73 protein-coding genes and 2 other annotated features (1 of these 75 only partly in view) are annotated in these 56,598 nt (G+C 41.9%); of the genes, 2 read left to right on the top strand and 71 right to left on the bottom strand.

What is annotated here, in order from left to right; all coding sequences use genetic code 11:
* On the top strand, positions 1-97 hold the final stretch of the coding sequence (gene gerD, locus A33I_RS20040) for a spore germination lipoprotein GerD (protein WP_022630065.1). Its footprint begins 569 nt before the window's first position; 97 of the gene's 666 nt are visible here — the last part of the coding sequence; its start codon lies beyond the left edge, outside the window; its stop codon occupies positions 95-97.
* A gap of 28 nt (positions 98-125) precedes the next feature.
* Here gerD and A33I_RS20035 read toward each other — a convergent pair whose 3' ends face one another.
* The 71 genes from A33I_RS20035 to A33I_RS19685 form a co-directional block, all read right to left on the bottom strand.
* Positions 126-1,181 carry an Mrp/NBP35 family ATP-binding protein gene (locus tag A33I_RS20035; RefSeq protein WP_022630064.1) on the bottom strand — a complete coding sequence of 352 codons (1,056 nt, stop codon included), beginning with the start codon at positions 1,179-1,181 and terminating at the stop codon, positions 126-128.
* An 85-nt stretch (positions 1,182-1,266) separates the two neighbouring features.
* On the bottom strand, positions 1,267-1,980 hold the full coding sequence (gene cwlD / locus A33I_RS20030) for an N-acetylmuramoyl-L-alanine amidase CwlD (protein ID WP_022630063.1): 714 nt from the start codon (positions 1,978-1,980) through the stop codon (positions 1,267-1,269).
* 62 nt (positions 1,981-2,042) lie between these two features.
* On the bottom strand, positions 2,043-2,480 hold the full coding sequence (locus A33I_RS20025) for a YbaK family protein (RefSeq protein WP_022630062.1): 438 nt from the start codon (positions 2,478-2,480) through the stop codon (positions 2,043-2,045).
* A 145-nt stretch (positions 2,481-2,625) separates the two neighbouring features.
* Positions 2,626-3,018 (bottom strand): 30S ribosomal protein S9, encoded by a 393-nt coding sequence (gene rpsI, locus A33I_RS20020; RefSeq protein WP_012957169.1) that lies wholly within the window; start codon positions 3,016-3,018, stop codon positions 2,626-2,628.
* Between the two features lie 20 nt (positions 3,019-3,038).
* Complete coding sequence (gene rplM, locus A33I_RS20015) at positions 3,039-3,476, bottom strand: 50S ribosomal protein L13 (protein ID WP_022630061.1); 438 nt, start codon at positions 3,474-3,476, stop codon at positions 3,039-3,041.
* A gap of 200 nt (positions 3,477-3,676) precedes the next feature.
* Positions 3,677-4,420, bottom strand: coding sequence for a tRNA pseudouridine(38-40) synthase TruA (gene truA, locus A33I_RS20010; RefSeq protein ID WP_022630060.1), 744 nt, complete (start codon positions 4,418-4,420; stop codon positions 3,677-3,679).
* 10 nt (positions 4,421-4,430) lie between these two features.
* The gene (locus A33I_RS20005; protein WP_022630059.1) at positions 4,431-5,231 is read right to left on the bottom strand and encodes an energy-coupling factor transporter transmembrane component T family protein; all 801 of its coding nucleotides are present in this window, start codon (positions 5,229-5,231) and stop codon (positions 4,431-4,433) included.
* Between the two features lie 2 nt (positions 5,232-5,233).
* Positions 5,234-6,106: an energy-coupling factor ABC transporter ATP-binding protein gene (locus A33I_RS20000; protein WP_022630058.1), complete on the bottom strand. Its 873-nt coding sequence runs from the start codon at positions 6,104-6,106 to the stop codon at positions 5,234-5,236.
* Complete coding sequence (locus A33I_RS19995; RefSeq protein ID WP_022630057.1) at positions 6,082-6,918, bottom strand: energy-coupling factor transporter ATPase; 837 nt, start codon at positions 6,916-6,918, stop codon at positions 6,082-6,084. Before A33I_RS19995 ends, A33I_RS20000 begins: the two co-directional genes overlap by 25 nt.
* Positions 6,919-7,105: 187 nt before the next feature.
* The gene (rplQ, locus tag A33I_RS19990; RefSeq protein WP_012957163.1) at positions 7,106-7,468 is read right to left on the bottom strand and encodes a 50S ribosomal protein L17; all 363 of its coding nucleotides are present in this window, start codon (positions 7,466-7,468) and stop codon (positions 7,106-7,108) included.
* A 92-nt stretch (positions 7,469-7,560) separates the two neighbouring features.
* Positions 7,561-8,505, bottom strand: coding sequence for a DNA-directed RNA polymerase subunit alpha (locus A33I_RS19985; protein WP_012957162.1), 945 nt, complete (start codon positions 8,503-8,505; stop codon positions 7,561-7,563).
* Positions 8,506-8,672: 167 nt separating this feature from the next.
* Entirely contained in the window at positions 8,673-9,065 is a 393-nt protein-coding gene (rpsK, locus tag A33I_RS19980; protein ID WP_012957161.1) for a 30S ribosomal protein S11, read from the bottom strand.
* Between the two features lie 20 nt (positions 9,066-9,085).
* Positions 9,086-9,451 carry a 30S ribosomal protein S13 gene (gene rpsM / locus A33I_RS19975; RefSeq protein ID WP_012957160.1) on the bottom strand — a complete coding sequence of 122 codons (366 nt, stop codon included), beginning with the start codon at positions 9,449-9,451 and terminating at the stop codon, positions 9,086-9,088.
* 22 nt (positions 9,452-9,473) lie between these two features.
* Positions 9,474-9,587, bottom strand: coding sequence for a 50S ribosomal protein L36 (gene rpmJ / locus A33I_RS19970; RefSeq protein ID WP_003322638.1), 114 nt, complete (start codon positions 9,585-9,587; stop codon positions 9,474-9,476).
* A 100-nt stretch (positions 9,588-9,687) separates the two neighbouring features.
* Positions 9,688-9,906: a translation initiation factor IF-1 gene (gene infA / locus A33I_RS19965; protein ID WP_010896341.1), complete on the bottom strand. Its 219-nt coding sequence runs from the start codon at positions 9,904-9,906 to the stop codon at positions 9,688-9,690.
* A 4-nt stretch (positions 9,907-9,910) separates the two neighbouring features.
* Positions 9,911-10,234, bottom strand: coding sequence for a KOW domain-containing RNA-binding protein (locus tag A33I_RS19960; protein ID WP_022630056.1), 324 nt, complete (start codon positions 10,232-10,234; stop codon positions 9,911-9,913).
* 18 nt (positions 10,235-10,252) lie between these two features.
* Complete coding sequence (gene map / locus A33I_RS19955) at positions 10,253-10,999, bottom strand: type I methionyl aminopeptidase (RefSeq protein ID WP_012957158.1); 747 nt, start codon at positions 10,997-10,999, stop codon at positions 10,253-10,255.
* Positions 10,996-11,649, bottom strand: a complete 654-nt coding sequence (locus A33I_RS19950) for an adenylate kinase (RefSeq protein WP_012957157.1) — start codon at positions 11,647-11,649, stop codon at positions 10,996-10,998. Before A33I_RS19950 ends, map begins: the two co-directional genes overlap by 4 nt.
* A 75-nt stretch (positions 11,650-11,724) precedes the next feature.
* Positions 11,725-13,017, bottom strand: coding sequence for a preprotein translocase subunit SecY (gene secY / locus A33I_RS19945; RefSeq protein ID WP_022630055.1), 1,293 nt, complete (start codon positions 13,015-13,017; stop codon positions 11,725-11,727).
* A complete protein-coding gene (rplO, locus tag A33I_RS19940) occupies positions 13,017-13,457 on the bottom strand; it encodes a 50S ribosomal protein L15 (protein WP_012957155.1) in 441 nt (146 codons plus the stop codon). The genes secY and rplO overlap by 1 nt, the downstream gene beginning before the upstream one ends.
* Positions 13,458-13,488: 31 nt before the next feature.
* Positions 13,489-13,677 (bottom strand): 50S ribosomal protein L30, encoded by a 189-nt coding sequence (gene rpmD, locus A33I_RS19935; protein WP_012957154.1) that lies wholly within the window; start codon positions 13,675-13,677, stop codon positions 13,489-13,491.
* A 13-nt stretch (positions 13,678-13,690) separates the two neighbouring features.
* Positions 13,691-14,191 carry a 30S ribosomal protein S5 gene (rpsE, locus tag A33I_RS19930; protein WP_012957153.1) on the bottom strand — a complete coding sequence of 167 codons (501 nt, stop codon included), beginning with the start codon at positions 14,189-14,191 and terminating at the stop codon, positions 13,691-13,693.
* Positions 14,192-14,212: 21 nt separating this feature from the next.
* Positions 14,213-14,575 carry a 50S ribosomal protein L18 gene (gene rplR, locus A33I_RS19925; protein ID WP_012957152.1) on the bottom strand — a complete coding sequence of 121 codons (363 nt, stop codon included), beginning with the start codon at positions 14,573-14,575 and terminating at the stop codon, positions 14,213-14,215.
* 26 nt (positions 14,576-14,601) lie between these two features.
* A complete protein-coding gene (rplF, locus tag A33I_RS19920; RefSeq protein WP_012957151.1) occupies positions 14,602-15,138 on the bottom strand; it encodes a 50S ribosomal protein L6 in 537 nt (178 codons plus the stop codon).
* A gap of 33 nt (positions 15,139-15,171) precedes the next feature.
* Entirely contained in the window at positions 15,172-15,570 is a 399-nt protein-coding gene (gene rpsH, locus A33I_RS19915; protein WP_012957150.1) for a 30S ribosomal protein S8, read from the bottom strand.
* A 29-nt stretch (positions 15,571-15,599) separates the two neighbouring features.
* Entirely contained in the window at positions 15,600-15,785 is a 186-nt protein-coding gene (locus A33I_RS19910; protein WP_012957149.1) for a type Z 30S ribosomal protein S14, read from the bottom strand.
* Positions 15,786-15,816: 31 nt separating this feature from the next.
* Positions 15,817-16,356, bottom strand: a complete 540-nt coding sequence (gene rplE / locus A33I_RS19905; protein WP_012957148.1) for a 50S ribosomal protein L5 — start codon at positions 16,354-16,356, stop codon at positions 15,817-15,819.
* A 26-nt stretch (positions 16,357-16,382) separates the two neighbouring features.
* Complete coding sequence (gene rplX, locus A33I_RS19900) at positions 16,383-16,694, bottom strand: 50S ribosomal protein L24 (protein WP_031311928.1); 312 nt, start codon at positions 16,692-16,694, stop codon at positions 16,383-16,385.
* Positions 16,695-16,741: 47 nt separating this feature from the next.
* Positions 16,742-17,110 (bottom strand): 50S ribosomal protein L14, encoded by a 369-nt coding sequence (rplN, locus tag A33I_RS19895; protein WP_012957146.1) that lies wholly within the window; start codon positions 17,108-17,110, stop codon positions 16,742-16,744.
* Between the two features lie 33 nt (positions 17,111-17,143).
* A complete protein-coding gene (gene rpsQ, locus A33I_RS19890; protein ID WP_012957145.1) occupies positions 17,144-17,404 on the bottom strand; it encodes a 30S ribosomal protein S17 in 261 nt (86 codons plus the stop codon).
* A gap of 16 nt (positions 17,405-17,420) precedes the next feature.
* Positions 17,421-17,624: a 50S ribosomal protein L29 gene (gene rpmC / locus A33I_RS19885; protein WP_003322618.1), complete on the bottom strand. Its 204-nt coding sequence runs from the start codon at positions 17,622-17,624 to the stop codon at positions 17,421-17,423.
* A complete protein-coding gene (rplP, locus tag A33I_RS19880; RefSeq protein WP_012957144.1) occupies positions 17,614-18,048 on the bottom strand; it encodes a 50S ribosomal protein L16 in 435 nt (144 codons plus the stop codon). The genes rpmC and rplP overlap by 11 nt, the downstream gene beginning before the upstream one ends.
* A 2-nt stretch (positions 18,049-18,050) precedes the next feature.
* Positions 18,051-18,710 (bottom strand): 30S ribosomal protein S3, encoded by a 660-nt coding sequence (gene rpsC, locus A33I_RS19875; RefSeq protein WP_012957143.1) that lies wholly within the window; start codon positions 18,708-18,710, stop codon positions 18,051-18,053.
* Positions 18,711-18,713: 3 nt separating this feature from the next.
* A complete protein-coding gene (gene rplV / locus A33I_RS19870; protein WP_012957142.1) occupies positions 18,714-19,055 on the bottom strand; it encodes a 50S ribosomal protein L22 in 342 nt (113 codons plus the stop codon).
* A gap of 26 nt (positions 19,056-19,081) precedes the next feature.
* Positions 19,082-19,360: a 30S ribosomal protein S19 gene (gene rpsS / locus A33I_RS19865; RefSeq protein WP_012957141.1), complete on the bottom strand. Its 279-nt coding sequence runs from the start codon at positions 19,358-19,360 to the stop codon at positions 19,082-19,084.
* Positions 19,361-19,420: 60 nt separating this feature from the next.
* A complete protein-coding gene (rplB, locus tag A33I_RS19860; RefSeq protein ID WP_022630054.1) occupies positions 19,421-20,251 on the bottom strand; it encodes a 50S ribosomal protein L2 in 831 nt (276 codons plus the stop codon).
* A gap of 27 nt (positions 20,252-20,278) precedes the next feature.
* Positions 20,279-20,569: a 50S ribosomal protein L23 gene (gene rplW / locus A33I_RS19855; protein WP_012957139.1), complete on the bottom strand. Its 291-nt coding sequence runs from the start codon at positions 20,567-20,569 to the stop codon at positions 20,279-20,281.
* A complete protein-coding gene (gene rplD / locus A33I_RS19850; RefSeq protein ID WP_022630053.1) occupies positions 20,569-21,192 on the bottom strand; it encodes a 50S ribosomal protein L4 in 624 nt (207 codons plus the stop codon). The genes rplW and rplD overlap by 1 nt, the downstream gene beginning before the upstream one ends.
* Positions 21,193-21,217: 25 nt before the next feature.
* Complete coding sequence (gene rplC / locus A33I_RS19845; protein WP_012957137.1) at positions 21,218-21,844, bottom strand: 50S ribosomal protein L3; 627 nt, start codon at positions 21,842-21,844, stop codon at positions 21,218-21,220.
* Positions 21,845-21,937: 93 nt separating this feature from the next.
* Positions 21,938-22,246, bottom strand: a complete 309-nt coding sequence (gene rpsJ, locus A33I_RS19840) for a 30S ribosomal protein S10 (RefSeq protein WP_012957136.1) — start codon at positions 22,244-22,246, stop codon at positions 21,938-21,940.
* A gap of 300 nt (positions 22,247-22,546) precedes the next feature.
* Entirely contained in the window at positions 22,547-23,737 is a 1,191-nt protein-coding gene (gene tuf, locus A33I_RS19835) for an elongation factor Tu (protein WP_022630052.1), read from the bottom strand.
* Between the two features lie 126 nt (positions 23,738-23,863).
* Positions 23,864-25,942, bottom strand: coding sequence for an elongation factor G (gene fusA, locus A33I_RS19830; RefSeq protein ID WP_022630051.1), 2,079 nt, complete (start codon positions 25,940-25,942; stop codon positions 23,864-23,866).
* Between the two features lie 51 nt (positions 25,943-25,993).
* Positions 25,994-26,464 carry a 30S ribosomal protein S7 gene (gene rpsG / locus A33I_RS19825; RefSeq protein WP_012957133.1) on the bottom strand — a complete coding sequence of 157 codons (471 nt, stop codon included), beginning with the start codon at positions 26,462-26,464 and terminating at the stop codon, positions 25,994-25,996.
* A gap of 38 nt (positions 26,465-26,502) precedes the next feature.
* On the bottom strand, positions 26,503-26,922 hold the full coding sequence (gene rpsL / locus A33I_RS19820; protein ID WP_012957132.1) for a 30S ribosomal protein S12: 420 nt from the start codon (positions 26,920-26,922) through the stop codon (positions 26,503-26,505).
* Positions 26,923-27,032: 110 nt separating this feature from the next.
* Positions 27,033-27,281 (bottom strand): 50S ribosomal protein L7ae-like protein, encoded by a 249-nt coding sequence (locus A33I_RS19815; protein WP_022630050.1) that lies wholly within the window; start codon positions 27,279-27,281, stop codon positions 27,033-27,035.
* Between the two features lie 88 nt (positions 27,282-27,369).
* Positions 27,370-30,990 (bottom strand): DNA-directed RNA polymerase subunit beta', encoded by a 3,621-nt coding sequence (gene rpoC / locus A33I_RS19810; RefSeq protein ID WP_022630049.1) that lies wholly within the window; start codon positions 30,988-30,990, stop codon positions 27,370-27,372.
* A gap of 151 nt (positions 30,991-31,141) precedes the next feature.
* Positions 31,142-34,684 carry a DNA-directed RNA polymerase subunit beta gene (gene rpoB / locus A33I_RS19805; RefSeq protein ID WP_022630048.1) on the bottom strand — a complete coding sequence of 1,181 codons (3,543 nt, stop codon included), beginning with the start codon at positions 34,682-34,684 and terminating at the stop codon, positions 31,142-31,144.
* A 353-nt stretch (positions 34,685-35,037) separates the two neighbouring features.
* Positions 35,038-35,643 (bottom strand): class I SAM-dependent methyltransferase, encoded by a 606-nt coding sequence (locus tag A33I_RS19800; protein WP_022630047.1) that lies wholly within the window; start codon positions 35,641-35,643, stop codon positions 35,038-35,040.
* Between the two features lie 123 nt (positions 35,644-35,766).
* Complete coding sequence (gene rplL, locus A33I_RS19795) at positions 35,767-36,129, bottom strand: 50S ribosomal protein L7/L12 (RefSeq protein WP_022630046.1); 363 nt, start codon at positions 36,127-36,129, stop codon at positions 35,767-35,769.
* Positions 36,130-36,194: 65 nt separating this feature from the next.
* A complete protein-coding gene (rplJ, locus tag A33I_RS19790) occupies positions 36,195-36,692 on the bottom strand; it encodes a 50S ribosomal protein L10 (RefSeq protein ID WP_022630045.1) in 498 nt (165 codons plus the stop codon).
* Between the two features lie 38 nt (positions 36,693-36,730).
* Positions 36,731-36,864: a sequence feature (ribosomal protein L10 leader region), on the bottom strand.
* Positions 36,865-36,922: 58 nt separating this feature from the next.
* On the bottom strand, positions 36,923-37,663 hold the full coding sequence (gene rplA, locus A33I_RS19785; RefSeq protein WP_075683995.1) for a 50S ribosomal protein L1: 741 nt from the start codon (positions 37,661-37,663) through the stop codon (positions 36,923-36,925).
* 79 nt (positions 37,664-37,742) lie between these two features.
* Entirely contained in the window at positions 37,743-38,168 is a 426-nt protein-coding gene (gene rplK, locus A33I_RS19780) for a 50S ribosomal protein L11 (RefSeq protein ID WP_012957124.1), read from the bottom strand.
* Positions 38,169-38,327: 159 nt separating this feature from the next.
* Complete coding sequence (nusG, locus tag A33I_RS19775) at positions 38,328-38,861, bottom strand: transcription termination/antitermination protein NusG (protein WP_012957123.1); 534 nt, start codon at positions 38,859-38,861, stop codon at positions 38,328-38,330.
* Positions 38,862-38,937: 76 nt separating this feature from the next.
* Positions 38,938-39,132, bottom strand: coding sequence for a preprotein translocase subunit SecE (gene secE / locus A33I_RS19770; RefSeq protein ID WP_022630044.1), 195 nt, complete (start codon positions 39,130-39,132; stop codon positions 38,938-38,940).
* Between the two features lie 272 nt (positions 39,133-39,404).
* A complete protein-coding gene (rpmG, locus tag A33I_RS20470) occupies positions 39,405-39,554 on the bottom strand; it encodes a 50S ribosomal protein L33 (protein WP_012957121.1) in 150 nt (49 codons plus the stop codon).
* 163 nt (positions 39,555-39,717) lie between these two features.
* Entirely contained in the window at positions 39,718-40,365 is a 648-nt protein-coding gene (gene sigH, locus A33I_RS19760; protein ID WP_022630042.1) for an RNA polymerase sporulation sigma factor SigH, read from the bottom strand.
* Positions 40,366-40,447: 82 nt separating this feature from the next.
* Positions 40,448-40,960: an NYN domain-containing protein gene (locus A33I_RS19755; RefSeq protein WP_022630041.1), complete on the bottom strand. Its 513-nt coding sequence runs from the start codon at positions 40,958-40,960 to the stop codon at positions 40,448-40,450.
* Position 40,961: 1 nt separating this feature from the next.
* The gene (gene rlmB / locus A33I_RS19750) at positions 40,962-41,711 is read right to left on the bottom strand and encodes a 23S rRNA (guanosine(2251)-2'-O)-methyltransferase RlmB (protein WP_022630040.1); all 750 of its coding nucleotides are present in this window, start codon (positions 41,709-41,711) and stop codon (positions 40,962-40,964) included.
* A 33-nt stretch (positions 41,712-41,744) separates the two neighbouring features.
* Positions 41,745-42,152 carry a Mini-ribonuclease 3 gene (locus A33I_RS19745; protein ID WP_012957117.1) on the bottom strand — a complete coding sequence of 136 codons (408 nt, stop codon included), beginning with the start codon at positions 42,150-42,152 and terminating at the stop codon, positions 41,745-41,747.
* A 1-nt stretch (position 42,153) separates the two neighbouring features.
* Positions 42,154-43,551 carry a cysteine--tRNA ligase gene (cysS, locus tag A33I_RS19740; protein WP_022630039.1) on the bottom strand — a complete coding sequence of 466 codons (1,398 nt, stop codon included), beginning with the start codon at positions 43,549-43,551 and terminating at the stop codon, positions 42,154-42,156.
* 54 nt (positions 43,552-43,605) lie between these two features.
* Positions 43,606-44,256: a serine O-acetyltransferase gene (gene cysE, locus A33I_RS19735; RefSeq protein WP_022630038.1), complete on the bottom strand. Its 651-nt coding sequence runs from the start codon at positions 44,254-44,256 to the stop codon at positions 43,606-43,608.
* Between the two features lie 67 nt (positions 44,257-44,323).
* Positions 44,324-44,553 (bottom strand) — a binding site (T-box leader).
* A gap of 5 nt (positions 44,554-44,558) precedes the next feature.
* Positions 44,559-46,013 (bottom strand): glutamate--tRNA ligase, encoded by a 1,455-nt coding sequence (gene gltX, locus A33I_RS19730; protein WP_022630037.1) that lies wholly within the window; start codon positions 46,011-46,013, stop codon positions 44,559-44,561.
* A 93-nt stretch (positions 46,014-46,106) separates the two neighbouring features.
* Positions 46,107-46,586, bottom strand: coding sequence for a 2-C-methyl-D-erythritol 2,4-cyclodiphosphate synthase (gene ispF / locus A33I_RS19725; protein WP_022630036.1), 480 nt, complete (start codon positions 46,584-46,586; stop codon positions 46,107-46,109).
* A gap of 1 nt (position 46,587) precedes the next feature.
* Positions 46,588-47,292, bottom strand: coding sequence for a 2-C-methyl-D-erythritol 4-phosphate cytidylyltransferase (gene ispD / locus A33I_RS19720; RefSeq protein ID WP_022630035.1), 705 nt, complete (start codon positions 47,290-47,292; stop codon positions 46,588-46,590).
* Between the two features lie 226 nt (positions 47,293-47,518).
* A complete protein-coding gene (locus tag A33I_RS19715) occupies positions 47,519-48,607 on the bottom strand; it encodes a PIN/TRAM domain-containing protein (RefSeq protein WP_022630034.1) in 1,089 nt (362 codons plus the stop codon).
* 146 nt (positions 48,608-48,753) lie between these two features.
* Complete coding sequence (gene disA / locus A33I_RS19710) at positions 48,754-49,827, bottom strand: DNA integrity scanning diadenylate cyclase DisA (protein WP_012957110.1); 1,074 nt, start codon at positions 49,825-49,827, stop codon at positions 48,754-48,756.
* Between the two features lie 5 nt (positions 49,828-49,832).
* The gene (gene radA / locus A33I_RS19705) at positions 49,833-51,209 is read right to left on the bottom strand and encodes a DNA repair protein RadA (protein WP_012957109.1); all 1,377 of its coding nucleotides are present in this window, start codon (positions 51,207-51,209) and stop codon (positions 49,833-49,835) included.
* Positions 51,210-51,358: 149 nt separating this feature from the next.
* Complete coding sequence (gene clpC, locus A33I_RS19700; RefSeq protein ID WP_012957108.1) at positions 51,359-53,800, bottom strand: ATP-dependent protease ATP-binding subunit ClpC; 2,442 nt, start codon at positions 53,798-53,800, stop codon at positions 51,359-51,361.
* Positions 53,801-53,817: 17 nt separating this feature from the next.
* Positions 53,818-54,894 carry a protein-arginine kinase McsB gene (locus A33I_RS19695; protein ID WP_022630032.1) on the bottom strand — a complete coding sequence of 359 codons (1,077 nt, stop codon included), beginning with the start codon at positions 54,892-54,894 and terminating at the stop codon, positions 53,818-53,820.
* Between the two features lie 4 nt (positions 54,895-54,898).
* Positions 54,899-55,432, bottom strand: a complete 534-nt coding sequence (locus A33I_RS19690; RefSeq protein ID WP_022630031.1) for a protein-arginine kinase activator protein McsA — start codon at positions 55,430-55,432, stop codon at positions 54,899-54,901.
* 102 nt (positions 55,433-55,534) lie between these two features.
* Positions 55,535-56,005 (bottom strand): CtsR family transcriptional regulator, encoded by a 471-nt coding sequence (locus A33I_RS19685; protein ID WP_022630030.1) that lies wholly within the window; start codon positions 56,003-56,005, stop codon positions 55,535-55,537.
* A gap of 351 nt (positions 56,006-56,356) precedes the next feature.
* Here A33I_RS19685 and A33I_RS20995 point away from each other — a divergent pair, with 351 nt between their 5' ends.
* A complete protein-coding gene (locus A33I_RS20995; RefSeq protein WP_022630029.1) occupies positions 56,357-56,533 on the top strand; it encodes a hypothetical protein in 177 nt (58 codons plus the stop codon).
* Positions 56,534-56,598 lie beyond the last annotated feature (65 nt).

Raw genomic sequence — 56,598 nt, 5'->3', positions numbered from 1 at the left:
AGCAGAAGAAGAGAAGAAACAGCAAGAGGAACAGCAACAAGAAGAAGGCGGCGGTGGAGGTGGAAGTGGAAGCGGCGGCCAATCTTCAGGTGGATAAAAAAAAGAAGCCAAAGCGGCTTCTTTTTTTACTTTTCGATTTTTGCAATAATTTTCTCGGCAATTTCTTTATAAATCAGACCATTCGGATGATCCTCAGCATAAATAGAAGGCGCAAAGTCATTTTCATCGATGTCAGGTTGTCCAAGAGGAATTTGGCCAAGAATATCGGTTTTCAATTCTTCTGCTAAACGTTCTCCGCCTCCGCGGCCAAACACATATTCTTTCTCTCCTGTTGTCTTGCTTTCAAAGTATGCCATGTTCTCAACGACACCAAGAATTTCATGATGTGTTTTAATAGCCATTGTACCTGCACGTGCAGCTACAAATGCTGCTGTAGCATGAGGCGTTGTCACCAAAATTTCTTTTGAATGAGGAAGCATTGTATGTAAATCAAGGGCAACATCACCTGTACCCGGCGGCAAATCAAGGATTAAGTAATCAAGCTCGCCCCACTCAATGTCACTAAAGAACTGATTAAGCATTTTACCTAGCATTGGTCCACGCCAGATCACGGGTGCATTATCTTCAACGAAGAAGCCCATAGAAATGACTTTTACACCAAAGCGTTCTACAGGATAAATACGGTCTGCAATGACTTTGGGACGCTCTTCAATTCCCATCATATCCGGCACACTAAAGCCATAGATATCTGCATCAATAATCCCGACACGCTTTCCAAGACGAGCTAGTGTTGTCGCCACATTAACAGATACAGTTGACTTTCCAACGCCGCCCTTGCCGCTTGTTACCGCAATAAACGTGGTTGGGCTGTCAGGAGCAAGAATAGAAGGGCCTTCAAATGCCGCTTCTTTTAACCCGCCAGCCGACTTCAACTCTTGTTCTGTCAACTCTTCAAAGCGCAGGCCTACAGACTCTGCCCCTTCTCCTTTTAATACATTAACTACTTCCTGCTGCACTTCCATTTGTTCTGCTGTGCCTGTTTTGGCAAGAGCAATCTTGACGCTGACATTTCCGCCTTTAATCTTTACTTCACGTACACCACCAGTTTCGACGATGCTTTTATTTAAATCACGATCTTTGACTCGTTTTAAGGCTTCGACAATTGTCGTTTCTGTTACCAATATGAACACCATCCTTTAACCAGTTATATGCCTAGTATAGCATATTCTGCATAAGGACCGTGAATCCGTTTCCACCTCGTTAGAATTATGAGACAGGTTCTTCTTCATTCGTATAATATCTCATGATCCCTTGGTAAATTGAAGCTGCGACCTTATCTTGATACGCCTCGGTCTGCAGCATTGACGCTTCTGTTGGATGAGATAAGAACCCTGCCTCTACCAACACCCCTGGGATTTCTGCTTTCTTTAATAAGAAGATATTATCAATAGGCTTAGCTATTCTTTCTGTATTCTCTAAATTCGTCCGAATTTGATCTTGCACAAATTTGGCCAGTCCTTCATTTTCAGGAATTGCTCGATGATAGAACGTTTGTGCCCCGCTCCATTTAGGTGAAGGTATCGCATTAAGGTGGATGGTCACAAACATATCGGCATCTGACTCATTGACGATCTCAACCCGTCTTTTCAAATCCTCAATTTTACGATGCCTGATTTTCTTTGTTCCCTCACCTGCTAAATCACGGTCTTCCTCTCTTGTCATTAATACAAGTGCACCTGCTTCTTGAAGATAGTCTCTTAGGTGTTCGCTTATTGCTAATGTAACTTCTTTTTCAAGCAGACCTTGTTTTGACACGGCACCTCCGTCAATCCCGCCATGGCCTGGGTCAACGACTATAATCTTGCCTGATAAAGGCAGATGCCATGTCGCCGAATCTTTACTGATAAATTGATATTGTATTAAAAAAAGCAGTCCCACTATACTGAGCGCAAACGCTACGCCTCTCATCCACCTGATCATCAGCCTTCCCCCTTTATATCCCTACCCATATATATTGGGACAAGGAGGAAAATATGAATGGTTTAATGAAGTCTAAGTCTGTGGCGTTTTTCTGCTTCTTTAAATCCTTTTTCCCACCAGCGGTCTATAAAGACATCAGATGAGATTTTAATCGAATCTAATAAATAATCTGAATCCCCGTTCCACCCTTGTAATAGGTTAAACAAGGAAAAGGAAATATCGGTTAATTCATCTTCACATCTTGCTTTGACTTCTGAAACGGACTCTCCTAAGTAGCCAAACCTCCCGTATTCTGCTCCCACTAAGTAAGCATCAATAGCCATGTCCATACAAGGGTCGAGTAAAAAAGGATGAGATAAGAAATAAAATGGAACAACCGGCTTAAAATGCTCATGCACATCTTCTTTTAACTGCTTTAACGAGAGCTGCCTTAATACCCCTCGTTCAAATTTCCACTGCTTTTCGCGCCTTTTTTCTGAAAAGGTCGATACAACTGCCATTCTCCTCACTCCCATATATCATGTTGCCATTAGTATGAGGAATGTAAATGTCACTATGCAGTGGAAAAATTGTCAGGAGATGAAGGATTTAAGCAAACAAAAAACCCCCATCCAAAATGGATGAGAGTTTTTGAAAACGATATTATTAACGTTTTGAGAACTGAGGTGCACGACGAGCTGCTTTAAGACCGTATTTCTTACGCTCTTTCATACGAGCATCACGAGTCAAGAAGCCAGCACGCTTAAGAGATGTGCGGTTTTCAGGATCTACTTCAAGTAGTGCACGTGCTACACCATGACGGATAGCGCCTGCTTGTCCTGTGTATCCACCACCGTCAACGTTAACGTGAACGTCATATTGACCTTCAACGCCAGTTTCAACTAGTGGTTGCTTAGCGATAAGCTTAAGAGTATCAAGACCGAAATATTCATCTAATTCACGACCGTTGATGATCATACGACCATCACCTGGTACTAAACGTACGCGCGCAACAGAGTGCTTACGGCGACCTGTACCGTAGTATTGTACTTGTGCCAAGATAATAACCTCCCTATCGATTAACCGCGAAGTTCGTAAACTTCTGGTTTTTGAGCTTGTTGTTTGTGTTCACTTCCAGCATAAACATGAAGTTTCATACCTTGCTTACGTCCAAGCGTGTTCTTAGGAAGCATTCCTTTGATAGCAAGCTCAAGCATACGCTCAGGCTTGTTAGCACGCATATCAGCAGCTTTAGTCATCTTTAAACCACCTGGGTGATTTGTGTGACGGTAGTAAATCTTGTCGTTTAATTTGTTACCTGTTAGTTCAATTTTCTCTGCGTTGATGATGATCACGTGGTCACCAGTGTCAACGTGCGGAGTGTAAGTTGGTTTGTGCTTACCACGAAGGATAGAAGCAACTTCAGAAGCTAGACGACCAAGAGTTTGGCCTTCAGCGTCTACTACAAACCACTTACGCTCAACTTCGTTTGGCTTTGCCATATATGTTGTACGCATGAATTTCCCTCCTAAATACGTTCACTTTCAAATTTAAAATCAAGTGTGTTAAATCCAAAGTCTCTTGTAACATTCTACTACCCGGGGCTAGTGGGTGTTAGAATTACCATCTAACATCATATAATAATCAAAACCCAATGTCAACATTTTGTTACACTAGGGTTCGTTGTTTTAGAAAGTTTTTTTCTGGAAAACTTATTTCAGTCATTATATTGTACGGACCATAGATAAAGTCCCTGTGGAGGAGCTGTTTTTCCAGCATCATCCCGCTTGCACGTACGAAGTGCTGTATCCACACTCTGTGCTGTTCTCTTGCCGTAGCCAACCTCAAGCAGCGTGCCGACAATAATCCGCACCATATTGTACAGAAAGCCATTCCCGCGCAAAATAAAATGCAGTTCATCTTCGTGTACGTTAATGTCGACTGCGTAAAGAGTGCGCACTTTATCTATGACACTTGTATTTGCTGCACAAAACGCGCTGAAGTCATGAGTGCCAATTAAATAAGCCGCTGCCTGTCTCATTTTATCAATATCAAGCGCGTACGAGACATGTGCTGAATGATGCCGTCTGAATACATCAGGATCTTCTGCGTTCAGCACACGATAGCGATACTCCTTGCCTGTTGTATGATATCTCGCATGAAAATCCTTCTCTGCATAGCGAGCAGAAAGCACTCGAATATCATCAGGCAGACATGCATTTAAAGCTTTAGGCCATTGGGCTGCAGGAATACGAAACGGGCTGTCAAAATGAATGACTTGGCCTTTGGCATGAACACCTGCATCGGTACGGCCAGAGGCGGTGACACTTACCTCTTGTCCTTTATGCACACGTTTTAAGGCTTGCTCGATCTCTAATTGAACGGTTCGTTTATTCGGCTGGACTTGATAGCCTGAAAAGTTCGTTCCATCATACGAGATGATACATGCTATACGGTTCAATTCACTTCACCTACCCGTTTCGTAACAATATAATTCCAACGCCAATCACCACTGCCGCCACAACGACAAAAGAGTCCTTGCCATTCCACATCAACACTCTTAGCTTCGTACGGCCTTCACCGCCCCTGTAGCCGCGCGCTTCCATTGCAAGAGCTAAATCCTCTGCTCTCTTAAACGCACTGATAAACAACGGTACGAGGAGCGGAAGCAGTGCTTTTACCCGCTTTGAAATCGGACCAGAACTAAAATCCACCCCGCGGGCCATCTGCGCTTTTAAGATCTTTTCCGTCTCTTGCATAAAGGTTGGGATAAACCGGAGAGCAATCGACATCATTAAAGCAAGCTCATGTGCCGGCAGCCCTACTTTTTTAAGCGGGGTAAACAATGACTCTAGCCCGTCTGTTAAATCAATCGGACTCGTTGTTAATGTGATTAATGATGTCAGCATGACAAGCGTTAACAGTCTCGTAGCAATAAATAACCCGTTCAGCACGCCGCCCTCATGAATGGCGATCGGACCGAGCGTCATCAGGACAGGGCCCTCTTTTGTTAAGAGGATATGGAGAATGAGAGTGAACAACACTAACCATAAAATCGGCCTGAGCCCTCGATATAAGAATAAAAGCGGAACCTTCGAGATAGCCATTAACATGACAGTTAAGCCTACTAGCAATAAGCTTGAAAACCAATTATCAGCAAAGAAAATGATGATTAATAAAATAAAGACACTAATCAGCTTTGAACGAGGATCAAGTTTATGCAAAAAGGAATTACCCTGCACATACTGGCCGATAATCACATTTTGAAACATGATCAGCCCTCTCCTTTCTCGTGAAGAAGGTCTGCTAGAAATGCAGCCACTTCTTCTTTTTCAAAAAGCAGAGGAACCTCAGTAAGGTTAAACTTCTTTTTCACTTGGGCCAGCAGTCGAACAGTGTCAGGCAAATCAAGCCCTATCTCACTTAGACGCTCAGACTCCTTAAACACTTCATCACGGCTGCCAGACATCTCAATCTTCCCGTTATTCATTACTACTAAATGATCAGCATATTTCGCTGCATCCTCCATGCTGTGAGTAACAAGAATCGTTGTCGTGCCATATTCCTTATGATAATTATTAAAGAGCTCAAGCATCTGGTCTCTTCCTTCTGGGTCAAGGCCAGCTGTCGGCTCATCTAATACAAGCACAGAGGGTCGTATGGCAAGGACTCCAGCTATCGCTACCCGCCGCATCTGTCCGCCGCTTAATTGAAATGGAGACGACTCAAGTACATCTTCATTTAGCCCTACAAGAGGCAGAAGCTCACGCACCCGGCGCATAGCCGCTTCTTCAGTTACTCCGTAATTCATCGGCCCAAAACAAATATCCTTAGCCACTGTTTCTTCAAACAACTGATGCTCAGGGTATTGAAAAACAAGACCAACCTGCTGCCTTAAATCTCGTAACGGCTGCTTATTCTTTTTATCAGCATTCAGTTTAAATTTACCGATTACAATCTCCCCTGCACTTGGCTTTAGGAGTCCATTAATATGCTGAATAAGTGTGGACTTTCCTGAACCTGTATGACCAATTATGGCAGTAAATGAACCGGAAGGAATAAAGAGGTCTACAGGATGTAAGGCCGTTTTTTCAAATGGTGTCCCAATCATATACCGATGTTCTACGCCTTTGAATGATATGTCCATAACGCCTGAACCAACTCTCCTTCCGTCAGAGGTAACAGCTCGAAGCAGATCCCCTTTTGTTCTAGCTCATGAGCAAGACGCACAGAAAAAGGCACCTTTAAACCAGCAGCTTCTAACTGTTCACTCGATTGAAATACTTCTTTTGGTGGACCGTCTGCTTTTATTTGACCATTTTCAAAGATAAGTACACGTTCAGCTATGACTGCTTCTTCCATGTCATGAGTAATCGTCATAATAGCCATACCGCGGTCATGAAGCATCTTCATCGTTTTCATGACATCTTTACGGCCTGAGGGATCAAGCATCGACGTTGCTTCATCAAATATAATTAAATCAGGCTCTAGGGCAATAATGCCAGCAATCGCTACACGCTGCTTCTGTCCTCCAGATAGGCGGTGAGGCTCTGCATCTAAGAGATGACTGATACCGATTAATTGAGAGTACTTTTCGATTCGAGAGATCATCTCATCACGAGGAATCCCCTGATTTTCTAACCCAAAAGCAATATCATCGCGAACAGTCGTCGCAACGAATTGATGATCTGGATTTTGAAAAATCATACCGACACGCTTTCTCACTTGCCATAACTCCTCTTCAGAAGATGTATGGAAGCCATCTACTATCACCCTGCCTTGCTGCGGTGTCAACAAGCCATTGATTAACCTGCCAAACGTGGACTTACCTGATCCATTCCGTCCTAGAATGGACACCCATTCTTTTCGGTTAAAAGAGATCGTCAAGTCGTGAAGCGCTAGATCCATCGATTCTTCGTATTGAAACGATACTTCCTTAAGCTCAATAAAAGCAGACAAATAAAACCCTCCTCAAAAGGTCTTTTACTCGAATGAAACCGAATGAAATCATAATATATAGGAGTGGTCTCATTCGCTATGACCAATATAAGAGCAACAAAAAAGGGCCCCCAGAGTCAGAGCGTTACTTGCTCAGATCCTGTACAGCCCTTTGTCGCCTCATATAATGACTCTTTAAAGACTCTAATTATACAAGTTCAATAATCGCCATTGGTGCACCGTCTCCACGACGAGGACCAACTTTAAGAATACGAGTGTAACCGCCTTGACGATCCTCGTAACGAGTTGCGATTTCAGAGAATAGCTTTTGGATTGCATCTTCGTTAGTCTCTTCGTTAGCTACTTCACGACGAATGAAAGCTGCAGCTTGACGACGAGCATGAAGATCTCCACGCTTCCCTAAAGTGATCATTTTCTCAACGATAGAACGTAGCTCTTTCGCTTTCGCTTCAGTCGTTTCGATGCGCTCATTAATGATAAGGTCAGTTGCTAAGTCACGGAAAAGAGCCTTACGACCAGCACTATCACGACCTAATTTTGCGTATGCCATGTTCGTTTCCCTCCTTTGTTACCTTCTCTAGCTGTTAAGCCAGAGATATAAAAGAACTTTCAAACCTTAAAAGAGTTAAGAGCAGGCTGGGATTAGTCTTCTTTACGAAGGCCTAAACCTAGTTCGCCAAGTTTCTCTTGAACTTCTTCTAGTGACTTACGTCCAAGGTTACGTACTTTCATCATGTCTTCTTCTGACTTCTGCGTTAACTCTTGTACCGTATTGATACCAGCACGCTTCAGGCAATTGTAAGAACGAACAGAAAGATCAAGTTCTTCAATCGTCATTTCAAGAACTTTTTCCTTTTGATCTTCTTCTTTTTCGACCATGATTTCAGCATTTTGTGCTTGATCCGTTAAGCCTACAAAAATATTAAGATGCTCAGTTAAGATTTTTGCGCCAAGTGACACAGCCTCTTCTGGGCGAATGCTTCCGTCAGTCCACACATCAAGGGTTAGTTTGTCATAGTTGGTGACTTGACCGACACGAGTGTTTTCAACTTGATAGTTGACACGAGATACCGGTGTGTAAATAGAGTCAATAGGAAGAACACCAATCGGTTGATCGTCATTCTTATTCCCTTCAGCAAGTGCGTAACCGCGACCACGCTTTGCTGTAAGGCGCATATGGAAGTGTGCTCCTTTTGCTAAAGTTGCAATATGCAGATCTGGATTTAGCACTTCGATATCACTATCATGTGTTAAATCGCCTGCAGTTACTACACCTTCACCTTGAACATCTACCTCTAGTGTCTTCTCTTCATCAGAATAAATCTTAAGTGCAAGTTTCTTAAGGTTCAAGATAATAGTCGTTACGTCTTCTACAACACCTTCAATTGTTGAGAATTCATGCAGAACACTATCAATTTGAACTGAAGTAACAGCAGCACCAGGAAGAGAAGATAAAAGAATACGACGTAAGGAGTTACCAAGAGTCGTTCCATACCCACGCTCTAGTGGCTCAACGACAAATTTACCGTACTTTGCGTCTTCACTAACTTCAACCGTTTCAATATTTGGCTTTTCGATTTCAATCATTAAAACAAACCCTCCTTCAAAACGTCGAACTCCGGTAGACTGCCAGGAAAGCCTAACCGGAAATCCCCATTAGGCAGTTCCCAACCGTTTCACCTTTTTGTCAATCGGATGTATTCGTCTCATCCATTATTGACACTTTCAGGAAATCTATACAATGATTGATTTCGTTACACTCTACGACGTTTTGGCGGACGGCAACCGTTATGAGGAACTGGAGTAACATCTTTGATCATGTTAACTTCAAGTCCAACAGCTTGTAGTGAACGAATCGCAGCTTCACGACCAGCACCAGGGCCTTTTACAGAAACTTCGATTGTTTTCATGCCATGCTCCATTGCTGTTTTAGCTGCTGTTTCAGCTGCCATTTGCGCTGCGAATGGAGTAGACTTACGAGAACCTTTAAATCCTAATGCACCTGCACTTGCCCAAGAAATAGCATTGCCGTGCGTGTCAGTGATCGTCACAATAGTGTTGTTGAATGTTGAACGGATGTGCGCAACACCAGCCTCAACATTTTTACGTTGACGACGCTTTGGACGAGTATTCGTTTTCTTAGCCATTTTTTATGCGACCTCCTTTACTATTTCTTCTTGTTTGCTACTGTACGACGAGGACCTTTACGCGTACGAGCATTGTTTTTAGAGTTTTGACCACGAACTGGTAAACCACGACGGTGGCGGATACCACGGTATGAACCGATTTCGATTAGTCGTTTGATGTTAAGTGATACTTCACGACGAAGGTCACCCTCAACTGTGTGAGCTTCAACTGCTTCACGAATACGACCTAATTCTTCTTCTGTTAAATCACGAACGCGAGTATCCTCAGATACGCCAGCTTCCGCTAAAATTTCAGATGACTTTGTTTTTCCAACTCCATAGATATAAGTGAGTGATACAACCACTCGCTTATCACGAGGAATATCTACACCTGCGACACGTGCCATGTGCTGTGCACCTCCTTAAATATTAACCTTGTTTTTGTTTGTGTTTAGGGTTTTCACAAATAACCATAACCGTCCCTTTACGACGGATAACTTTACACTTTTCACAAATTGGCTTGACTGATGGTCTTACCTTCATTATCGTTTACCTCCTTATGGTACGGAGTGCATTTAATTGTAATCGTTCAATTCACATCTAGCAAGTCTATCGGATAGATCTCGCTAGCAAATCGCAACGTTTATTTGTATCGATATGTGATTCGTCCACGAGTCAAGTCATACGGTGATAGTTCAACCGTTACTTTATCTCCAGGAAGGATTCGGATAAAGTGCATACGAATCTTACCAGAAACATGAGCAAGGATCTTGTGACCATTCTCTAACTCTACACGAAACATTGCGTTTGGCAGCGGCTCGATGACCGTACCTTCCACTTCAATTACATCCTCTTTGGCCATGAATTTACTCTCCTTCCTTCAGCAAATCAAGTTGTTGTTCTAGGAAACCGCTAAGTGCATAGCGGAGCTTTCCGTTAGTAACACGTCCCGTTTCTTCAACGCTCATACGTATTTCAGGAGCAATGTAGTTCAACAATTCTAGATGGTTGATGTTTTTCTTCTTAGCTCGATCAATTTTACGCTTATCTCCATCAGCAATCAAGACATAACGATCATTTTGGACCTCAATGACCACAGCATAGCTGCCTTCGTCTCTACCTTTTTTGACTTGCACTATCTGTCCGATAGCAATTTGACCGATACCGGGACTCGGACCAGAGTCGTTCATTACATCCATCACCTACATCTAAAGTTTTGTTAAAATTTCATACCCTGTTTCTGTAATTGCAATCGTATGCTCAAAGTGTGCACAGTTTTTGCCGTCAACTGTAACCACAGTCCAGTTATCAGCAAGTGTACGCACATAACGAGAACCTGCATTAATCATTGGTTCAATTGCTAGTACCATTCCAGGCTTTAGACGAGGTCCTTTACCAGGTGGTCCATAGTGTGGGATTTGCGGGTCTTCATGTAAGTCTTGCCCTACTCCATGGCCTACATACTCCCGAACAATTGAATAACCGAGCGGCTCAGCATAAGTTTGGATTGCATGAGAAATGTCTGATAATCTCTCACCAGGCTTAGCCTGTTCCAATCCTTTATATAATGCGTTTTCTGTGACGTCCAACAATTGTTGATCCTCATCAGAAATTGTACCTACAGCATACGTCCAAGCGGAGTCACCGTGGTACCCATTCAACTTAGCACCAATGTCAACACTAATTACATCGCCGTCCTTAAGCACTCTAGAACCGGGTATACCATGTACCAATTCCTCGTTTACTGAAGCACAGATGCTGCCTGTAAATCCATTGTACCCTTTGAATGAGGGTGTTGCACCGTGTGAACGAATCAACTTTTCTGCAATCTCATCCAATTCTTTAGTAGTAATACCAGGTTGGATATGCTGCTTTAACTCTTGGTGAGTCAGAGCAACAATTCTCCCAGCTTCACGCATGATTTCTAATTCACGTTCTGTCTTACAAATAATCATGCATTGAGTCCTTTCAGAAGTTCATCTAAGTCTTCGAATACCTTATTGATATCTTGATCTCCATCGATCGTACGAAGATAGCCTTTTTCTGTATAGAAGTCAATTAGTGGCTGTGCTTGCTGTTGATTTACTTCAAGACGTTTTTTTACTGTTTCTGGCTTGTCGTCATCACGTTGGATTAACTCACCGCCATCAACGTCACATTTCCCTTCAACCTTTGGCGGGTTGTAGATCATGTGGTATGTCTTACCTGAAGTTGGCGACACACGTCTACCAGTTAAACGATCCATTAAAAGCTGCTCAGGTACATCAATGTTTAATACGTAATCAAGTTTACGTTCCATTGAAGCAAGCATATCTTCTAATGCTTCTGCTTGTGCTACTGTGCGAGGGAAGCCATCTAATAAGAAGCCTTTCTCACAGTCAGCTTTAGAGAGACGCTCTCTCACAATGCCAATTGTCACTTCATCCGGCACTAATTCACCAGCATCCATAAACGATTTAGCTTTTAAACCTAACTCTGTTTCTCCTTTAATGGCAGCTCGAAACATATCACCTGTAGAGATATGAGGGACCTCATATTTCTCGACAATACGCTCAGCTTGAGTACCTTTACCTGCTCCTGGTAAACCCATTAAAATAAGATTCATCACTAATCCCCTCCATCGCTCCGATTTAACAACAGAAGGCGAACGGGAAGAAATGATCCTCCCCTGCTCCCCTTGTTACTTAATAAAGCCTTTATAAGAACGTTTAATAAGCTGTCCTTCTATCTGTTTCATCGTGTCTAATGCTACACCAACTACGATTAATAATCCAGTACCACCGATTTGAATCGCCGCTGGCAGACCCATTAATCGTGTGAAGAAAACCGGGATAATTGCTACAGTTGCTAGGAACAATGCTCCGACAAACGTTAAACGGTATAAAATGCGAGTTAAGTACACTTGAGTTGTTTTACCGGGACGAATTCCTGGAATATAGCCACCTTGCTTTTTGAGGTTCTCGGCCATTTTTTCAGGATTGACCTGGATAAATGTATAGAAGTACGTAAATCCAATGATAAGCAATGCATACACTACCATACCCACCGGCTGAGTATAATCAAATACTCTTGTTACCCATGCAGCAATTGCATTATCCGTTCCGAAGAACCCGGCAACTGTTGGAGGGAAGATGAATAGTGAAAGTGCGAAGATAACCGGAATTACCCCTGCGCCGTTCACTTTTAATGGTAAGTGTGTAGATTGACCACCTACAGGACTACGACCAACTAAGCGTTTTGCGTATTGAACAGGAATCTTGCGTAATGCTTGTTGAACAAAGATAACACCAACAATAATAGCTAGTATTGCTAAAGCAAGTAGTAATAATGAAACAATACTCAAGAATAGCTGTTCGCCAGCACCTTGAATCTGTGTAGCATACAATTGGTTAAGTCCGTTAGGAATACCAGCTGCGATACCTGCAAAGATAATGATCGAAATACCATTACCAACACCCTTAGCGGTAATTTGTTCACCAAGCCACATAAGAAATGCTGTTCCCGCTGTAAGAACAAGTGCAATAAACAAATAAGTTGGAACACTTGGATTTGGAATTAATCCTGGGAAAAAGGAGTTAAATCCAATAGACATTCCAATTGCTTGAACAAAACCTAAAACGATCGTTCCATATCGGGTGAACTGTGCCAGCTTACGTCGGCCAGCTTCCCCCTCTTTAGCCCACTCGGCAAACTTAGGTACAACATCCATTTGCAACAACTGAACCACAATCGATGCAGTGATGTATGGCATAATACCCATTGCGAAAATCGAGAAGTTGCCAAGTGCTCCACCACCAAAAGTATTTAAAAACCCGAAGGCATTCAATTGGTCATGGAAGTTCAGAACATCACTGTTTGCCCCTGGTACAGGGATAAAGCTACCGATCCGAAAGACAACGAGCATGAGTAGGGTGAAAACAACCTTACGTCGTATGTCACCCACTCGAATAATGTTGGAGATCGTCCCGAACATTAAATCACCTCAGTTTTTCCGCCAGCAGCTTCGATTGCCTCAACTGCAGATGCAGAAAACTTATGTGCTTTAACTGTTAAGTTCTTTTCAAGCTTTCCGTTTCCAAGGATCTTAATTCCGTTTCTTACGTTCTTTACTGTACCTGATTCGATAAGTAGTTCTGGTGTTACCTCAGTACCTGCATCAAAACGATTGAGCGTCTCAAGGTTAATCACTGTAAACTCCTTACGAGTCGGGTTAGTAAAGCCGCGTTTTGGTAGACGACGGTATAATGGGTTTTGACCACCCTCGAAACCAGGACGTACGCCACCGCCAGAACGAGCGTTTTGACCTTTGTGACCTTTACCTGATGTCTTACCGTTACCAGAACCGATACCACGTCCTACACGATTACGTACTTTACGTGATCCTTCTGCGGGCTTCAACTCATGAAGTTTCATGTCGACACCTCCTCATGTATAAATTAAGCTATTAAGCTTCGATTTCTTTTACTGTTAAAAGGTGAGATACCTTATTTACCATACCGCGAATCGCAGCGTTATCTTCTTGAACAACAGTTTGGTGCATTTTGCGTAATCCAAGTGTGTTCACTGTAACGCGTTGGTCTTCCGGACGACCGATAAGACTACGAGTGAGGGTAATTTCTAATTTCTTAGCCATTGACGTTCCCTCCTTATCCTAACAGTTCTTCCACTGATTTACCGCGAAGTTTTGCAACTTCCTCAGCACGCTTCAGTTCTTTAAGTCCTTGCATAGTTGCACGAACCATGTTGATTGGGTTGTTAGAACCTAGTGATTTAGAAAGGATGTCACCTACACCAGCAAGTTCTAATACCGCACGTACAGGACCTCCAGCGATTACTCCAGTACCTTCAGAAGCAGGCTTTAATAATACGCGCCCTGCACCAAAGTGACCGATGATCTCGTGTGGAATTGATGTACCAACAACTGGTACTTCAATGAGGTTTTTCTTTGCATCTTCTACCGCTTTACGGATTGCCTCAGGAACTTCCTGAGCTTTACCCATACCGAAGCCGACATGGCCGTTCTTATCGCCTACTACAACCAATGCAGCAAAGCGGAAACGACGTCCACCTTTAACTACTTTCGCTACACGATTGACAGCTACTACTTTCTCTTCAAGTTCCAACGTATTAGGGTCAATACGACGCATTCGTTTTCCCTCCTTTGTTCTTTAGAATTGCAGGCCAGCTTCACGAGCTGCATCTGCTAATGTTTGTACACGACCGTGGTATACATAACCACCGCGATCAAACACTACTACTTTATGACCGTTTTCTACCGCACGTTTAGCAACAAGCTCACCTACAGCTTTAGCTGCTTCTTTATTTCCACCGTTCTCAAGTGCAAGCTCTTTATCTAAGCTAGATGCAGAAGCAAGAGTTACACCATTTACGTCATCGATAAGCTGTGCGTAAATGTGTTTTGATGAACGGAAAACATTAAGACGTGGACGTTCAGGTGTTCCTGTGATCGCACGACGTACGTGAGCGTGTCTTTTCTTACGCGCCAAATTTTTGCTAGGCTTCGTAATCATTGAACGTCATTCCTTTCCGTAATTAATTATTTACCAGTCTTACCTTCTTTACGACGCACATATTCGCCTTCGTAACGAATACCTTTACCTTTGTAAGGCTCAGGAAGACGTACTGAACGAATATTAGATGCAACTGCTCCTACACGCTCTTTATCGATACCTTTAACGATAACTTTCGTGTTAGCAGGTACTTCGATTTCGATACCCGCTTCAGGAGTGATTTCAACTGGGTGAGAGTAACCAACGTTAAGTACAAGCTTTTGTCCTGACTTTGTTGCACGATAACCTACCCCGATAAGCTCAAGCGCACGCTCGTAGCCTTTCGTTACGCCCTCAACCATGTTATTGATTAAGCTGCGAGTAGTTCCGTGAAGAGCTTTGTGCTCCTTGTGCTCAGACGGACGCTCTACTGTAACTTGGTTTTCTTCTACATTGACTTTCATGTCCGGGTGAAGATTACGACTAAGTTCACCTTTAGGACCTTTAACCGTAAGTAGTGTTCCATCAAGCGTGATTGTTACACCAGCTGGAACCTCTACTGGTTTATTACCAATACGAGACATTCTTGTACACCTCCATTCATTTCAAGGAATGTATTACCAAACGTATGCTAATACTTCTCCGCCTACTTGTTGTTGACGTGCTTCCTTGTCTGTCATTACACCGTTTGATGTAGAAACTAACGCGATTCCTAGGCCGCCTAATACACGAGGAAGCTCTCCAGCTTTCGCATATACACGTAGTCCAGGCTTACTGATACGTTTAAGACCAGTAATTACACGCTCATTTGTAGCACCATATTTTAAGAAGATGCGGATTACACCTTGCTTATTGTCTTCGATATATTCATAGTCACGAATAAAGCCTTCACGCTTAAGGATATCAGCGATTTCTTTCTTTACCTTTGAAGCAGGTAATTCAAGCTTCTCGTGACGAACTGTGTTCGCATTACGAATACGAGTCAGCATATCTGCAATTGGATCTGTCATGACCATAGTTATTTACCTCCTTCCCGTTCTTGGGCTTACCAACTAGCTTTCTTCACACCAGGAATTTGCCCTTTGTGAGCAAGCTCTCTGAAGCAAATCCGGCAAAGTTTAAACTTACGCAATACTGAATGAGGACGACCGCAACGTTCACAGCGAGTGTACTCTTGTACTTTGTACTTTTGTGTACGTTTTTGCTTTGCAATCATTGATTTCTTTGCCAAAGTTTTCCCTCCTCTTTCGAAACGACTTTAATTATTTTTGAAATGGCATTCCCATTTGTGTTAATAATTCACGAGCTTCTTCGTCTGTATTCGCAGTTGTTACGATAACAACGTCCATACCGCGAACTTTATCAACTTTATCATAATCAATTTCAGGGAAGATTAATTGCTCTTTCACACCTAGTGTGTAGTTACCGCGACCGTCGAATGCTTTTTTAGAAACACCGCGGAAGTCACGTACACGTGGAAGTGAAACAGAAACTAACTTATCAAGAAATTGGTACATGCGCTCACCACGAAGAGTTACTTTCGCACCGATAGGCATACCTTCACGAAGTTTAAAACCAGCGATTGATTTTTTAGCTTTTGTGATTAATGGCTTTTGACCAGTGATCTCAGCTAATTCTTCTACAGCTTTATCTAAAGCTTTTGCGTTAGATACAGCATCACCAACACCCATGTTTACAACGATTTTCTCAAGTTTTGGCACCGCCATAACAGATGAGTAGTTGAACTTCTCTACTAGAGAAGGAACGATTTCAGTTGAATACTTCTCTTTTAAACGATTCATACGATTGACCTCCTTTCACACACTGACTACTTATCTAATGCTTCGCCAGACTTCTTAGCAATACGTACTTTTTTGCCGTTCTCAATTTTGTGTCCTACACGAGTAGGTTCACCAGACTTAGGATCTACAGGCATAACGTTTGAAGAATGAATTGGCGCTTCTTGATTCAAGATTCCACCTTGTGGATTATCTTGAGATGGCTTTGCGTGTTTCTTCACAATGTTTACGCCCTCTACAAGAACACGATTCTTCTTAGGAAAAGCTTCTAAGATTACACCTTGTTTCCCTTTGTCTTTACCAGAGATGACCTTAACTGTGTCACCTTTTTTGACATGCATCTTCGCCATGTTCGCACCTCCTTGACAGGGCCTTCCGTTAATATCTATTAAAGAACTTCTGGAGCAAGAGACACAATCTTCATGAATTGGTTGTCACGAAGTTCACGTGCTACTGGTCCGAAAATACGAGTTCCGCGTGGGCTCTTATCGTCACGTACGATAACTGCTGCGTTCTCATCAAACTTGATGTATGAACCATCGTTACGACGTACGCCGCTCTTAGAACGAACGATTACTGCTCTCACAACTTCACCTTTCTTGACAACGCCACCTGGTGTTGCTTGTTTCACAGAACAAACGATAACATCACCAACATTAGCTGTCTTACGGCCAGAACCACCTAATACTTTAATACATAGTACTTCACGAGCACCAGAGTTATCAGCAACTTTTAAACGGGATTCTTGTTGAATCATGCGATCTTACCTCCCTTCAATCGAGAACTTCTATTAAATGATTACCGCTTCTTCTACGATTTCAACTAAGCGGAAACGTTTATCTTTTGAAAGCGGACGAGTTTCCATGATACGAACAACGTCGCCAATTTTAGCAGCGTTTTCTTCATCATGCGCTTTTAACTTCTTAGAGTATTTTACGCGCTTTCCATAAAGGCGGTCTTTTTTGTATGTTTCAACAAGAACAGAAATTGTTTTATCCATTTTGTCAGAAACAACGCGCCCTGTATATACCTTACGTTGGTTGCGTTCCATTTAGCAAACCTCCTTTTTAGCCGTTGTTAATTCCAAGCTCACGTTCACGCAATACTGTCTTCGCACGAGCAATTGCTTTACGAACTTCACGAATGCGGGCTGGATTATCCAATTGACCAGTCGCTAGTTGAAAGCGAAGGTTGAACAACTCTTCTTTAAGTGATTTCGTCTTTTGCTCAATTTCAGCAGTGGTTAAGTTACGAATATCATTAGCTTTCATTTGCGTCACCACCCACTTCTTCGCGTTTTACGAATTTACATTTTACCGGTAATTTATGAGAAGCTAGACGTAAAGCTTCACGAGCAACTTCCTCAGAAACACCAGAGATTTCAAACATAATCTTTCCAGGCTTAACTACAGCAACCCAGCCCTCAGGAGCACCTTTACCAGAACCCATTCGAACTTCAAGCGGCTTAGCAGTGTAAGGCTTAGATGGGAAGATCTTGATCCAAACTTTACCACCACGTTTCATATAACGTGTCATAGCAATACGCGCTGCTTCGATTTGACGGTTAGTGATCCAAGAAGCTTCAAGCGCTTGAAGACCATACTCACCGAAGTGTACTTCTGTACCGCCTTTTGCACGACCGCGCATTTTTCCGCGATGTTCACGACGATATTTCACACGTTTTGGCATTAACATGATTAGTTGCCTCCTTCCTCTTTGTTCGTTCCTTTCGTTGGAAGGACTTCACCACGATAAATCCAGATCTTGATGCCTAGCTTACCGTAAGTTGTATCAGCTTCAGCTGTACCATAGTCGATATCAGCACGAAGTGTGTGAAGTGGAACTGTTCCTTCGCTATAGTGTTCTGCACGTGCAATATCAGCGCCACCAAGACGACCAGATACTTGAGTTTTAATACCTTTTGCACCTGAACGCATTGTACGTTGGATCGCTTGTTTCATAGCACGACGGAACGAAATACGATTTTCTAATTGACGAGCAATGTTTTCAGCTACTAATTTAGCATCTAAATCAGCTTGCTTAACTTCAAAAATGTTGATGTGAACGCGTTTGCCAGTTAATTCGTTAAGTGCTTTACGTAAAGCTTCAACTTCAGAACCGCCTTTTCCGATCACCATTCCTGGTTTAGCAGTAGAAACTGTAACATTTACGCGATTTGCAGCACGTTCGATTTCTACTTTAGACACAGAAGCGTCTTTTAAGCGTTTTTCAATATACTCACGAATTTTGATATCTTCGTGTAGTAGATCAGCATAATCTTTCTCAGCGTACCATTTTGACTCCCAGTCTTTGATAACGCCAACTCGAAGTCCAGTAGGATTAATCTTTTGACCCACGCTTTATCCCTCCTTCTTTTCAGTTACAACCAGTGTAATGTGGCTAGTGCGCTTGTTAATACGGCTCGCACGTCCCATCGCACGTGGACGGAAACGTTTTAAAGTAACACCTTCGTCTACATACGCTTCACTAATTACAAGGTTGTTTGGCTCCATTTCATAGTTATGCTCAGCATTCGCAATTGCAGAGTTTAGAAGCTTTTCTACAACAGGTGAACCAGCTTTTGGTGTGTGACGAAGAATAGCGATCGCCTCACCTACTTGCTTTCCACGAATCAAGTCAACAACTAAACGCACTTTACGAGGAGCAATACGCACTTGTTTTGCTACAGCTTTAGCTTGCATGGATAGGACCTCCTCTCTAACTAACCTTAACGTCTTGTTTTCTTATCATCAGCAGCATGACCTTTATACGTACGCGTAGGTGCAAACTCACCAAGTTTGTGTCCTACCATGTCTTCAGAAATGTAAACTGGAACATGCTTACGGCCATCATATACTGCGATAGTGTGCCCGATGAACTCAGGGAAAATTGTTGAACGACGAGACCAAGTTTTGATCACTTTCTTGTCATTAGCTTCGTTATGAGCTTCGACCTTTTTCATTAAATGATCATCAACGAAAGGTCCTTTTTTCAAACTACGACCCATGAGAAAACCTCCCTTCGTGATTCGCCCACGGTTCTACGCGAGAACCGCAGCCAAACCCCGTTATTTTTTACGACGACGTACGATGTACTTGTCAGATCCTTTGTTCTTCTTACGAGTTTTGAATCCAAGTGTTGGTTTACCCCAAGGAGACATTGGAGACTTACGTCCGATTGGTGCTTTACCTTCACCACCACCGTGTGGGTGATCGTTAGGGTTCATAACAGATCCACGAACAGTTGGACGTTTGCCTAACCAACGTGAACGACCTGCTTTACCAATGTTGATAAGTTCATGTTCAACGTTACCAACTTGACCAATTGTCGCACGACAAGTAGCAAGGATGTAACGAGTCTCACCTGAGTTTAAACGTACTAATACATAATCTCCTTCTTTACCAAGAAGTTGAGCTTCTGTACCAGCAGAACGAACTAATTGTCCACCTTTACCAGGCTTAAGTTCGATGTTGTGAATTACAGTACCAACTGGGATGTTTTTAAGAGGTAATGCGTTACCTACTTTGATATCCGCTTCTGCACCTGATTCAATCATCATGTCAACTTTAAGACCTTTTGGCGCTAAGATGTAACGCTTTTCACCATCAACATAGTTGATTAGTGCGATGTTAGCAGAACGGTTTGGATCGTATTCGATCGTAGCAACGCGCCCTGGAATTCCATCTTTAGTACGTTTGAAGTCAATCACACGGTATTGACGTTTGTGTCCGCCACCTTGGTGACGTACAGTTAATTTACCTTGGTTGTTACGGCCGCCTTTTTTGTGTAAAGGAGCAAGTAACGACTTTTCCGGTTTGTCAGTTGTGATTTCCGCGAAATCTGATACGGACATACCACGACGACCGGCACTGGTCGGTTTATACTTTTTAATCGCCATGTTCAGTTCCCTCCTTCGCTTTTAAACTTATACACCTTCGAAGAATTCGAGTTCTTTGCTCTCAGGTGTTAATGTAACAATGGCTTTTTTACGACGAGCTGTGTAACCCGTGTAACGTCCAAATCTCTTAGACTTACCTTTGTAGTTCATTGTGTTAACTTTAGCAACCTTAACTTCGAAGATCTCTTCAAGAGCATCTTTGATTTGAGTTTTATTAGCACGAACGTCTACTTCGAACGTGTATTTTTTCTCACCCATAAGGTCAGTTGAACGTTCAGTAATTACGGGGCGCTTAATGATATCACGAGCGTTTGACATTACGCAAGCACCTCCTCTACTTTTGCAACTGCGTCTTTAGTGATGACAAGCTTATCATGCTTCAGCACATCAAGAACGTTTACTCCTTCTGCAGTAACAAATGTTACACCAGGAAGGTTACGTGTAGATAATGCAACTGTTTCATTATAATCAGCTGTCACAACAAGAGCTTTGCTGTCAACAGAAAGGCCATTTAATACGTTAGCCATATCTTTTGTTTTTGGAGCATCTAGTTGTAGGTTGTCTAAAACAACGATTTCTGCTGCTTTCAATTTGCTTGATAGAGCAGATTTGATTGCAAGACGACGAACTTTTTTAGGTAGCTTGTAGCTATAGCTACGTGGTGTTGGTCCAAAAACAACTCCACCGCCTACCCATTGTGGTGAACGGATCGAACCTTGACGAGCACGACCTGTTCCTTTTTGACGCCATGGTTTACGACCGCCGCCGCGTACTTCTGAACGTCCTTTTGTTTTGTGTGTACCTTGACGTAGAGATGCTTGCTGCATTACTACTGCATCATGAAGTACACTTGCGTTTGGCTCAATGCCAAAAATCGAATCAGATAATTCGATATCTCCTACTTGTGAACCAGCTTGGTTAAATACTGCTACTTTCGGCATGATGTGTCCTCCTTTCTTTCAATCTTTATTTTGCTTTAACCGCACTTTGTACAGATACGTAGCTCTTTTTAGCTCCAGGTACGTTACCTTTAACTAATAGAAGATTACGGTCTGTATCAACTTTTACGATTTCAAGGTTTTGTACTGTTACTGTTTCTCCACCCATACGTCCAGGTAATAGTTTACCTTTGAATACACGGTTTGGAGCTACAGGACCCATTGAACCTGGGCGACGGTGGTAACGTGAACCATGAGACATCGGTCCGCGAGATTGGTTATGACGCTTGATAGCACCTTGGAAACCTTTCCCCTTAGATGTTCCTGTTACGTCTACTACGTCTCCAGCTGTAAATGTGTCAACTTTAACTTCGTTACCCACTTCAAGAGAAGCGTCGAAGTTACGGATTTCCTTCATGAAGCGCTTAGGAGCTGTGTTAGCTTTTGCAGCATGTCCTTCTTGAGGCTTGTTAGTATTTGATTTCTTTTGGTCAGCAAATCCGATTTGGATTGCTTCGTATCCATCAGACTCAACAGTTTTCTTTTGAAGAACCACGTTTGGCTCAGCTTCGATAACTGTTACTGGGATGACTTCACCATTTTCAGCAAACACTTGTGTCATACCGATTTTTCTACCTAAGATTCCTTTGGTCATCCGTTACACCTCCTAATATAACTCGAATTTTTTGTTTGCCATTTTTATATACTTACATATAAAAGTCTATATTCACTAATTGATCATACAGATTTATAGTTTGATTTCGATGTCTACGCCAGACGGTAAATCCAAACGCATAAGAGCATCCACAGTTTGTGGAGTTGGATTCACGATATCAATCAAACGTTTGTGCGTACGCATCTCGAATTGCTCACGAGAATCTTTGTACTTGTGAACCGCACGAAGAACTGTGTAAACCGACTTCTCAGTTGGAAGTGGAATCGGACCAGATACATTAGCACCTGAACGCTTTGCAGTGTCTACAATCTTCTCTGCTGATTGATCAAGAACACGATGATCATACGCCTTTAAACGAATACGAATCTTTTGCTTTGCCATTATAGCCCCTCCTTTATCGTCCATTTTATAAACAGACATACTCCGTGAAAATTTCCTACACCCTGCCATGGCAAAGGGGCCGGGTGTATCAGCAACCTTCCACATCATCGCTGCCAATGACCAACATTCAACATTATACATAGGTACAAGACCTAAATCAAGTAAAAGTTTTTATGTTGGGCACACTCCTACTATTATAACGATACCTATGAGTAATTGCAAGGTTTTATCGAAATTAAATGCATAAAAAAAGAAAGCACCTTGGAAAACCAAGATGCTTTCTATCAAAAAGTAATAAAATTACTTAGTGATTGTAGCTACAACACCAGCACCTACAGTACGTCCACCCTCACGGATAGAGAACTTAGTACCTTCTTCGATTGCGATTGGTGAAATTAGTTCAACAGTCATTTCGATGTTGTCACCAGGCATTACCATCTCAACGCCTTCTGGAAGGTTGATGATTCCAGTTACATCAGTTGTACGGAAGTAGAACTGAGGACGGTAGTTTGAGAAGAATGGAGTATGACGTCCACCCTCTTCTTTTGAAAGAACATAAACTTCAGCTTTGAAGTTTGTGTGTGGAGTAATAGTACCTGGCTTAGCAAGTACTTGTCCACGTTGAACTTGGTCACGTGAAACCCCACGAAGTAGTGCACCAATGTTGTCACCAGCTTCAGCATAGTCAAGAAGCTTGCGGAACATTTCTACTCCTGTGCAAGTAGTAGAAGATGGCTCATCTGCTAAACCGATGATGTCAATTACGTCACCAACATTAAGTTGTCCACGCTCTACACGACCAGTAGCAACCGTACCACGACCAGTGATTGAGAATACATCCTCAACTGGCATCATGAATGGCTTTTCTTTATCGCGCTCTGGAGTAGGGATGTAATCATCTACAGCAGCCATAAGTTCGATAATTTTTTCTTCGTATGCTTCGTCACCTTCAAGTGCTTTAAGAGCAGAACCTTGGATAACAGGTACATCGTCACCAGGGAAGTCATACTCAGAAAGAAGGTCACGTACTTCCATTTCTACTAATTCAAGTAGCTCTTCGTCATCTACCATGTCACATTTGTTTAAGAATACAACAAGGTAAGGTACACCTACTTGACGAGAAAGAAGGATGTGCTCACGAGTTTGTGGCATTGGGCCATCAGCAGCAGATACTACTAAGATACCGCCGTCCATTTGTGCAGCACCAGTGATCATGTTTTTAACATAGTCAGCATGTCCTGGGCAGTCAACGTGTGCATAGTGACGGTTATCAGTTTCGTACTCAACGTGTGCAGTTGAGATTGTGATACCGCGCTCACGCTCTTCTGGAGCACCATCGATAGCGTCATACGCCATTGCAGCACCTTTACCAGAACGCTTAGCAAGTACAGTTGTGATTGCAGCTGTTAAAGTTGTTTTACCATGGTCAACGTGTCCAATAGTACCGATATTGGCATGCGTTTTCGAGCGGTCGAATTTTTCTTTACCCATGATTAATTTCCTCCCTTAAATGAACAATAGTAAGTTTTTTATGAATAAGAAAGGTGCCATACCCATACGAATATCACCTTTCTTAGCTTACAACAAAACGTTGTATGAAACAATTACAAAACGTTATTACTGACCGTTTTGCTTTTTAATGATCTCTTCCGCTACGCTCTTAGGAACTTCTTCGTAGTGGTCAAAGAACATTGAATACGTTCCGCGTCCTTGCGTACGTGAACGTAATGATGTTGCATACCCGAACATTTCAGCTAATGGAACGAACGCTTTAACTGTTTGTGCGTTACCGCGTGCTTCCATACCCTCAACGCGTCCACGACGTGCTGTAACGTCACCCATTACATCACCCATGTACTCTTCAGGAATAACAACTTCAACTTTCATTAATGGCTCAAGTAATACTGGCTTACACTTAGTTTTAGCGTTTTTAAGTGCCATAGATGCAGCAATTTTAAACGCCATCTCACTTGAATCGACATCATGGTAAGAACCATCATAAAGCTTCGCTTTAATATCGATTACAGGGTATCCAGCAACCATACCGTTGCCAAGAGCTTCTTCAATACCTTGTTCTACAGATCCAATGTATTCACGAGGAACTGATCCACCGACGATTGCATTTTCGAATTCGAAACCTGCACCCTCTTCGTTTGGAGAGAATTCTACCCAAACGTGACCAAATTGTCCACGACCACCAGATTGACGAACGAACTTACCTTCAACTTGAGCCGTTTGACGGATCGTTTCACGGTAAGATACTTGTGGAGCACCAACGTTAGCCTCTACTTTAAACTCACGCTTCATACGGTCAACAATGATATCAAGGTGAAGTTCACCCATACCAGAGATAATTGTTTGACCAGTTTCTTCGTTTGTTTCAGTACGGAAAGTTGGATCTTCCTCAGCGAGCTTAGCTAATGCCATACCCATCTTATCTTGGTCAGCTTTAGACTTTGGCTCTACTGATAATGAGATAACCGGCTCTGGGAATTCCATTGACTCAAGAATAACAAGATTCTTTTCATCACATAGAGTGTCACCAGTTGTTGTATCTTTTAGACCAACAGCAGCAGCGATGTCACCAGAGTAAACCGTAGAGATTTCCTCACGTGAGTTTGCATGCATTTGAAGGATACGACCAACACGCTCGCGCTTATCCTTAGTTGAGTTCTTAACATAAGAACCTGAATCTAGTGTACCAGAGTAAACACGGAAGAATGTTAACTTACCTACAAATGGGTCAGTCATAACTTTAAACGCAAGTGCTGAAAACGGGTTGTCATCACCAGGTTCACGAGTTACTTCTTCTTCAGAGTCAGGTACTGTACCTTTAATTGCAGGTACATCAAGTGGTGAAGGAAGGTAATCAAGTACTGCATCAAGCATTAATTGAACACCTTTGTTTTTGAATGCAGAACCACAGATAACTGGGTAGAATTCAACGTTACAAGTACCTTTACGGATTGCAGCCTTGATTTCATCATTCGTTAACTCTTCACCCTCTAAGTATTTCATCATGAGTTCTTCGTCTAGCTCAGCAGCTGCTTCAACTAGTTTCTCACGATATTCTTGAGCTTGTTCTTTATACTCTTCAGGAATTTCTTTCGCTTCAGTACGAGTACCTAGGTCATCTTCATAGAAGTATGCAACCATTTCGATAAGATCAATGATACCATTGAAATCATCCTCAGCACCAATTGGTAATTGGATAGGGTGTGCATTAGCTTGAAGACGATCATGAATCGTTCCAACAGAGTACAAGAAGTCTGCACCAGTCTTGTCCATTTTGTTAACGAAAACGACACGTGGTACACCATAAGTTGTTGCTTGACGCCATACTGTTTCTGTTTGTGGTTCAACACCCGATTGAGCATCTAGTACCGCTACAGCACCATCTAATACACGTAGTGAACGTTCAACTTCAACTGTGAAGTCTACGTGTCCTGGTGTATCAATGATGTTAATACGATGGTCTTTCCAAGCAGCCGTTGTAGCAGCAGAAGTGATCGTGATACCACGTTCTTGCTCCTGTGCCATCCAGTCCATTTGTGAAGCACCTTCGTGCGTTTCACCAATTTTATGAATACGACCTGTGTAAAAAAGTACGCGCTCTGTAGTAGTTGTTTTACCGGCATCGATGTGAGCCATGATGCCGATATTACGCGTATCTTTTAAGGAGAACTCTCTTGCCATGGGGTATTTCTCCTTCCTATTTCATACGATTTATTTAATAAGAATAAAATCTTACCAACGATAGTGAGCAAACGCTTTGTTCGCTTCAGCCATCTTATGAGTATCTTCACGCTTCTTAACAGAAGCACCAGCGTTGTTAGCAGCATCTAAGATTTCATAAGCTAAACGCTCTTCCATCGTTTTTTCTCCACGAAGACGTGAATAGTTTACTAACCAACGAAGACCTAAAGTTGTACGACGCTCAGGCTTAACTTCGATCGGCACTTGGTAGTTAGCACCACCAACACGACGAGCTTTAACTTCAAGAACAGGCATAATGTTCTTAAGCGCTTGATCAAATACTTCCATAGGGTCTTTTCCGCTACGTTCCTTCACTAATTCAAAAGCATTATATAGGATAGTTTGAGCAACCCCACGCTTTCCATCAACCATAATACGGTTGATTAGACGTGTAACTAGTTTTGAATTATAAATAGGATCTGGTAATACATCGCGACGAGTAACTGGACCTTTACGAGGCATTGTTTCCCCTCCTTTCAACATTTAAACAATTATTTTTATTACTTTTTATCTTTTGGACGCTTTGTACCGTACTTAGAACGTCCTTGCATACGATTTTGTACACCTGCTGTATCAAGCGCACCACGTACAATGTGGTAACGTACCCCTGGTAAATCTTTTACACGGCCGCCACGGATAAGAACAACACTGTGCTCTTGTAGGTTGTGACCGATACCTGGGATGTATGCCGTTACCTCAATTTGGTTCGTTAAACGAACACGTGCATACTTACGAAGAGCCGAGTTCGGTTTCTTCGGAGTCATTGTACCAACACGAGTACAAACACCACGCTTTTGAGGAGAAGAAAGGTTTGTTTGATTCTTCTTGAAGCTGTTGTACCCTTTGTTAAGTGCTGGTGAATCAGAATTCTTAACTTTAGCAACGCGTCCTTTACGGATTAATTGGTTAATAGTAGGCATTATTTTTCCTCCTCTCTTTTAAAAAGATAAGACCACTGATCCTGGTGGTTCATATTTAGGCAAAAGTAAAGTTTTTGCCATGCGGATCGCCCCGAATGGCAAAAACACGATTACTTCCTTAAAGCAACAGTGGCTGCACCGACTTCAATGCCACAAGCTTTACCAAGCTTTTTCATTGAGTCAACATAATAAACCGGGATTTGCTTTGACTTCGCTAATGCTTCAACTTTGTATACTACACGAGTATCAGCATCTTCTGCTACAACCAGTTCACAAACCTCACCGATCTCTAGCGCCTTTAATGTTTGCTTAGTACCTATAATAAGGTTACTAGCCTGCTTTACTTTTTCATAAGACATTGTTCATCCTCCAAAGCAACAGGTTCTGAGGCACACTTTGATATCTTATCACCCTGATATATGTGTGTCAACCACTTATTAATAGTTTTTATTCGTGAGTTCCTACTTCTTCTAGTACAGGAGCTTCCGCTTCTTCTTGATTATCATCATGAGTAGATAAGATATTCAAGTGGCGGTAGCGGTCCATACCAGTTCCCGCTGGAACCAACTTACCGATAATAACATTTTCTTTAAGACCTAGCAACTCATCACGTTTTCCTTTAATTGCTGCATCAGTTAAGACACGAGTCGTTTCTTGGAACGAAGCAGCTGATAAGAAGGAATCCGTTTCAAGAGAAGCTTTTGTGATACCAAGAAGTACTGGACGACCTGTAGCAGGGCGTTTGCCTTCAAGTAACACTTTTGCGTTCTCATCGTTGAAGTGTTGGATTTCAATAAGGGAACCTGGAAGTACATTTGTTTCCCCTGCATCCACCACACGAATTTTACGAAGCATTTGACGAACCATAACCTCAACGTGCTTATCGCCAATTTCTACCCCTTGCATACGGTATACTTTTTGAACTTCGCGTAAGAGATACTCTTGAACACCGTCCATACCACGAACTTTTAGAAGTTCTTTCGGATCGATCGAACCTTCTGTTAAGCTTTCGCCGGCTTTTACATGATCACCGACAGCCACTTTTATTCTTGCACCGTAAGGGATCGCATAGTTAATGCTCTCCATTTCGCTGCGAACGGTAACTTCACGTTTGTCGCCTTCTTTAAAGTCAACAACTTCTCCTTCAATTTCAGAGATAACTGCTTGACCTTTAGGATTACGAGCTTCGAAAATCTCTTGGATACGCGGAAGACCTTGAGTGATATCGTCTCCTGCTACCCCGCCTGTATGGAACGTACGCATTGTAAGCTGAGTTCCCGGCTCACCGATTGATTGAGCAGCGATAATTCCAACTGCTTCCCCAACTTCGACGTCGCTTCCAGTGGCAAGGTTGCGGCCGTAACATTGCTTACACACACCGTGGCGTGTATTACATGTGAAGACAGAACGGATTGTCATTTCTTCAATTCCAGCATCTAGAATTATTTTAGCGACATCCTCTGTAATAAGTTCATTCTTTTTAACAAGAACTTCATTTGTTTTAGGATGACGAACAGTCTTGAATGCTACACGGCCGAGTAAACGGTCATACAATCCTTCAATAATTTCGTTTCCTTCTTTTATCGCACCGACTAATAGTCCACGATCTGTACCACAGTCTTTTTCACGTACGATTACATCTTGCGCAACATCTACTAGACGACGAGTCAGGTAACCTGAATCGGCAGTCTTTAAGGCTGTATCGGCAAGACCTTTACGCGCACCGTGAGTAGAGATGAAGTACTCGAGTACCGTTAAACCTTCACGGAAACTTGATTTGATCGGAAGCTCAATGATTCGACCAGACGGGTTAGCCATCAGACCACGCATACCTGCAAGCTGCGTAAAGTTTGATGCGTTACCACGGGCACCTGAGTCACTCATCATAAAGATTGGGTTGCGTTTATCAAGAGTTCCCATTAACTTATTCTGGATAACATCCTTCGCTTCACTCCAGACTGAGATAACACGGTCATAACGCTCTTCCTCTGTGATAAGACCACGGCGGAATTGCTTTAATACCTTCTCAACTTTAATTTCAGCTTCAGCAAGGATTTCTTTTTTCTCTGCAAGTACAACGATATCGGCTACCCCAACAGTAATACCGGCTTTCGTTGAGTACTTAAATCCTAAGTCTTTCATTCGGTCAAGCATCTTAGAAGTCTCAGTGATCTTAAACTTCTTAAATACTTCAGCAATGATATTTCCTAGGAAGCCTTTCTTAAATGGCGCTACAACTTCGCGCTCTTCAAACAACTTCGCTACATCTGTTGTGCTTGGAACGATGTATTTAGCTGGTGTTTCCACCTCTAAATTCACTGCAGTCGGCTCATTGATGTATGGGAATGACGGAGGAAGAATTTCATTGAAGATTAACTTCCCTACAGTCGTTAATAACAACTTATCTTCTTGGTCTTCTGTAAATGTTGTTTTTCCAAGCGAAGCAACCGGAATTGCTACACGTGTATGAAGATGCACATATCCATTTTGATACGCAATCAATGCTTCATTTGTATCTTTAAAGATAGAACCTGTACCTTTTGCTTCCTCACGCTCCATAGTCAGGTAGTAGTTACCTAATACCATATCCTGAGACGGAGTAACAACCGGCTTACCATCTTTCGGGTTCAAAATATTTTGAGCTGCAAGCATTAGAAGACGCGCTTCTGCTTGTGCTTCTGCTGATAATGGTACGTGTACAGCCATTTGGTCACCATCAAAGTCAGCGTTATAAGCTGTACATACGAGCGGGTGAAGCTTAATTGCACGACCTTCAACTAAAGTTGGCTCAAATGCTTGGATACCAAGACGGTGAAGAGTAGGGGCACGGTTTAATAAAACTGGGTGCTCACGAATTACTTCTTCTAGTACATCCCACACCTCAGGTTGAACGCGCTCTACCTTACGCTTAGCACTCTTAATGTTATGAGCAAGACCTTTACTTACAAGCTCCTTCATAACAAATGGCTTAAATAGCTCTAGTGCCATCTCTTTTGGAAGTCCGCACTGATACATCTTTAAGTTCGGACCTACTACGATAACCGAACGACCAGAGTAGTCAACACGTTTTCCTAGTAAGTTTTGACGGAAACGTCCTTGTTTCCCTTTAAGCATATGAGATAAAGATTTTAATGGACGGTTACCTGGTCCTGTTACCGGACGTCCGCGGCGGCCATTATCAATCAATGCATCTACTGCTTCTTGAAGCATACGCTTTTCATTTTGAACAATAATATTTGGAGCTCCTAAATCTAGAAGGCGCTTCAAACGATTGTTACGGTTAATTACACGACGATAAAGGTCATTTAAGTCAGAAGTAGCAAAACGACCACCATCAAGCTGAACCATTGGACGTAATTCTGGCGGAATAACCGGAAGTACATCTAAAATCATCCAAGAAGGTTCGTTTCCTGAATTACGGAATGCTTCTAATACTTCTAAACGTTTAATCGCACGCGTACGACGTTGACCTTGAGCAGTTAACAGCTCTTCTTTCAGCCCATCAACTTCTTTTTCAAGATCGATATCAGCTAAAAGCTTACGGATCGCTTCTGCTCCCATAGCAGCAGTGAATGAGCGGCCGTATTTATCACGGTACGTGCGGAATTCTTTCTCAGATAGGAGCTGCTTTTTCTCAAGCGGCGTCTCACCTGGGTCAGTTACTACGTATGAAGCAAAGTAAATGACTTCTTCAAGAGAACGAGGAGACATATCCAGCACTAGGCCCATACGGCTCGGAATTCCTTTGAAGTACCAAATGTGAGAAACAGGTGCAGCAAGCTCAATATGACCCATACGTTCACGACGAACTTTTGCACGTGTAACCTCTACACCACAACGATCACAGACAACACCTTTATAACGGACACGCTTATATTTACCACAGTGACATTCCCAGTCCTTTTGAGGTCCGAAAATACGCTCACAGAATAAGCCGTCTTTCTCAGGTTTAAGTGTACGATAGTTAATCGTTTCTGGTTTCTTTACTTCCCCACGTGACCAAGAACGAATCTTGTTCGGTGAAGCAAGACCAATTTTCATATATTCGAAGTTATTTACATCTATCAAGGGGCCAACCTCCCTTTTGATTTCCATGTCTTATAGAACACGCAAATGAAAGTATCTATATTCTCTTTTTAATATGTTAAAGAGGGTAAGACAGCAACATGGGAACTAGTACATCTAGCCCCCGCATCGCTTTTTTCTATACTTTTATTCGTTATACGTTTGATTCACTTGATTCAAGATTCAAGTTAAGCTTCTCTGAAGTCTGTTCATCTTCATCATCAAGCTCTCTCATCTCAATCTCTTCCTCGTTACTTGAGAGCATCTTCACGTCCATACCGAGTGATTGAAGCTCTTTGATAAGAACTTTAAATGATTCAGGTACACCTGGCTCAGGAACATTTTCACCTTTAACAATTGCTTCATACGTCTTAACACGTCCGACAACGTCATCAGACTTAACAGTTAAGATTTCTTGTAAAGTGTAAGCAGCTCCATAGGCCTCAAGTGCCCAAACCTCCATCTCACCGAAACGCTGTCCACCAAATTGTGCTTTACCACCAAGCGGCTGTTGTGTAACGAGTGAGTATGGTCCAGTTGAACGAGCGTGAAGCTTATCATCTACCATGTGGGCAAGCTTGATCATGTACATGATCCCTACTGACACACGGTTATCAAACGGCTCCCCTGTACGTCCATCATAAAGGACTGTCTTACCATCACGTGCCATACCAGCTTCCTCTAGTGTACCCCAAACATCTTCCTCATTCGCTCCGTCAAATACAGGAGAAGCAACATGGATGCCAAGTTTACGAGCTGCCATACCTAAATGAAGCTCAAGCACCTGTCCGATGTTCATACGAGACGGTACCCCTAGTGGGTTTAACATGATATCGATTGGTGTTCCATCTGGAAGGAAAGGCATATCCTCTTCTGGTAAGATACGAGAGATAACCCCTTTGTTACCATGTCGTCCGGCCATCTTATCCCCTTGGTTAATCTTACGCTTTTGTACGATGTATACACGTACAAGCTGATTCACACCAGGAGGAAGCTCATCGCCGTCTTCACGGTTAAAGATCTTCACATCTAGTACAATTCCGTCCCCGCCATGCGGTGCACGTAGTGACGTATCACGTACCTCACGAGCTTTTTCACCGAAAATGGCATGTAATAGACGCTCTTCAGCTGTTAGTTCAGTAACCCCTTTTGGTGTAACTTTACCAACAAGAATGTCGCCGTCTTTTACTTCAGCACCTACACGGATTATTCCTCGCTCATCTAAATTCTTAAGCGCGTCTTCACCGACGTTTGGAATATCGCGAGTAATTTCTTCAGGTCCAAGCTTCGTATCACGAGCTTCTGACTCATACTCTTCAATATGAACCGATGTATATACGTCATCTTTTACAAGGCGCTCACTTAAAATGATCGCATCCTCATAGTTATAACCATCCCATGTCATGAATCCAACAAGTACGTTACGGCCTAATGCCATTTCTCCGCTTTCCATTGATGGACCATCAGCAAGGATCTCACGCTTTTCAATCACATCGCCTTCTCGAACGATCGGACGTTGGTTGTAGCTTGTACCTTGGTTCGAGCGAATGAACTTTTGAAGACGGTATTTGTCAAGGTCACCCTTCACTTGTTTACCATCTACTTCTTCAGTTCTGCGAACCCAGATTTCTTTAGCTGTTACACGCTCTACTACCCCAGGATGCTTCGATACAATCGCAGCACCTGAATCTTTAGCAGATACATGCTCCATACCTGTACCAACAAGCGGTGCCTCAGGAATAAGAAGAGGAACAGCTTGACGTTGCATGTTCGCTCCCATAAGTGCACGGTTGGAGTCATCATTTTCTAAGAACGGAATACATGACGTCGCCGCTGAAACTACCTGCTTAGGAGATACATCCATATAATCTAAACGCTCACGTGGAACAACAGTGTTCTCCCCACGGAAACGAGCAATGATATTATCATCTACAAATGATCCATCATCAGATAGACGAGCATTTGCCTGAGCGACAACATAGTTATCCTCTTCATCTGCTGTTAGATAATCAATTTGCGCTGTAACTTTTCCAGTCTCAGGATCCACACGACGGTACGGTGTTTCCATAAACCCAAATTCATTTACCTTCGCATAAGAAGATAATGAGTTAATCAATCCAATGTTCGGTCCCTCTGGAGTTTCAATTGGACACATACGACCATAGTGAGAGTAGTAAACGTCACGTACTTCAAATCCAGCACGCTCACGTGTTAAACCACCAGGCCCTAATGCGGATAGACGTCGCTTATGTGTCAACTCAGCTAACGGGTTCGTTTGGTCCATAAATTGAGAAAGCTGAGAGCTTCCGAAGAACTCTTTAATAGAGGCAATAACCGGACGGATATTGATAAGAGCTTGAGGCGTAATCATATTCGGATCTTGAATAGACATACGCTCACGAACAACACGCTCCATACGAGATAAACCGATACGGAATTGATTTTGCAGTAATTCCCCTACTGAACGAAGACGACGGTTACCTAGGTGGTCGATATCATCTGTATCACCAACACCATGCAGTAAGTTAAAGAAGTAGTTAATAGATGCGATAATATCAGCTGGAGTGATATGTTTCACTTCACGCTCTACTAAGCCATTACCGATAATACGGATGACTTGCTCACCCTCTTGGTCATCTGGAGCATAGATCTTAATAGATTGGAGATCAATTTCGCTGTCTTCTACTACTCCGCCTGATGCACGAGCTGTACGGAAACCAATGTTATTTTCTAAGTTAGGCAGAATACGGTCTAGCGTACGACGGTCTAGAAGCGTGCCTTCCTCAGCAATTACTTCACCCGTTTCAGGATCCACTAACGTTTCTGCTAAACGCTGGTTGAATAAACGGTTTTTAATATGAAGCTTTTTGTTAATCTTGTAACGACCAACATTCGCTAGATCATAGCGCTTAGGATCAAAGAAGCGAGAATCAAGCAAGCTCTTTGCATTTTCTACTGTTGGCGGTTCACCCGGACGAAGACGCTCATAGATTTCAAGCAATGCCTTTTCCGTGCTATCTGTATTATCTTTCTCTAGGGAATTACGAAGATACTCATCTTCACCTAATAGATCAATGATCTCTTGATCAGACCCAAACCCTAAGGCACGCAAAAGAACCGTCACTGGAATCTTTCTTGTGCGGTCAATACGGACATACACAATGTCCTTCGCATCGGTTTCAAGCTCTAACCATGCTCCGCGGTTTGGAATAACAGTAGCGGTGAAACCTTTCTTCCCATTCTTGTCAGTCTTTTGACTGTAGTACACACTTGGAGAACGTACTAACTGAGAAACGATAACACGCTCTGCCCCGTTAATGACGAATGTGCCAGTCTCTGTCATTAATGGGAAGTCACCCATGAATACTTCTTGTTCCTTTACTTCACCAGTCTCTTTATTAATAAGACGGACTTTAACTCGTAAAGGAGCAGCGAACGTCACATCACGCTCTTTTGATTCATCTACCGGGTATTTGGGCTCCCCTAGACTGTAATCAATAAACTCTAAAACTAAATTTCCTGTGAAGTCTTGAATCGGGGAAATGTCTTGGAACATTTCTCTTAATCCCTCATCAAGAAACCATTGATAAGAAGCTGTTTGAATCTCAATTAAGTTTGGCAACTCCAACACTTCGTTAATTCTTGCATAGCTTCTACGTTGGCGGTGGCGTCCATACTGAACAAGTTGACCTGTCAACTGATTCACCCCTCAAATCTCGCGTTATAGTATCTAAAAATGGCTTCATCTACTCTCTCCCTATAGATCAATAAGAAAAGATTGCAGATTAAACATTTTTATAGATTGCGTACATACTTATACTGCCGTATTTTCACACGACTCATATAAGCTTAAAGCTTGTATTACCTGACATAGTCTTCACGCACAAAAAGAAAAAATGGCTTCGTTTAATAAAACCACATTTTCCATCCATTCGTTCGATTATACTAGTATAACCATATTTCTCCAATGCTATACAGAATAAAAAAAGATAGACTTTACGAAAAATAGGTAGTTATACGCATTAAATAACAATATCACAAAGTAGATACTCAGTCAATTTTTTTTGCAGATAAAATGAAGTATCCCTTTTTCTTTTCTACTACTTCTACATTTCCAAATAACCCTTCAATCTTCTCCATTGCAGAAGGAGCACCTTGCTTCTTTTGAATAACGACCCACAGACAGCCTCCATCTTTAAGACGCCCATGTGCCTGTTCAAAAATCTCGTGAACCACTTTCTTACCGGCACGAATAGGAGGATTAGTTAAGATTGCAGCATACTGGTTGCCTTTCACTTGGCCGAGCGTGTCACTTTCATAAATGTCCACGTTCGATATACCGTTATTCATAGCATTTTTTCGAGCAAGATCTAATGCTCTCACATTTACATCTACCATATGAACTTCGCGCTCTTTATCGATAGAGGCAACTGCTAGACCAATCGGCCCATATCCACAACCGACGTCTAATAGCGCCCCGCTCACTTCAGGCATTGTAAATGCATCGATTAAAAGACGACTCCCAAAATCCACTTCCTTCTTTGAAAAGACCCCTCTATCAGATGTGAATCTGTACGTCTTCCCTTTCAGTTCAAATGACCATGTTTTTTCATCACTTTCCACTTTAGGATCATTTGAATAATAATGACCAGACACTTATGAATCCCTCACTTTCATCAACACTTCTATCACCTATTTTGATCTCATTTACTAAAATCAAAACCTGTTATTTAGAAGAAAAAAAGACCCGCATAGATGCGAGTCTTTTTTGAAGATTTATTACTTAACTTCTACAGAAGCGCCAGCATCTTCAAGTTTAGCTTTCATTTCTTCAGCTTCTTCTTTAGCGATACCTTCTTTAACTGGAGATGGAGCACCATCAACTAAAGCTTTAGCTTCTTTAAGACCAAGACCAGTGATTTCACGAACAACTTTGATTACGCCGATTTTTGAACCACCAGCAGAAGTTAGGATTAGGTCAAATTCAGTTTGCTCAGCAGCGCCACCGTCAGCAGCTCCACCTGCTACAGCTACAGGAGCAGCTGCAGTTACACCAAATTCTTCTTCGATTGCTTTAACAAGGTCGTTAAGTTCTAAAACAGTCATTTCTTTAACTGCTTCAATGATTTGTTCTTTAGTCATTTTGAAATCCTCCTATATAAATAAGTTTTTTAGTTTTTGTAAAACATTAGCGAACAAGCGTCAGCTTACGCGCCTTTTTCTTCTTTTTGCTCTGCAACAGCCTTCGTAACTAATGCGAAACCACGCATTGGAGCTTGAAGTACGTTCGCAAGCATAGAAAGTAGACCTTCGCGTGATGGAAGTTCAGCAAGAGCTTTGATTTCTTCAACCGAAGCAACGCGTCCTTCAATAACACCAGCTTTGATCTCAAGAGCATCATGCTTCTTAGCAAATTCGTTTAGCACCTTTGCAGGAGCAATTACATCCTCTGCACTGAAAGCAACAGCGTTCGGTCCAACAAGCTGTTCGTTAAGCTCAGAAAGCTCAGCTGCATCAGCTGCACGACGAGTTAAAGAGTTTTTGTAAACTTTGAACTCAACGCCTGCTTCACGAAGCTGCTTACGAAGTTCAGTTACTTCAGCTACGTTAAGACCACGGTAGTCAACAACAATAGTTGCTTTATTATCACGTAGCTTATCAGCGATATCAGATACGATTTGTTTCTTTTGTTCTAGTACGCTCATCCTTACACCTCCCATGGTTTTTATACCATACCGTCAAGAAGCGAATATAAAAAGCCCCCATGTAGACATGAGGGCATTATTGATGTCAGTTACACTGAATCTATAAGCTTACCTCGGTAGGAAATTAAGCAATCGATGCACCTACTGTCTACGGTATGATGTTCATTTTTATCTTAGTCGTGCCAAAGCACTCTTAAGAGTATACTTTACTAATTATTGAAAGTCAATAATTACTTTGCAATTGATGAAGCGTTAACGCGTACACCAGGTCCCATAGTTGATGCTACAGCAACATTCTTCATGTATGTTCCTTTAGCAGCAGAAGGTTTTGCTTTCACTAATGTTTCAATAATAGTTGTGAAGTTCTCAACAAGTTTTTCTGTTTCGAACGATACTTTACCGATTGGTACGTGGATGTTACCAGCTTTATCAACACGGTATTCTACTTTACCAGCCTTGATTTCATTAACAGCTTTTTGTACATCAAATGTTACTGTACCAGTCTTAGGGTTTGGCATTAAGCCTTTTGGTCCAAGAACACGACCAAGCTTACCAACTTGTGCCATCATGTCAGGAGTTGCTACGATTACATCAAACTCGAACCAACCTTGGTTGATCTTGTTGATGAAATCCTCATCACCTACATAATCAGCGCCAGCAGCTTCAGCTTCTTTCGCTTTTTCACCTTTAGCAAATACAAGAACGCGTTGAGTTTTACCTGTTCCGTTTGGAAGAACAACAGCTCCACGGATTTGTTGATCTGCTTTCTTAGGGTCAACACCTAGACGTACAGCAACTTCAACTGTTTCATCGAATTTAGCTGTAGCAGTTTTCTTTACTAATTCAATTGCTTCGTCAGCAAGATAAGCCGCATCGCGGTCTACTAGCTTTACAGCATCTTGATATTTTTTACCTTTTTTAGCCATGCTAATTTCCTCCTCGAATGTGGTTTTAGCGGTAGTACCTCCCACTATTAAAGGTTGCGAACCTAAAACTTAGGTAAAGAGGGGTTTCCTCATCGCAACCTCCATAAAAAAACAATGTTACAAATTAGTCTTCAATCACGATACCCATGCTACGTGCAGTACCTTCAACCATACGCATAGCTGCTTCAACATCAGCTGCGTTTAGGTCTGGCATCTTCGTTTCAGCAATCTCGCGTACTTTATCACGCTTAACTGTTGCAACTTTCTTAATGTGAGGCTCACCAGAACCTGACTCGATACCAGCAGCCTTCTTAAGAAGAACAGCAGCAGGTGGAGTTTTAGTGATGAATGTAAACGAACGGTCTTCAAATACCGTAATTTCTACCGGGATGATAAGACCCGCTTGATCTGAAGTACGAGCGTTAAATTCTTTACAGAATCCCATGATATTAACACCTGCTTGACCTAATGCAGGACCAACCGGCGGCGCTGGATTAGCTTTACCAGCAGGAATTTGTAATTTAACCATTTTAATTACCTTTTTAGCCACGTGACACACCTCCTTAGTCCGTGATGTGGTTATCCGGGTGTCTACACCCTCCCACTCAAAAAACGGATGCAATCATGCACCCGATGGTTCATGTAGTAAAACCATTATCAAACATGAAGATTTTATCACCTTCAGAGATAACTTTCAAGTTTTTTTGAATTAAATCTTTTCAACTTGATCAAATTCAAGCTCTACCGGGGTTTCACGACCGAACATATTTACATGCACTTTAATCTTTTGTTTGTCCAAATAAATTTCTTCAATCGATCCGATAAAGTTAGCAAATGGACCTTCCTTCACCTTAACTGATTCTTTTAATTCAAAATCAAGATCAGCTTTAGGCTCACTTACACCCATTTGTTTCAAGATCGCTTCTGCTTCTTCAGGTAATAACGCTGTAGGTTTTGAACCCGCACCCGAAGAGCCGACAAAGCCAGTTACTCCAGGTGTGTTACGTACAACATACCATGAATCGTCTGTCATGACCATCTCAACAATAACATAACCAGGAAATACCTTTTTTGTCACTTGCTTTGTTTTCCCGTTTTTCACTTCCGTTTCTTCTTCAACAGGAACAAGCACTCGGAAAATTTTGTCAGTCATATCCATTGACTCAACACGTTTTTCCAAGTTTGCTTTTACTTTATTTTCATAGCCTGAATACGTATGAACCACATACCAATTTTTCTCCATGTTTAATAGGACGGTTTTGTCCTTCCCTCCTTCTCTCAAACCATACTTAACCAAGACTGAAAGCTATCCCGCTGGTTTATCCGAGTAATAAACGAACAGCAGAAGAGATTCCGTAGTCTACAATTGCAAAGAAAACAGTAATAAACGCAACCGTACCAAGAACCACCCAAGTGTAGCGAGTTAATTCTTTACGCGTAGGCCACGATACACGTTTCATCTCAAGTACGACATCTTTAAAAAACTTACCAATGTTCTTTTCGCCGCCAGCCATGGCAGACACCTCCAGCACCAATCAATATAGACAAATAAATGCGTATCTATTCCGAAATTGTTTATGTGAGCACATAAACAAGACCAAACCAACGTCCCATCCATAGGCAAAGCTTGTCTTATTTTAGAGGCTTTACCGTGAAGCAAAACTTTTCACCTTTGTCTTTTTATTTCTATATCCGCTCAAGTTTTTATATAGAGTTAATATATCTGCTTAAGTTTCATCCAAGTCAAGGTGTAAAAAAAGCCAAAAAAAGAACCGCTCCATCTGTATTACTTGGTTTCACGATGAAGAGTGTGCTCATTGCACAACTTACAGAACTTCTTCACCTCAATGCGGTTAACGTGAGTTAGTTTATTCTTTTGAGTTGTATAATTTCTTGAATGACAAATCTCACAGGCTAGTATTACTTTATTACGCATCAGGCACCTCCGTACAGCTGTATACACACTCTTTAACTGTAGCATAGCAGCTATTAAGTGTCAATTGCTTCTAGTGATACCAACTGATTGGCTGATAGATTCACCACTTCAAGTACTACAAGAAAAAGAACCTGGTTGACATAGAACCAGGCTCTAGTGCTCCTTATAGCGTAATACCTTTTAACTCTACGTAACGCTCTAGCTTACGCTTTACACGCTGCAAGGCATTATCTATTGATTTTACATGACGATTTAGATCCTCAGAAATTTCTTGATAGGACCTTCCATCGAGGTAGTGCATTAACACTTGTCGCTCGAGTTCACTCAAGATCTCCCCCATTTTAAGCTCGATATCTTCAAACTCTTCTTGGTTGATTAATAGATCTTCTGGATTGGTTACTCGACTTCCACAGATTACATCCAATAATGTACGGTCTGACTCTTCATCATAAAGCGGCTTATCAAGTGAAACATACGAGTTAAGCGGAATATGCTTTTGTCTCGTAGCTGTCTTGATTGCGGTAATGATTTGACGGGTAATACATAGTTCTGCAAATGCCTTGAATGATGCAAGCTTGTCCCCTTTAAAATCTCGGACAGCTTTGTAAAGGCCTATCATACCTTCTTGGACAATGTCCTCATGATCTGCCCCTATCAAAAAGTACGACCGAGCTTTTGCTCGTACAAAATTCTTGTACTTGTTGATCAGAAACTCTAGAGCACCACTATCCCCCATACGCACTTGTTCCACTAACACATCATCATCAACTTGATCATAATTGAGCTTTGTTACCGTTTCTTGAAGGTCCATGTGCACGACAATCCCCCCGACCTTGGATGTTGTCCAAATTATACGATAATTATATAGCACAGATTTCCAGCCGGTCAACCACTCATCTGCCGCCTCGACGCCATCTTTCAAAAATTTCAATTATTTCTTCATTTAGCGGCAGTTTTGTCGAATCTCGCTTTTTTCGTGTAGTTTCGACACTTTCTTCAATCCCCTTATCTGCCACTTCAAGTTCAATTAATAACTCTCTGGCTGACTTCCTTAATGCACCACTTCCAAAGATTAGTGATTGCTCTGTAAAGTCAGAAGTAGCTACATGAATTCTTGTATCAATTTGTTTCAGATCAAGCACAAGTCTCTCGATTCGTTCATCTGCAGTTTCATTTTCTTTCGTATAGATCACATCCACACGATAGTTAAGATACTGCTTCCCAATTCCTGCAACCATATGAGCATCAAAGATGACCTTCACCTCATACCCAGTAAAAGCTTGATACTCAGCCATCCGCTCAACGAGACGATCACGCGCCAGAGCGAGATCACGATCCTTTAATGCTCTCAGCTCCGGCCATGCTCCAATCATGTTGTAACCATCTACAAGGAGAATATCTTTCATTTTACTTGCTTCCTAATGGATGACGTCTTCTATACACTTCATACATCAAAAGGCTCGCTGCAACCGATGCATTAAGGGAAGTAACTTGTCCGACCATTGGAATCTGAATCAGAAAATCACATTTCTCTTTAATTAAGCGGCTGATTCCTTTCCCCTCACTGCCAATCACTAACCCAATCGGCATATCAAATGAAGCTTGACGGTAATCCGCACTCCCTTTTGCATCTGTGCCGGCAAACCATAAGCCTCTCTTCTTCAAATCATCCATCGTTCTTGCAATATTAGTGACGCGTACCACCGGGATATACTCAATCGCCCCGGTTGAAGCTTTGGCAACTGTCTGCGTGAGGCCGACTGCACGACGTTTTGGGATAATAATTCCGTGTGCACCTGCAGCATCAGCTGTCCGCATGATAGAGCCTAAATTATGAGGATCTTCTATTTCATCTAGAATAAGAAAGAAAGGCTCTTCCCCGCGTTTTTCAGCAAGTGCAAACAAATCATCCATCTCAGCATATTCATAGGCAGCAATCGAAGCAACAACCCCTTGGTGATTTGAGCTGTCTACTAACTGCTCAAGCTTTTTCTTTGGAGCATTTTGGATTAGGACGCCTTGCTCTTTTGCCAGCTGCACAACCTTAGTCATTTGTCCTTTATTGGACCCCTCTGCAATCCAAATTTTATTAATAGCATGTCCTGCGCGAAGAGCCTCAATGACCGGATTTTTCCCTAAAATAAACTCCTGTTTCATACTCTCACGCCTCCTTCCATTTACTTTTATTATTTATTTTTCATCCAATATAGCAACGACCTTTTCCATCACTTGATCTAATCGTGCATTTTCACCTTGTAAATAAAGATAGCCAAGCACAGCCTCAAACCCGGTAGAATAGCGATACGTATTAGCATCGGTATTCTTTGGGATCGAGCCTGACTTTGCATTGCGGCCGCGCTTTAGCACGGCCTCTTCTTCCGTTGTAAAAAATTCTTCATCTAATAAGGAGTAAACCACTTTGGCTTGTGCTTTAGCTGATACAAAGCGCGTTGCTTCTACGTGCAGCCGATGCGGTCTTACTTTACCTTGCGCAATAAGATAGTAACGAATATACATATCTAATACCGAGTCGCCCATATAAGCAAGCGCTAATGCATTAAGCTGTGTTAAATCTGTATTCGGTTCTATTAATTTCATCTTAACCTCGTTTCCACCTAACACCTTGCGCAGTGTCTTCAAGCAAAATACCTTGATCCTTCAGCTGATCGCGAATCTCATCTGCACGCTTAAAGTTACGCGATTTACGAGCTTCATTACGCTCTTCAATCAAGGCTTCTATTTCTGTATCTAAAAGTTCTGCTTGGGTACGCACCACAATCCCTAGAACACCTGCTAACTCATCAAATAAAGCGATGAATGCCTGCAAGACTTCTTTAGATGTTTGTTCTTCACGCAAGTAACGATTCGCCTCTTTAGCAAGGTCAAACATGACTGAAATGCCGTTTGCGCTATTAAAATCATCGTCCATTTCATTGATAAACGTTTCTTTCAGCTGCGAAATTTTCGTTAACCATTCTGCTTTCTCTCCGTAATCAGCCGATTCCCCTAAGCGGTGCTCTAAGCTTGAAACAGCCGTGCGAAGACGCTCTAATCCATTCTTAGCTCCATCTAGCAGCTCGTCGCTGAAATTAATCGGGCTGCGATAGTGAGCAGTCAGCATGAAGAAACGTACGACTTCTGCAGAATGCTGTCGAATAATATCATGTGCTAAAACAAAATTACCGAGTGATTTCGACATTTTTTCGTTATTTATATTAATAAATCCATTGTGCATCCAGTAATTTGCCATCGTTTTTCCAGTTAAAGCTTCCGATTGGGCGATTTCATTTTCATGATGGGGGAAAGATAAATCTTTTCCGCCGGCATGAATATCGATCGTATCGCCTAAATATTTCTTCACCATCGCAGAGCATTCAATATGCCAGCCTGGACGGCCATCTCCCCACGGACTCTCCCAAGAAACTTCTCCTTCTTTAGCCGCTTTCCACAATACAAAATCAAGCGGGTCTTCCTTTCGCTCATCTACTTCAATTCTCGCACCAGAGCGAAGGTCATCTATCGATTGAGAAGATAGCTTGCCGTAGCCTTCAAATTTCTTGGTACGGAAATAAACATCTCCCCCCGACTCATAAGCGTATTCTTTTTCAATTAATTTAGCCACAAAGTCAATAATTTCTGGAATCGTCTCTGTTACACGAGGGTGTTTATTAGCCTTTTTGACTCCGAGTGCGCACGTATCATTGTGATATTCTTCAATGAAACGATTCGCCACAGCGAATACGTCTTCTCCAAGTTCGTGAGCAGCACGGATGATTTTATCATCTACATCTGTGAAATTAGAGATAAATTCTACCTCATACCCGCGATATTCTAAATAACGTCTGACCATATCATAGACAATCGGCGGTCTTGCATTACCAATATGGATGTAGTTATACACGGTAGGCCCGCACACATACATCTTAACTTTCCCCTCTTCCATCGGTACAAATGTTTCTTTTTTCTTTGTTAAGCTGTTATATAGCTGAATCGCCATATGATCGACTCCTTCAACTGTTAATCATTCATTAGTTTTATTAATCGTTAATTACTATTTTGATTGTCTTTGTTCTTCTAGCTGCTTACGCAGATCGCGAACCTCATCTTCTAACTCTTTTAATTTATCGGCTATAGGATCTGGTAATAGATGATGATTTAAGCCGTGTTCTACTTTTACTCCATCTTGAATAACAATCTTTCCTGGTATCCCTACTACGGTTGAATTAGGAGGTACAGGCTTTAATACAACCGAACCTGCTCCTATACGAGCATTCTCTCCAATTAAAAATGATCCTAACACTTTAGCACCAGAGGCAATCAATACACCATCTGCTATAGTCGGGTGGCGCTTGCCTTTTTCCTTCCCTGTTCCACCTAATGTTACACCTTGGTAAATCGTCACATTATCCCCGATCTCACAAGTCTCCCCAATGACAACACCCATGCCGTGGTCAATAAATAACCTTTGGCCAATGACTGCTCCAGGATGAATTTCAATTCCGGTGAAAAAGCGACTGATTTGTGATTGCAATCTTGCTAAGAAGTAAAACTTCTTTTTCCACATCCAATGAGCGAGCCGGTGTGACCAGATCGCATGAACTCCTGAGTAGGTAAAAATCACTTCTACCCGACTTCTAGCAGCAGGGTCCTGACTAAACACCACATCTACATCATTCATGAGCGTTCGTATGATTTTTCTCATCGCTTCTCCTCCCCCTTTGAAAATTATCTCTTTTTATAAAAATAAAAACGCCCCTGTGCAGTATATGCACAGAGGCGCCTAGCGCGGTTCCACTCTGTTTTAGTAAAAGGGAGTATCCCTCACACTATCTCTATGGCATATAACGACGCCACTCGCTTTCCCCTACTAAACCGGAGTGATTCAGAGAAAGGCTCAAGGGTGCATGTTCAGAAATCATTGCTTAAACCACTTTCAGCCGATGATGGTTCTCTCTAAAAAGCAATTATATTCCTTACTTTTCCCTCTCAACACGATAACACTATTTATAAAAGACTTTTAAGGCGAGCTGTAACGACTGCTTTGCCTAGAAGTTCAATTGAAACTAAAAGATCTGGACCATGCGTCTGGCCGGTTGTTGCTACACGGATTGGCATGAAAAGATTCTTGCCTTTTTGGCCTGTCGCTTTTTGAGTCGACTTAATAGCAGCCTTAATCTCTGCAGCTTCAAATATGTCAAGCTCTTCAAGTTCACTTAAGAAATGCTTCATCACTTCAGGTACTTGCTCTTCATCAAGTACTTTTTGTGCTTCTTCATTATAATCAATTTCTGCCTTAAAGAACAACTCTGTTAACTCAACAATTTCTGCACCGTAATGGAGTTTTTCTTGATGCAGGCTTACTAAGCGTTTCGTCCACTCAAGACGCTCTTCGTTCATATCTTCAGGCAGTCTTCCTGCTTTCTCTAGATGAGGAATGGTCAGCTCAAGAACTCTCTCTAGCTCTGCTTCTTTAATGTACTGGTTATTCATCCACGTCAGCTTATCTGTGTCAAATACAGCAGGAGCCTTTGCTACACGGTCAAGCGAAAATTGCTCTCCTAGCTCTTTCATAGAGAAGATCTCTTCTTCTCCGACTGGTGACCAGCCAAGTAATGATAGAAAGTTCACAATGGCTTCCGGCATGTAACCAAGCTCTTTATATTGTTCCACAAATTGAATAATTGACTCATCACGCTTACTCATCTTCTGACGATTAGGATTTAAAATTAATGATGCATGAGCAAAACGAGGAGTTTCCCAGCCAAATGCTTGATAAAGCATTACTTGGCGTGGTGTATTAGATAAATGCTCCTCACCACGAATGACATGTGTGATCTTCATTAAATGATCATCAACTGTTACAGCAAAGTTATACATCGGCACGCCGTCTTTTCTTGCAATAACGAAATCACCAATGCCGTCAGACTCAAATGTTACTTTCCCTCTTACCGCATCATCAATCACAATATCCTGACCCTCAGGCACGCGGAAACGAACAACAGGCTTGAGGCCCTTTTCTTCGTATGCTTTACGCTCACTTTCAGTCAAGTTACGATCACGACCGCTGTATTTAGGCGTTTCGCCACGTGCAAGCTGCTCTTCACGCTCTGCTTCTAACTCGCTTTCCGTCATATAGCAGTAATACGCTTTGCCTTCATCAATAAGCTTTTGAATATATTCTTTGTATAGGTCAATACGCTCCATACAGCTGTAAGGACCATATTCGCCTCCTACGTCAACACTCTCATCCCACTCAATTCCAAGCCACTTCAAACTGTCCATTAATTTTTCTGTCGCAGTCTCTACATTGCGAGCTTGATCTGTATCCTCAATGCGAAGAATAAACTTTCCGCCTTGGCTTTTTGCAAATAAATAATTAAATAATGCCGAGCGGGCACCACCAATATGTAAATGCCCCGTCGGACTAGGAGCAAAACGTACTCTCACTTCACTACCCATTTCATGCACCTTCCATTTCTAAAATAGTATGCTTTTTATTGTAGCATTGTTCCTATAATCCTGCGTTACTCTTTTTAGACTTACCTAAAAGAATTAAGATGACTTTGTCAAAAGCACCGTTGCTAGTGAAGCAATCCCTTCACCGCGACCTGTGAAACCAAGCTTCTCGGTAGTTGTGGCTTTCACGTTAACTTGGCTGATATCTGCTTCAAGGAGCTCCGCAATGCGCTGTCTCATGTCATTTATATGAGGAGCCATTTTGGGTTTTTGGGCAATGATCGTGCAATCAATATTGCCTAATTCATACCCCTTCTCCTTTACAATTCCCCATACATCAGTTAAAAGTTTCGCTGAATCTGCATCTTTAAACTCAGGGTCAGTATCTGGAAAATGTTTGCCGATATCACCTTCAGCCACTGCTCCAAGAACAGCATCCGCAATGGTGTGAAGCAGCACATCTGCATCAGAGTGACCAAGCAAACCTTTCTCATACGGGATTGTGATTCCGCCGATAATGAGAGGTCTTCCTTCTACTAATTGATGCACATCATATCCTTGTCCTATTCGAATCATCCTATACTCTCTCCTTATGTGCCAATATCGCTTCTGCAAAAAGCAGATCTTCAGGGGTGGTAAGCTTTATATTTGTATAATCGCCTTCAACAATCGTCACTGACCTGCCTGCCCATTCAATAAGGCTCGCATCATCTGTACCTAATTGATTCGCATCCTCTGCCTTATCATGTGCTTCTTTTATTGTAACTAGCTGAAAAGCTTGCGGTGTTTGAATCGACCATAGTTCAGAGCGGTCCATCGTCTCCACCACTGTCATATCTCTTACTCTTTTTACCGTGTCTTTCATAGGTACAGCTACGGTTGCAGCCTTATCAATTGCCGCTGCTTGCACAAGCCGGTGAATGACTTCCTGCTTGATAAAAGGTCTGGCCCCGTCGTGAACTAATACGATTTCTTCTTTTTCCTCATCCTTCATGTCAAAAATAGTATCAATTCCGCATTTTACACTTTGCTGGCGCTCTGTACCTCCGTCAACCAATTCAATCGGCTTCTCTCCCTTAAAAGTAGAGATTAACTTCTCCATTTCGCGGCGATCATCTTTATTAACTACAAGAATAATGCGTCTGCACCATGAGTCTTCTATAAAAACACGAAGCGTATGGCCAATAATCGGCTCATTCTTAAGAAAGATAAATTGTTTATTCTTTCCTGCCCGCATTCTTTTCCCTTGTCCTGCAGCAGGAATGACTACACTATAGTTCATGTTTGTATACCTCTACTTCTCCTCGATGCAATAAAAGACAAAACTACTGCCGCGGCATCATTTTATTGCCTTTTATTTTATCATGATTTTTGGAATACACGCATAAAATTTGCCATGATTAATCAGCCACCCTACCCGTAATGAAGCAAAAGAGTAAGTTAACCTAAAAAAGAAAAGCACCTTCCATCTGAATCAACGCTTAGAGGCAGGTGCTTCATCCATTTATTTACAAAGCTTTTTCTAACAGTTTAGGTTTTGCGAAAATCATACGCCCTGCGCTGGTTTGCAGAACACTTGTAACCACTACATCAAGATTCTTTCCTATATGATCACGTCCGCCTTCTACGACAATCATTGTGCCGTCATCTAAATAAGCGACGCCTTGATGCTGTTCTTTTCCATCTTTAATCACTTGAACATTCAGTTCTTCACCTGGAAGAACAACTGGTTTAACAGCATTCGCCAGGTCATTAATATTTAAGACCGACACACCTTGCAGTTCACAAACTTTATTCAAATTGAAATCATTTGTTACAACTATACCTGAAGAAAGTTTAGCTAATTTCACAAGCTTACTGTCAACCTCTTGAATCTCTTCAAAGTCACCTTCATAGATCTCAACATTTATCGGTAATTCTTTTTGGATTTTATTTAAAATATCTAATCCTCGGCGGCCTCTATTGCGCTTTAATACATCTGAGGAATCAGCAATATGCTGGAGCTCTTCTAAGACAAATTCCGGGATCACTAAAGTCCCTTCTAGAAAACCTGTCTTGCAAATATCAGCAATGCGGCCATCAATAATGACACTCGTATCAAGAATTTTCAGCTGACTGCCGCTAGCACGCTCTTCCTCTTCTTTCTTTTTATCTTTTCCTATGTTTCGCGTGAACAGATTAATTAATTCATCACGCTTCTTAAAACCAATCTGGAAACCGAAATACCCTAAGAATATCGTTACAAAGATAGGAACAATCGTACTTACGACAGGGATTTGAATAACATTTAGAGGAATACCTATTAAATACGCAACAATTAGTCCAATAATCAATCCCATCGAGCCAAATAAAACATCTGTAACAGGAGCTTTGACAATCGCTTCTTCTACAAGTTTCATAAGATTTACGATATAGTCAGCTAACCAGAAAGTCGTAACAAACAGAATAACGGCTCCAATTACAGCACCTGCATAAGGACTCATTAACCAAGCTGGCGTTTCACCAAAGTTGATCACCTGAATCAGTTCAGGAACAAATAAAAACCCTAAGGTCCCACCCATTAAAATGAAAAACAATTGCACAATCCATCTCAGCATTCAGCTTCACCTCCTTCAATTATTATAGACAAGTTTCCATAATTGAAACCTAGCAAACTTAATTTCACATAAAATTCCATGATAAAATGTTACTTAAAACGTAACAAACGAATAAAATTCTGTCAATTCAGATAACTTAACTACCCTTAGATATGACGGTCTACAAACAACTGTTCTTGAATCCTTTGAAGACCATCTTTTATCATTTTAGCACGTGCTTCTCCGATCCCTTCGACTTCATCAAGTTCCTCGATACTCGCAAACATGATGCTCGATAAATTGCCGTATTTATCAATCAGGTTATTAATAATTGCTGGCGGGAGTCTTGGGATTCTGTGCAGGATCCGGTACCCTCTTGGTGACACGGCTTGTTCTTGAACATTCACATTTTTCCCGTATCCGAGTACCTTCACAATTTCATGTTCATCAAGCAGATCTTCTGTCTGAGACTTTGTCAGTTCTCGCAACGTATCGAACTCATCTTGCTTTCTATCCTTCACATAATCTTTCAGCAGGTAAATCGCTTCTTTTTCGATATTTGATACCAGTTCATTCAACTGCATAGTAATCAATCTGCCCTCATCACCAAGTTCATTGACGTAATTCAAGATTTCTCTTTTAATCCGCAGCACCATCTGCACTCGGTGAATTACTTGAGTTACCTCATGGAATGTAACCAGCTGTTCAAATTCTAATGCTCCTAAGTTTGTTATCCCTTGGTCAAGAACCACTTTATACTTTTCAAGTGTTTGAATCGCTTGGTTTGCCTTCGTTAAGATAACCCCAATATCTTTTAGAGAATAGCGATTTTCTCCTTGATATAGAGTGATAACATTACGGCGCTGAGAGATCGAAATAACAAGGTTTCCCGTTTGTTTTGCTACACGTTCTGCTGTTCTATGGCGGATTCCTGTTTCATTTGATTCAATCCCGTTATTAGGAACAAGCTGAGTGTTCGCATACAAAATACGTTTTCCATCCTCGCTTAAAATGATGGCACCGTCCATTTTAGCCAGCTCATATAAGTAAGCAGGGGAGAAATCACAATTTATAAAGAAGCCCCCATCTACAATATTCATCATCTCATTATTATAACCAAGAACAATTAAGCCCCCTGTTTTAGCTCGAAGTACATTATCGATTCCTGCACGTAGAGCAGTACCAGGGGCTACCAGTTTTAATACACTCTGAATAAAGCCCTCTTTTTTCCTTTCATCCATACGACTTACCTCCCTAAAGCTACCTCAAGCGCACGCTCTAACGTTGGTACGCCTACTACTTGAATCTCTTTTGGAACACTCCAGCCTCCAAGATTCTTCTCAGGTATAATAGCACGCTTAAACCCTAATTTAGCTGCCTCATTCACACGCTGTTCAATCCGTGACACCCTACGTATTTCGCCGGTCAATCCAATCTCTCCGATCGCCACATCTGTTGGGCTTGTCACTTGGTTACGGAAGCTAGATGCGATACTTAATGCAATCGCTAAATCAATAGCAGGTTCGTCTAAGCGAACACCGCCTGCTACATTAAGGTAGGCATCTTGATTCTGTAGCAAGAGACCTACACGCTTTTCTAAAACAGCCATTAACAGTGATACACGGTTATGATCAATTCCTGTTGCCATTCTTCTAGGATTCCCAAAACTGGTTGGAGAAATAAGTGCTTGCAGTTCGACTAATACAGGCCTCGTACCTTCCATTGATGCGACAACGATCGATCCTGCTGCTCCTTTTGAGCGTTCCTCTAAGAATATCTCAGAAGGATTCAACACTTCTTCTAATCCTAATTCCTTCATTTCAAAGATCCCCATCTCATTCGTCGAACCGAAACGATTTTTCACAGCACGAAGAATTCGATATGTATGATGACGCTCTCCTTCGAAATATAAAACCGAATCGACCATATGTTCAAGAAGCTTCGGCCCAGCTATCGAACCCTGTTTGGTCACATGACCTACGATAAAGATCGCAATCCCGCGTGTCTTTGCTATTTTCATAAAGGCTGCAGTACACTCTCTTACTTGTGCCACACTTCCTGGTGCAGAGGCAATCTCATCTTGGTAAACGGTTTGAATGGAATCGATAATGACGAGGGCTGGTTCGACTTGATCAATAGCTCGTTCAATAAAGCTTAGATCTGTCTCAGCTAATACATAAAGGTTAGATGATGATACATTTAATCGATCAGCCCGCAGTTTGGTCTGCTTTACAGATTCCTCACCAGAGATATAGAGGACTTTCTCATTTGTAGCAGCGAGCTTCGCTGATAATTGGAGTAATAGAGTAGACTTGCCTATTCCGGGGTCACCGCCTACTAATACAAGCGAGCCAGGTACAATCCCTCCGCCGAGTACACGATTTAACTCGACCATCGTCGTGCTCATTCTAGCTTCTGTTTCACTAACAATGGTTGTGATCGCTTGCGGTTTCGTCCCTTGGGCTGCCCCTGAAGTGACATAACTCCGGCTAGATTGTTTGGCACTTGGCTCAAACTCTTCGACCATGGTGTTCCAGCCTTGACAACCAGGACATTTCCCCATCCACTTGGCTGATTCATAGCCGCATTCCTGACAAACGAACTTTGTTTTTTTCTTTGCCATTACCCTTCCTCACTTCCTTACTTCTTCTACTCTTATTGTAACAGAGATAGGAGACAAACGTGAAAGAGGAGGTACTACTATCTCTATGGTGAAAAGCCGAGGGATTATGTCTGTCCCTCGGCTTTTCTTTCCCGAATTTAGTCGATTATTTATACTTGCGCACTTTCACGCGTTTCTACAACAAGCTCATCATCTTTCACATCAATGATCGCCTTCTGTCCTTTGAAGATCGTTCCTTTAAGAAGTTCTTCTGAGAGGCGGTCTTCTACTTGCTTTTGAAGCGCACGGCGTAATGGACGCGCACCGTACTCCGGATCATAACCAAGGTCAGTAATCTTATCTTTTGCAGCCTCAGTAAGTTCAAAATCAATGCCCTGCTCTTTCAAGCGCTGCTTTAATTGATCTGCCATTAATGTGATGATTTCACGCACATGCTTTTTCTCTAGTGAATGGAAGACAATAATTTCATCGATACGGTTAAGGAATTCAGGGCGGAAGCTTCGTTTAAGCTCAGCCATCACCTTTCCTTTCATATCTTTATACTCTTGCCCTTCACTTTCCGTTGTAAACCCAAGATACTTATTACGTTTTAACGTACTAGCACCAACGTTGGATGTCATGATGATTGCTGTATTGCGGAAGTCTACCGTACGGCCTTTAGAATCTGTTAATCGTCCATCCTCAAGCACTTGCAATAAAATATTAAATACTTCCGGGTGAGCTTTTTCAATTTCATCTAAAAGAATTACAGAGTATGGCTTGCGACGAACTTTCTCTGTTAACTGTCCACCGTCTTCATGTCCTACATATCCCGGAGGAGAACCTACTAAACGGCTCGTTGCGTGCTTTTCCATATACTCAGACATGTCGATACGAATCACTGCATCTTCATCTCCAAATAATGTCTCGGCTACTGCACGTGCCAATTCTGTTTTACCAACACCAGTCGGCCCTAGGAATATAAATGAACCAATTGGACGTTTAGGGTCCTTTAAGCCTGCACGAGCACGCCTTACTGCTTTAGAAATAGATATAACAGCTTCTTCTTGGCCTACTACACGCTCATGAAGAATTTTCTCCATCTTAAGCAATCTTTCTGTTTCTTCCTCAGCTAGCTTTGATACAGGAATTCCAGTCCAGCTAGCAACGACTTGGGCAATATCTTCAACGACAACTTCGGTATCCTCTTGCCCTTGCTTTTTCTTCCACTCGTTCTTCATCTCTTCAAGTTCTTCACGCAGACGCTGTTCAGTGTCACGAAGAGAAGCTGCTTTTTCAAATTCTTGGCTTTGAACGGCAGCATCTTTTTCTTTACGCGTTTCTTCAAGACGACCTTCAAGCTCTTTTAAGTTTGGAGGTGCTGTGTAAGAACGCAGTCTCACTTTTGAAGCAGCCTCGTCAATTAAATCAATGGCTTTGTCAGGTAAGAAACGATCTGAAATGTAGCGATCTGACATTTTAACAGACTCTTCAATCGCCTCATCTGTAATTGTTACACGGTGATGTGCTTCGTAACGATCACGGAGACCTTTTAAGATTAAGATCGACTCCTCTAGCGTCGGCTCATTTACTTGAATTGGCTGGAAACGACGCTCAAGCGCTGCATCTTTTTCAATATACTTACGGTATTCATCAAGAGTTGTCGCACCGATACATTGAAGTTCTCCACGTGCTAGTGAAGGCTTTAAGATATTAGAAGCGTCAATGGCACCTTCTGCTCCACCTGCACCAATTAATGTGTGCAGCTCATCAATGAATAAAATGACATTACCCGCTTGACGAATCTCATCCATCACTTTCTTTAAACGGTCTTCGAATTCACCACGATATTTTGTACCAGCTACTACCGTACCCATATCGAGTGTCATCACACGTTTGTTGCGAAGTGTTTCAGGAACTTCATTTGCAACAATAGCTTGTGCTAATCCTTCAGCAATCGCCGTTTTACCAACACCAGGCTCCCCGATTAAAACAGGGTTGTTTTTTGTACGACGGCTGAGTACTTGGATTACACGCTCAATCTCTTTACTTCGTCCAATAACAGGGTCAAGTGACTCTTCACGGGCAATAGCAGTTAAGTCTCTTGCTAAGCTGTCAAGTGTCGGCGTGTTAGCATGAGTAGCACTTCCTCCTTGTTGTGAAGAGCTGCCAACCTCATTGCTGCCTAGTAACTGCAGTACTTGCTGACGTGCTTTATTGAGGCTTACACCAAGATTATTTAATACTCTTGCTGCAACACCCTCTCCTTCTCTAATTAACCCTAAAAGGATATGTTCTGTGCCGACATAAGAGTGTCCAAGCTTTCTCGCTTCATCCATAGAAAGCTCAATTACCTTTTTGGCACGGGGTGTATAATGAATCGTTTTAGACCCTTCTTGGCCTTTTCCGATTAAAGTCTCTACTTCTTTTTGAATTTTTTCTGAACCTAATCCAAGGGCTTGCAACGCTTTAGCAGCAATTCCTTCTCCTTCTCTAATCAGACCGAGCAGTACATGCTCTGTACCAATATTATTATGACCTAATCGAATGGCTTCCTCTTGTGCTAATGCTAATACCTTCTGAGCTCGTTCTGTTAAACGTCCAAACATCATTGGCGCCACCTCCACGTTTATTCGTTCGTATCGTTCTCAAGTTTTAATCGTTCACGGATGAGAGTTGCACGCCGCTCATCTCGTAAATCCGGCGATAACACTTCGCCTGCGTACTGCTGCAAAAAGCCCGGCTGAGTTAGGATCATTAACTCATTTAAAATATTTGCAGAAACATTCTCAAGCAGACCAACATCAATACCTAATCTGACATCAGACAATCGCTGAGTAGCTTCTTTTGATTCAATTACTCGACTATAAGAAAGGATCCCGTAAGAGCGGTACACCCTGTCTTCTAGCTGTAATTTCGAACTTTGCATTAACACTTCTCGTGCTGCACGTTCTTGTTGAATCAACTGCATCACTACATCTCGCAGGTCTTCAACGATATCTTGTTCAGATTTTCCGAGAGTTAATTGGTTTGAAACTTGAAATAGGTTACCTAAAGCTTCGCTACCTTCCCCGTAAATTCCTCTAACAACTAATCCTAATTGATTAATTGCCGGTAAAATTTTATTTAATTGACGAGTCATCGCAAGCGCTGGAAGGTGCATCATCACTGAAGCTCTTAACCCTGTCCCAACATTTGTCGGACAGCTGGTTAAATAACCTCTTTTTTCATCAAAAGCATAGGTCACTCTTTCTTCAATCCAATCATCCAATCTACTAGCTGCCTCTAAACCTTTCGTTAATTGAAACCCAGGAAAAAGACATTGAATTCGAAGATGATCTTCTTCATTAATCATAATACTTACCGACTCATCTTCACTGAGGATCACAGCACCGTGTTTTGATTGCTCCGCTAAGTTGGGGCTGATCAAGTGCTTCTCTACTAAAACTCTTTTTTCGTTAGCTTTTAAATCTTCCATTAAAACAAGTTCAAGCGGACCAGTCTCTTGGTTGTCCTCTGTAAGCAATGACTCTTTAACCTGCTTTACTACTGCGCTTGATTCTTCCATGGTAGCTAACAAAGGGAACTTATATTCTTTTAGGTTTCTTGCTAATCTTATTCGGCTGCTCAAGACAATATCCGAATCTGCACCATCTTTTTTCATCCAAGGACTAATTGCTTCTGAGATAAATTTCTGGAGTGACATCCTCTCACCCCTCTCCTTGATTCTTTTTTTGTTCTTCAAGCGCTCGAATTTGGTCACGGGTCTCTGCTGCCTGCTCAAATTCTTCACGTTCAATGTACTGCTTCATTTGAGCTTTCAATGAGTCAATTTCTCGTTGAAGCTGAATTCCTCCGCCTACTCTTACGGGAATCTTTCCAGAGTGAGTGTGGTTTCCACTATGTACCCTTTTTAGAATAGGGTCCAATTTATCTTCGAAACTCTTATAGCAGGCCGCACAGCCAAATCTTCCGGTACGGGTGAACTGTTCATACTTCATTCCGCAATTTTGACAAATCAGCTCTTTAGGTCTATTAACCTTATCTTGACTTGTATTTATAGGTTTATCTAAATGAAGCAGCCCAGATAGTAATTGGTGAATAGAGAAGCTGTTAGAGCCTGGGATGTGCTCTCCTTTTTCTCTTGCACAATGTTCACATATATGAAATTCTGCTTTTTTCCCGTTAACAATTTTCGTAAAATGCAATGTCGCCTCTCTTTCATCACATTCTTGGCATTTCATCGCATAACACCTCACTCACTTTTCGATATTAAACAGGTTTGATAATAGACAGTTATCGATTAAAGGAAGATCGATTAAGGTAAGTCTTTTAACGAATTTCTATTAACGGTCTTGTTTATAAGTTAATGTTTCGAGCATTGCTTTTATAAGGTTTGCCCTTATTTCATCTCGATGAGTAACCGTTGTTTGGAATAATGATCGGTCTACTACACTTACCATAAGATTTGCTTCCCTTTTAGAGATAGCCCCTTCTTCTAGAAGCCGTAGTATCACATTTTCTGCTGTTTGTTGATCAATTTTTGTTCCAATTACATTCATGACCTGTTCGAAGAGAGCTAGATCGTCATGAGGCTTCACTTTAATAATTCGAATATACCCGCCACCGCCTCGTTTACTTTCCACAATATAACCTTTTTCTATTGTGAAACGAGTACTAATCACATAATTAATTTGAGAGGGCACACATTCAAATTGTTTTGCTAATTCGCTTCGTTTTATTTCAAGCAAATCATCTTTACTTTTCATTAAAGTTGACTTAAGGTAATTTTCAATAATATCCGATATGTTCCTCAATCATAGACGCCTCCTCTCTTCCATTTTGACTTTGACTATCTTTGACTTTGAAAATATTATAATCAATCTGTTGTAAAAGTGCAACTATTTGACGTCACACAAGCTAGTATAGCCAATGACTCATCAATCTCTACATGGAATATGTAATTGGTTAAGTAATTCTTTCTCTATTCCCTATATATGAATAGAATAATCATTATTATTTCGAATCAGTTGAAAGGTTTTTAATTTTAGAAAGTAGCTCATATACGAGATATTTTAGATAGAGGCAGGATTGAGGAGGATGGTATGCGCCGATTTAATGAGTAATTGCGTTGGTTGAATGGAGGATTGCGCCGGGGTTTCGTGTAATTGTTCAGGTTCAGAGGCTCATTGCGTCAAAGATTGTTTATTGCGCCTGATGAGCAGCTATTTGCATCAGTAGAAAGCGGAATAGTACCTGCTTTGCTGTTTATTGCATTAGTTGACGGGCGAGGAGATCTGCTAGGCTTAGCTCATAAGTGGTCCTTCGCTGTTTATGCATACTAAAAAACACAATCCTAATGGATTGTGTTTTATCTGCCTGGCAACGTCCTGGCTCACCCTTTCTCTTC

Source organism: Alkalihalophilus marmarensis DSM 21297 (genome assembly GCF_000474275.2).
Taxonomy (GTDB): Bacteria; Bacillota; Bacilli; order Bacillales; family Bacillaceae_D; genus Alkalihalophilus; species Alkalihalophilus marmarensis.
Note: the sequence above shows the minus strand (reverse complement) of the source record. Positions and strands in the feature narration are given on the sequence as shown.

Bases quoted from the DNA above. Each gene is read 5' to 3' on its own strand.
- A33I_RS19715 (WP_022630034.1), bottom strand. From the start codon at position 48,607: ATGCTGAGATGGATTGTGCAATTGTTTTTCATTTTAATGGGTGGGACC.
- rplC (WP_012957137.1), bottom strand. From the start codon at position 21,844: ATGACCAAAGGAATCTTAGGTAGAAAAATCGGTATGACACAAGTGTTT.
- secE (WP_022630044.1), bottom strand. From the start codon at position 39,132: ATGGCTGGCGGCGAAAAGAACATTGGTAAGTTTTTTAAAGATGTCGTA.
- sigH (WP_022630042.1), bottom strand. From the start codon at position 40,365: ATGGACCTTCAAGAAACGGTAACAAAGCTCAATTATGATCAAGTTGAT.
- rpsM (WP_012957160.1), bottom strand. From the start codon at position 9,451: ATGGCACGTGTCGCAGGTGTAGATATTCCTCGTGATAAGCGAGTGGTT.
- rpmJ (WP_003322638.1), bottom strand. From the start codon at position 9,587: ATGAAGGTAAGACCATCAGTCAAGCCAATTTGTGAAAAGTGTAAAGTT.
- rpmG (WP_012957121.1), bottom strand. From the start codon at position 39,554: ATGCGTAATAAAGTAATACTAGCCTGTGAGATTTGTCATTCAAGAAAT.
- rpsL (WP_012957132.1), bottom strand. From the start codon at position 26,922: ATGCCTACTATTAACCAATTAATCCGTAAAGGACGCGTTGCTAAAGTT.
- A33I_RS19745 (WP_012957117.1), bottom strand. From the start codon at position 42,152: ATGAAATTAATAGAACCGAATACAGATTTAACACAGCTTAATGCATTA.
- radA (WP_012957109.1), bottom strand. From the start codon at position 51,209: ATGGCAAAGAAAAAAACAAAGTTCGTTTGTCAGGAATGCGGCTATGAA.
- fusA (WP_022630051.1), bottom strand. From the start codon at position 25,942: ATGGCAAGAGAGTTCTCCTTAAAAGATACGCGTAATATCGGCATCATG.
- A33I_RS19815 (WP_022630050.1), bottom strand. From the start codon at position 27,281: ATGTCTTATGAAAAAGTAAAGCAGGCTAGTAACCTTATTATAGGTACT.
- rpsQ (WP_012957145.1), bottom strand. From the start codon at position 17,404: ATGGAACGCAACCAACGTAAGGTATATACAGGGCGCGTTGTTTCTGAC.
- rplJ (WP_022630045.1), bottom strand. From the start codon at position 36,692: ATGAGCGTACTAGAACAAAAGAAACAAATCGTATCTGATATCGCTGAT.
- rplO (WP_012957155.1), bottom strand. From the start codon at position 13,457: ATGAAACTTCATGAGTTGAAGCCCGCAGAAGGATCACGTAAAGTACGT.
- rpmD (WP_012957154.1), bottom strand. From the start codon at position 13,677: ATGGCTAAGAAATTAGAAATTACCCTCACTCGTAGTCTTATCGGTCGT.
- secY (WP_022630055.1), bottom strand. From the start codon at position 13,017: ATGTTCGGGACGATCTCCAACATTATTCGAGTGGGTGACATACGACGT.
- A33I_RS20000 (WP_022630058.1), bottom strand. From the start codon at position 6,106: ATGGACATATCATTCAAAGGCGTAGAACATCGGTATATGATTGGGACA.
- tuf (WP_022630052.1), bottom strand. From the start codon at position 23,737: ATGGGTAAAGAAAAATTCGACCGCTCGAAAACGCATGCCAATATCGGT.
- rpsS (WP_012957141.1), bottom strand. From the start codon at position 19,360: ATGGGTCGTAGTTTGAAAAAAGGACCTTTCGTTGATGATCATTTAATG.
- rplX (WP_031311928.1), bottom strand. From the start codon at position 16,694: ATGCATGTCAAAAAAGGTGACACAGTTAAGGTCATCTCTGGTAAAGAC.
- rplM (WP_022630061.1), bottom strand. From the start codon at position 3,476: ATGCGTACAACATATATGGCAAAGCCAAACGAAGTTGAGCGTAAGTGG.
- rpsK (WP_012957161.1), bottom strand. From the start codon at position 9,065: ATGGCTAAGAAAACGAATACTCGTCCAAAGCGTCGTCAACGTAAAAAT.
- A33I_RS19690 (WP_022630031.1), bottom strand. From the start codon at position 55,432: ATGAAATGCCAAGAATGTGATGAAAGAGAGGCGACATTGCATTTTACG.
- A33I_RS19985 (WP_012957162.1), bottom strand. From the start codon at position 8,505: ATGATTGAAATCGAAAAGCCAAATATTGAAACGGTTGAAGTTAGTGAA.
- cysE (WP_022630038.1), bottom strand. From the start codon at position 44,256: ATGAGAAAAATCATACGAACGCTCATGAATGATGTAGATGTGGTGTTT.
- A33I_RS19695 (WP_022630032.1), bottom strand. From the start codon at position 54,894: ATGTCACTCCAGAAATTTATCTCAGAAGCAATTAGTCCTTGGATGAAA.
- rplD (WP_022630053.1), bottom strand. From the start codon at position 21,192: ATGCCGAAAGTAGCAGTATTTAACCAAGCTGGTTCACAAGTAGGAGAT.
- rplW (WP_012957139.1), bottom strand. From the start codon at position 20,569: ATGTCAAACGCTCGTGATATCATTAAGCGCCCCGTAATTACTGAACGT.
- A33I_RS20025 (WP_022630062.1), bottom strand. From the start codon at position 2,480: ATGGCAGTTGTATCGACCTTTTCAGAAAAAAGGCGCGAAAAGCAGTGG.
- infA (WP_010896341.1), bottom strand. From the start codon at position 9,906: ATGGCCAAAGAGGATGTAATTGAAGTGGAAGGTACGGTCATCGAGCCG.
- rplV (WP_012957142.1), bottom strand. From the start codon at position 19,055: ATGCAAGCTAAAGCTGTAGCAAAACAAGTGCGTATTGCTCCTCGTAAA.
- gltX (WP_022630037.1), bottom strand. From the start codon at position 46,013: ATGGGTAGTGAAGTGAGAGTACGTTTTGCTCCTAGTCCGACGGGGCAT.
- rplN (WP_012957146.1), bottom strand. From the start codon at position 17,110: ATGATTCAACAAGAATCCCGTTTAAAAGTTGCTGATAACTCTGGTGCT.
- nusG (WP_012957123.1), bottom strand. From the start codon at position 38,861: ATGGAGAAAAATTGGTATGTGGTTCATACGTATTCAGGCTATGAAAAT.
- rplB (WP_022630054.1), bottom strand. From the start codon at position 20,251: ATGGCGATTAAAAAGTATAAACCGACCAGTGCCGGTCGTCGTGGTATG.
- A33I_RS19960 (WP_022630056.1), bottom strand. From the start codon at position 10,234: ATGAACGACTCTGGTCCGAGTCCCGGTATCGGTCAAATTGCTATCGGA.
- rplP (WP_012957144.1), bottom strand. From the start codon at position 18,048: ATGTTAATGCCAAAACGTGTGAAATATCGTCGTGAACATCGCGGAAAA.
- rlmB (WP_022630040.1), bottom strand. From the start codon at position 41,711: ATGAAACAGGAGTTTATTTTAGGGAAAAATCCGGTCATTGAGGCTCTT.
- clpC (WP_012957108.1), bottom strand. From the start codon at position 53,800: ATGATGTTTGGACGTTTAACAGAACGAGCTCAGAAGGTATTAGCATTA.
- map (WP_012957158.1), bottom strand. From the start codon at position 10,999: ATGATTATTTGTAAGACAGAACGTGAATTAGAAATCATGCGTGAAGCT.
- ispD (WP_022630035.1), bottom strand. From the start codon at position 47,292: ATGAACTATAGTGTAGTCATTCCTGCTGCAGGACAAGGGAAAAGAATG.
- cwlD (WP_022630063.1), bottom strand. From the start codon at position 1,980: ATGATCAGGTGGATGAGAGGCGTAGCGTTTGCGCTCAGTATAGTGGGA.
- rplL (WP_022630046.1), bottom strand. From the start codon at position 36,129: ATGACTAAAGAACAAATCATTGAAGCAGTTAAAGAAATGACTGTTTTA.
- rpsG (WP_012957133.1), bottom strand. From the start codon at position 26,464: ATGCCTCGTAAAGGTCCAGTTACTCGTCGCGATGTATTACCAGATCCT.
- disA (WP_012957110.1), bottom strand. From the start codon at position 49,827: ATGGATGAAAGGAAAAAAGAGGGCTTTATTCAGAGTGTATTAAAACTG.
- rplE (WP_012957148.1), bottom strand. From the start codon at position 16,356: ATGAATCGTTTAAAAGAGAAGTATTCAACTGAAATCGTTCCTTCTCTA.
- rplF (WP_012957151.1), bottom strand. From the start codon at position 15,138: ATGTCTCGTATTGGTAATAAACCAGTAGAGGTTCCAGCTGGTGTAACA.
- A33I_RS19755 (WP_022630041.1), bottom strand. From the start codon at position 40,960: ATGAAAGATATTCTCCTTGTAGATGGTTACAACATGATTGGAGCATGG.
- rplQ (WP_012957163.1), bottom strand. From the start codon at position 7,468: ATGGCATACGCAAAATTAGGTCGTGATAGTGCTGGTCGTAAGGCTCTT.
- rpsJ (WP_012957136.1), bottom strand. From the start codon at position 22,246: ATGGCAAAGCAAAAGATTCGTATTCGTTTAAAGGCGTATGATCATCGT.
- rplR (WP_012957152.1), bottom strand. From the start codon at position 14,575: ATGATTACGAAGCCTAGCAAAAATTTGGCGCGTAAGAAAAGACACGCT.
- rpmC (WP_003322618.1), bottom strand. From the start codon at position 17,624: ATGAAAGCTAATGATATTCGTAACTTAACCACTGCTGAAATTGAGCAA.
- ispF (WP_022630036.1), bottom strand. From the start codon at position 46,586: ATGATTCGAATAGGACAAGGATATGATGTGCATCAATTAGTAGAAGGA.
- rpsE (WP_012957153.1), bottom strand. From the start codon at position 14,191: ATGCGTCGTATTGACCCTAATACGTTGGAACTTGAAGAGAAAGTAGTA.
- rpsH (WP_012957150.1), bottom strand. From the start codon at position 15,570: ATGGTCATGACAGATCCAATTGCAGATATGCTGACTCGTATTCGTAAT.
- A33I_RS20005 (WP_022630059.1), bottom strand. From the start codon at position 5,231: ATGTTTCAAAATGTGATTATCGGCCAGTATGTGCAGGGTAATTCCTTT.
- cysS (WP_022630039.1), bottom strand. From the start codon at position 43,551: ATGGCGATTCAGCTATATAACAGCTTAACAAAGAAAAAAGAAACATTT.
- A33I_RS19950 (WP_012957157.1), bottom strand. From the start codon at position 11,649: ATGAATCTTATTTTAATGGGTTTACCAGGAGCAGGTAAAGGTACTCAA.